Genomic DNA, 43,120 nt, shown 5'->3' with positions numbered 1-43,120 from the left:
GGATCAGGGCTCGCAGCTGTTTGAGCGAAGCGAGTTCTGCGAGACCCCGCAAAGCGCGAGCACCGCAGGGCAGCCGCGAAGCGGCCGGCGCAGCAGGGTCGGACAGCCCGTACCGCACACCGGGCGCTGCATCCACCGCGCGCAACCGGCAATCCCGCAAATCAGGCCGTCTTGTCCAACCCCAGCAGCCGCACTGCATTCCCCTTCAGGATCCCCGGCACCACCTCCGGCTTGAACCCCGCATCCTCGAAATCCTTCAGCCACCGATCCGGCGTGATCAGCGGGTAGTCACTCGCGAACAACACACGGTCTTTCAGCATCGTGTTGGCGTACTGCACCAGCTGCTTCGGAAAGTACTTCGGGCTCCAGCCCGAAAGGTCGATCCACACATTGGGCTTGTGCGTGGCCACCGACAGCGCCTCGTCCTGCCACGGAAAGCTCGGATGCGCCATCACGATCTGCATGTCGGGAAAGTCGATCGCCACGTCGTCCAGGTGCATCGGGTTGCTGTACTCCAGCCGGAGGCCACCGCCGCAGCGCATGCCCGATCCGATGCCGCTGTGGCCGGTGTGAAACACCGCCGGCAGCTTGTACTCGGCGATCACCTCGTAAATCGGCCAGGCCATCTTGTCGTATGGGTGGTAACCCTGCACCGTCGGATGGAACTTGAAGCCCTTCACGCCGTACTCCTCGACCAGGCGCCGCGCCTCGCGCGCGCCCATCTTGCCCTTGTGCGGATCGATGCTCGCGAAGGCGATCATGATGTCGCTGTTCTTCTGCGCGGCCTCGGCGATCTCCTCGTTCGGGATGCGGCGCCGGCCCATGTTCGACTCCGCGTCGACCATGAACATCACCAGGCCGATCTTGCGTTCGCGGTAGTACTCGATGCTCTCCTGGATGCTCGGGCGACGGCTCGACCTGAAGTACTTGTCCGCCGCGCGGTCGTACTCCTCGCCGTAGTTGTCGAACGGGTTCCAGCAGCTCACCTCGGCGTGCGTGTGGGTATCGATCGCGATCAGGTTTTCGTAGTCCATGGCTGTCTCCAGGTTCGGGTAAGTACTGAGATCGACCGCCCTGTGCGGCCTTGAATTGGTTATTTTTCATAACCATAATCGAAGCCACACCGGAATGCAATCATGAACCACCCCGACCTTCACATCGAGCTTCGCGACACCGTCGCCGTCATCCGCCTTGCCCGCGGCGCCAAACGCAATGCGCTGTCGGACGGGCTGATCCTCGCGCTGCGCGATGCCTTCGACAACCTGCCCGACACCGTGCGTGCCGCCGTCATCGATGGCGAAGGCCCCCACTTCTGCGCCGGGCTCGATCTGAGCGAACTGAAAGAGCGCGACGCCGGCCAGGGCATGCACCACTCGCGCATGTGGCATGCCGCGCTGGAGCGCGTGCAGTATGGCCCGGTGCCCGTGATCGCGGCGCTGCACGGCGCGGTGGTCGGTGGCGGGCTCGAACTGGCGAGCGCCTGTCACATCCGCGTGGCCGACACGTCGACCTTCTATGCGCTGCCCGAAGGCTCGCGCGGCATCTTCGTGGGCGGCGGCGGCTCGGTGCGCATCCCCAAGCTCATCGGCGCCGCACGCATGACCGACATGATGCTCACCGGCCGCGTCTACAACGCGGAAGACGGCGAACGCGCCGGCTTCGCGCAGTACCTCGTGCCCGAAGGCACCGCCTTCGACAAGGCACTGGAGCTGGCCCAGCGCGTGGCGCAGAACGCACCCCTCACCAACTACGCGCTGATGCATGCGCTGCCGCGCATCGCCGAGCAGCCAGCCGACCACGGCTTCTTCACCGAAGCGCTGATTGCCGGCATCGCGCAGAGCGCGCCGGACGCCAAGGAACGCGTGCGCGACTTCCTCGAGGGCCGCGGCGCCAAGGTCAGCAAGGGCTGACGCGGCGCCCGCAAAAGAGAACAACGAGATGAACGAGACAAACACCACCGGGGCGCCGCGCTACCGCACCCTGGCGTTCGGCATCACGCGCGCCGTGCTCACCGAGGCGCCGTCCGGCGCCCGCTACCTCAAGGCCGAAGCCGAACTCGGGCCTTACCCGGAGCGCATGTCCGACCGGCTGCATCACTGGGCCAGCGTGGCGCCGGATCGCACCTTCATCGCCCGGCGCGAGCGCCTGCCCGATGGCAGCACCGGCGACTGGCAGCGCGTGAGCTATGCCGAGGCGCTGCACAAGGCACGCAGCATCGCGCAAGGGCTGCTGGACCGGGGCCTGGACGCAGACCGGCCCGTCGCCATCCTCAGCGAGAACGGCATCGAGCATGCGCTGCTGGCGCTCGGCTGCCTCTACGCCGGCGTGCCCTACTGCCCGGTGTCGCCGCCCTACTCGATCGTGAGCCAGGATTTCGACAAGCTTCGCCATGTGCTGGACACGCTGACGCCCGGCCTGGTGTTCGCGGCCGACGCAAAGCGCTTCGCCCGTGCCATCACGGCCGTGGTGCCGGCCGACGTGGAAGTGGTGCTGGCCGAAGGCACCATCGACGGCCGCGCCGTCACCGCCTTCGACGATCTTGCCGCCACGCCCGCAACCCACGCAGTCGATGCCGCGCTGGCCGCCACCGGCCCCGACACCATCACCAAGTTCCTGTTCACCTCGGGCTCGACCAAGCTGCCCAAGGCCGTGATCAACACGCACCGCATGTGGTGCGCCAACCAGCAGCAGTTGCGGCAGTCCATTCCCGCCCTGGGCGACGAGCCGCCGGTGCTGGTCGACTGGCTGCCCTGGAACCACACCTTCGGCGGCAATCACAACGTCGGCATCGTGCTCGACAACGGCGGCACGCTCTACATCGACGACGGCAAGCCGACACCTGGCGGCATGGCCGAAACGCTGCGCAACCTGCGCGAGATCGCGCCGACCATCTATTTCAATGTGCCGACCGGCTTCGAGGCCATCGCCCATGCCATGGAAAGCGACGCGGTGTTGCGCAAGAACCTGCTGTCGCGCGTCAAGATGTTCTTCTACTCGGGCGCCGCGCTGTCGCAGCCGATCTGGGACAGCCTGCACCGCACGCAGGAGGCCGAGGTCGGCGAGCGCATCGTCATGGGCACCGGCCTGGGCATGACCGAGTCGGGCCCGTTCGCGCTCTACGTCACCGGGCCCGAAGTGAAGTCGGGCGACCTCGGCCTGCCGGCCGCCGGCATCGAGATCAAGCTGGTCGACATCGACGGCAAGACCGAGGTGCGCTACCGCGGCCCCAACATCACGCCCGGCTACTGGCGCGCGCCCGAAGCCACGGCCGAGGCTTTCGACGAGGAAGGCTTCTTCTCGACCGGCGACGCAGTGACCTGGATCGACCCCGCCAACATCCACCGCGGCCTGCGCTTCGATGGCCGCATCGCCGAAGACTTCAAGCTCGCCACCGGCACCTTCGTGAGCGTCGGGCCGATGCGCGCGAAGATCATCGCGGCCGGCGCGCCCTATGTGCAGGACGTGGTGCTCACCGGCATCAACCTGAAGGAGGTCGGCGCGCTGCTGTTCCCGACCCAGGCCGTGCGCAAGCTTGCAGGGCTGGCGCCGGACGCGCCGATGCGCGAGGTGCTCGACAGCGCCCCGGTGCGTGCGCACTTCCAGCAGATGCTCGACTCGCTGGCCGCGGCCAGCACCGGCAGCGCCAACCGCATCGCGCGCGCGCACCTGGTGGACGAGCCGCCATCGATCGACAAGGGCGAGGTCACCGACAAGGGCTCGCTCAACCAGCGCGCCGTGCTCAAGCACCGCGCCGCACTGGTCGACGCGCTGCATGCGGGTGCGCTCCCCTTCATCCTGCAACCCCAAGGAGACAAGCAATGAAAATCGAAGGACAGGCAGCCCTTGTGAGCGGCGGTGCATCGGGCCTCGGCGAGGCCACCGCGCGCGAGCTGGCGCGGCTGGGCGCAAAGGTCGCGGTGCTCGACCGCAATGCCGAGCTGGCCGCGAAGGTCGCGGCCGAGATCGGCGGCGTCGCGTGCACCTGCGACATCACCGATACCGACAGCGTGACCGCGGCATTGGAGAAGGCCGCCGCAGCCCACGGCCCGGCGCGCATCCTGATGAACGTGGCCGGCATCGGCAGCGCCAAGCGCATCGTCGGCAAGGACGGCAACGCCGCGCCGCTGGAAGACTTCGTGCGCGTGGTCAACGTCAACCTGATCGGCAGCTACAACATCAGCCGCCTGTTCGCCGCCCAGTGCGCCAAGCTCGAAGCGCTCGAGGGTGGCGAAAAGGGCGTGATGATGTTCACCGCCTCGGTCGCGGCCTTCGACGGCCAGGTCGGCCAGCAGGCCTACAGCGCATCGAAGGGTGGCCTGGTCGGCATGACGCTGCCGATGGCGCGCGACCTGGCGCAGCACGGCATCCGCGTGTGCACCGTGGCACCCGGCCTCTTTGCCACGCCGCTGCTGATGGAATTGCCCGAGCCGGTGCAGCAGTCGCTGGCCGCGTCGATCCCGTTTCCGCCGCGCCTGGGCAAACCCTCGGAATTTGCCGAACTGGCCTGCCATATCGTGACCAATGGGCATCTGAATGGCGAAGTCATCCGCATCGACGGCGCCCTGCGCATGGCGCCACGCTGAAAACCGGCGCATCCTCCCCGCAACCGCTCAACCCAAGGAAGACATCATGAAATTCACCAAGATCGCTCTGGCCGCCGCGTTCACGCTGGCAGCCCTCGGCAGCGCACACGCCGACCTCACCATCGGCGTGGTGCAACCGCTTACGGGCCCGGCGTCGGGCCTGGGCATTCCGGTCAAGAACGGGATCATGATCTGGCCCAAGACCATCGCGGGCGAAACCGTCAAGCTGGTCGTGCTCGACGACGCCACCGATCCGACCACCGGCGTCAAGGACGCGCAGCGCCTGGTCACCGAAGACAAGGTCGACGTGGTGGTTGGCTCGAGCGCCACGCCGGTGGCCATTCCGATGGCGGACGTCACCGCCGAATCGGGCACGCCGCAGCTCGCGACCTCCCCGGCCGGCCTGCCACCGGGCAAGGACAAGTGGTTCTTCCGCCTGCCGCAGTCCAATGACGTGATGGCCTTCGCCATGGTCAAGCACATGAAGGCGCAAGGGATCAAGACGGTCGGCTTCCTCGGCTACACCGACGCCTACGGCGAACTCTGGCTCAAGGCCCTGACCGCGGAAGGCGAGAAGAACGGCATCAAGATCGTCGGCACCGAACGCTTCGCGCGCGCCGACACCAGCGTGACCGGCCAGGTGCTCAAGCTGACGTCGGCCAACCCCGATGCGATCCTGATCGTGGCCTCGGGCAGCGGCGCCGGCATGCCGCAAAAAGCGGTGATGGAGCGCGGCTACAAGGGCAAGGTCTACCAGACGCATGCCGCCGCCACGCAAGACCTGATGCGCACCGCCGGCAAGGACGCCGAAGGCACCTTCGTGGTGTCGGGTCCGGCCACCGTCGCCGAGCAGTTGCCCGACAGCCACCCGTCGAAGAAGATGGCGGTCGCGTTCGTGACGAACTACGAAAAGGCCTATGGCGCCGGTTCGCGCAACCAGTTCGCCGGCCACAGCGCAGACGTGCTGACCGTGCTCGAAAAGGCCGTGCCGCTGGCGCTCAAGAAGGCCAAGCCAGGCACCCCGGAATTCCGCTCGGCCCTGCGCGATGCCTTCGAAACCATGGGCCGCACCGTGATCGCCCACGGCGTGCTCGAGTGGACGCCGCAGAACCACTGGGGCTACACCAACGAAACCGGCGTGATGCTGAAGGTCGTGAACGGCGCCTTCAAGGTCGAGCAGTAAGCCGGCCACATCATGGATTTGTCGATCACCAGCATCCTGACGCTGGACGGACTCACCAACGGCGCGATCTACGCCCTGCTCGGCGTCGGCATCGTGCTGGTGTTCACGGTGACCCGTGTCATCTTCATCCCGCAGGGCGAGTTCGTGGCCTACGGCGCGCTGACGCTGGCGATCTTCCAGACCGGCAAGGTGCCCGGCACGGTCTGGCTGCTGCTGATCCTGGCGGCGGTCGCCGCCCTCATGGAGCTGGTCACCACCTGGCGCCATCGCGGCAGCGCGGTGCCGGCCGTCGTGGCCGCGCTGCGCACCTTCGTGCCGGCCGCGGTGGTCTGCGCCGTTTCGGCCTGGGCCGGCCCGCGCAACCTGGCACTGCCGATCCAGGCACTGCTGACGGTCTGCATCGTCACCGCGTTCGGACCGCTGGTGTATCGCGTTGCCTACCAGTCGCTGGCGGGGGCAAGCTCGCTGGTGCTGCTGATCGTGTCGGTCGGTGTGCATTTCGCGATGACCGGGCTCGGCCTGCTGTTCTTCGGCGCGGAGGGCTTTCGCAATCCGCCGTTCTGGGACACCCGCTTCGCGCTCGGCCCGCTGGCCCTCAGCGGCCAGACGCTGATCATCTTTGCCGCCTCGGCCGCGCTGATCGTGCTGCTGTGGCTGTTCTTCGAACGCAGCCTGTACGGCAAGGCGCTGCGCGCCACCGCCGTCAACCGGCTCGGCGCAAGGCTGATGGGCATCTCGACCCATGCGGCCGGCCAGCTGACTTTTGCGATGGCCGCGCTGATCGGCGCGCTCTCGGGCCTGCTGATCGGCCCCACCACCACCGTGTTCTACGACTCCGGCTTCCTGATCGGGCTCAAGGGTTTCGTGGCCGGCGTGATCGCGGGGCTGTCGAGCTACCCGGGCGCACTCCTCGGCGCGCTCGCAGTCGGCGTGATCGAGTCGTTCGGTTCGTTCTGGGCCAGTGCGTTCAAGGAGGTGATCGTGTTCACCATCGTCCTGCCGGTGCTGCTGTGGCGCTCGCTGCGCAGCGGCCATTCGAACGAGGAGCATTGACATGGACGCCGTCCAACCCGTCGCGCAGTCGAACCCTGCTGCCGTGCAGGAGCGGCCGAGCGCACTGCGCCGCTGGGGCCCGCTCGCGCTGGTCGCGCTGGTGGTGGCACTGCCGCTGCTGCCGCTGCCGAATTTCTGGATCCTGCAGCTCAACTACATCGGCATCTACGCGCTGCCGGTGCTGGGCCTGGTGCTGCTCACCGGCGTGGGCGGGCTCACATCCTTCGGCCAGGCCGCCTTCGTCGGCATCGGTGCCTACACCACGGCCTATCTCACGGTGAACCTGGGGTTGTCGCCCTGGGTCACGCTGTTCATCGGGCTCACGCTCACGGGCGTCAGCGCGGCCATCATCGGCGCCATCACGCTGCGCATGTCGGGCCACTACCTGCCGCTGGCGACGATCGCCTGGGCGCTGTCGCTGTACTACCTCATGGGCAACCTCGATGCGCTCGGCAAATACGACGGCATCCTGGGCGTGAAAGGCCTCACGGTGTTCGGCTTCGAACTCGGGCAGCAGCGCGTGTTCTACGCGGTGGTCTGGGCCTTCGTGCTGCTGGGCGCCCTGGCACTTCTGCGCCTGCTCGACTCGCGCAGCGGGCGTGCCATCCGCGCGTTGGCGGGGGGCTCGCAGATGGCCGAAGCGATGGGCGTGAACACGTTGCGCCACAAGGTCGGCATCTTCGTGCTGGCCGCGTTGCTGGCGTCGGTGTCCGGCTGGCTGTTCGCGCATTTCCAGCGCACGGTGAACCCGTCTCCCTTCGGCATCCGCATGGGCATCGAGTACCTGTTCATGGCGGTGCTCGGCGGCGCGGCCCATGTGTGGGGCGCCGTCGCCGGCGCCGGCATCGTGAAGCTGCTCGAAGACCAGCTGCAGGTGCTGCTGCCCAAGCTGATCGGCACCAGCGGCAGCTACGAACTCATCGTGTTCGGCATCCTCATCGTGCTGGTGCTCAAGTACCTGCCCGATGGCGTGTGGTCGTTCATCGACCGCAGGTTGCCGCGCAGGCAGCGCGTGGTCGACTGGCACGATGCCGCGCACCTGCCGGCGCGCAGCAAGCCGGCGGCCGGCCAGGTGGTGCTCGAGGTGCAGGCGATCCGCAAGACCTTCGGCGGCCTGGTGGCGGTCAACGACATCAGCTTTCGCATCCGCGCCGGCCAGATCGTCGGGCTGATCGGCCCCAACGGTGCCGGCAAGTCGACCACCTTCAACCTCATCACCGGCGTGCTCGGCATGACCAGCGGCGCCGTGCAGTTTCGCGGCGAGGCCATCGGTGGCCTGTCGTCGCGCCGGATTGCGGAGCGCGGCGTCTCGCGCACCTTCCAGCACGTGAAGATGGTGCCCGACATGACGGTGCTCGAGAACGTGGCCCTCGGCGCCCACCTGCGCGGCCGCAAGGGCGCGATCGCCGCCATGCTGCGCATCGACCGCACGGAAGAACGCCAGTTGCTGCGCGAGGCCGAGCGCCAGTTGCAGCGCGTCGGCATGGGCGATCTGCTGCACGAGCTGGCGGGCAACCTGGCCATGGGGCAGCAACGCCTGCTCGAGATCGCGCGCGCCCTGTGCGCCGACCCGGCCCTGCTGCTGCTCGACGAGCCCGCCGCCGGCCTGCGCCACAAGGAAAAGCAGGCGCTGGCCGACGTGCTGCGCGGCCTGACCGCCGAGGGCATGAGCGTCCTGCTGGTGGAGCACGACATGGGCCTGGTGATGGACATCTGCGACCACATCGTGGTGATGGAGTTCGGCACCCATCTGATGGAAGGCACGCCGGCCGAGGTGCAGCAGAGCCCGAAGGTGCGCGCCGCCTACCTCGGCACGGAGCATTGACATGAGCACCCCTCTTTTGCAGATCCGCAACCTGCGCGCCGGCTACGGCCGTGCCGAGGTGTTGCACGGCATCAACCTGCAGGCCGACAAGGGCAGCGTGATCACCGTGATCGGGCCCAACGGCGCCGGCAAGTCCACGCTGCTGAACGCGCTGATGGGCGTGCTGCCCGCCAGCGGAGCGATCGAGTTTCAGGGTCGCGCCATCGGCAGCCTGTCGCTCGAAGAACGCGTGATGCTGGGCATCGCGCTGGTGCCCGAGAAGCGCGAGCTGTTCGGCACCATGCCGGTGGAAGACAACCTGGTGCTGGGCGCGTTCCGCCAGGTGCGGCTGCGCAACCGCCAGTGGCGCGATCAGATCGAACAGGTCTACACGCTGTTTCCGCGCCTGAAGGAGCGCCGCGCCCAACTGGCCGGCACGCTCTCCGGCGGCGAGCGGCAGATGCTGGCGGTCGGCCGCGCGCTGATGTCGCGCCCCACGCTGCTGATGCTCGACGAGCCCAGCCTCGGTCTCGCGCCGCTGGTGGTGCAGGAGATCTTTCGCACCGTGAGCGCGCTGCGCGCGACCGGCGTGACCATCCTGCTGGTCGAGCAGAACGCGCGTGCCGCACTCGAAGTGGCCGACCACGGCTACGTGCTCGAAATGGGCAGCGTGAGCCTCGAAGGCCCGGCGCGCGATCTGGCCGGCGACTCCCGTGTGATCGATACCTACCTGGGGACAAAGAAATGACCAAGACAAAACCCGCCCTGGCCGCCGCGGCGGCACTCGGTTCTGTCGCACTGCTGGCGGCCTGTGTCGGCACCGGCCGCAGCGACGGGCCGCTGCCGCAACTGGCGGCAGCGCGCCCCGGTACCTTGCAGGCCTGCACCGATCTGGCAGCCCGGGCTGCACGCGCCGGTGTCGTCTACACCAGCGTGACGTCTGTGGCCGCGGGCCCGGTGACCGTCGGCAATGCCAGCCAACCTGCGCCGGCGCACTGCCTGGTGCTGGGCAGGATGGCCGAGCGCAAGAGCCCGGTGGACGGCAACACCTATGCCATCGGCTTCGAGATGCGCCTGCCGGTTGCATGGAACGGGCGCTTCTTCTACCAGGCCAACGGCGGCCTCGATGGCGCGGTGGTGCCCGCGATGGGCGGCATCGGCGGCGGTGCTCCGACCACCAGCGCGCTGCAGATGGGCTTTGCGGTGATCAGCTCCGACGCCGGGCATGCCGGCTCGCTCGGCCCGCTCTTCGCCATCGACCCGCAGGCGCGGCTCGACTACGGCTACAACGCGGTCGCCCAGCTCACGCCGATGGCGAAGAACGTCATCGCTCAGGCTTATGGCCGCGGGCCCGATCGCTCCTACATCGGCGGTTGCTCCAACGGCGGCCGGCACGCGATGGTGGCGGCCGCACGCTCGGCCGGCGAGTACGACGGCATCCTGGCCGGCAACCCCGGCTACAACCTGCCGCGCGCTGCCGTGGCGCAGCTCTACGGCGCCCAGCAATATGCAAAGGTGGCGAGCGCGCAGACGCCGGCCGGCCTGCCTGATCTGCAAAGCGCCTTCACGCCCGCCGAACTCACGCTGGTGAGCAACAAGATCGTGGCGCAATGCGATGCGCTCGATGGTCTGGCCGACGGCATCGTGTCGGACGTCAAAGCCTGCCAGGCGCGCTTCAAGCTCGACGCGGCCGTGCCAACCTGCGCCGCCGGCGTGCGTGACGGCAGTTGCCTCAGCGCGCCGCAGAAGACGGCGTTGAACAACGTCTTCGCCGGTGCGCGCAACAGCGCAGGCCGCGGGATCTACAGCAGCTTTCCGTTCGACAGCGGCATCAGCGGCAGCAACTGGCGCGACTGGAAATTCAACAGCTCGCAGACCCGCGACCCCGGCGCGGTCGGCTTCATCTTCACCTCGCCGCCGCTGGCTGCTCGACCCGGTGGCCTGGCGTTTGCACTGGGCTTCGACATGGATCGCGACGCGCCCCTGATCGATGCGACCGATGGCGTCTACCGCGAATCGGCCATGACCTTCATGACGCCACCCGACGCAGCCAACCTCGCCACGCTGCGCAACCGTGGCGCGAAGATGATGGTCTATCACGGCACCAGCGACCCGGTGTTCTCGTCCGACGACACCGCCGCCTGGTACGAGCGGCTGCAGGCCGCCAACGGCGGCAACGCCACGGCCTTTGCGCGCTACTTTCCGGTTCCCGGCATGAACCACTGCTCAGGCGGCCCGGCCACCGACCAGTTCGACATGCTGAGCGCGCTGGTCGGCTGGGTCGAGCGTGGCGAGGCGCCCGCTTCGGTGACGGCCAGCGCACGCGGCGCTGGTTCCAACGCCGCCAATGCCGAGCTGCCGGCCGGCTGGTCTGCCACGCGCACCCGGCCACTCTGCCCCTACCCGCAAGTCGCGCGCTACAAGGGCGGCGACCCGGAACGCGCAACCAGCTTCTCCTGCAGCCCTTGAACTACCAACCCCGCCCCGAAGACCAGCACTTCGTGCTCGACGCGGTGCTCGGCACCACGCCGAAGCTGCGCGCCCTGGCACCTTTCGCCGAGTTCGACGAAGCGCTGCAGGCGCAGTTGCTCGACGAGGCCGGCCGCTTCGTCGGCGAGGTGATTGCACCGCTGAACCGCAGCGGCGACGAGGCCGGCTGCCGCTTCGAGTGCGGCGAAGTCACCTCGCCGCCCGGCTTTGCCGACGCGTATCGCGCGTTCTGGCAGGCCGGCTGGCCGGCGCTGGCCGCGGCACCCGAAGACGGTGGCCAGGGCCTGCCCGCGCTGATGACGGCGATCGTCTCGGAATGGCTCAGTGCCTCCAACCAGGGCTTCAACATGGCGCCCGGCCTGCTGCACGGCGCCTACGAATGCCTGAAGCACCACGGCAGCGACGCGCTTGCGCGCGCGTACCTGCCGAAGATCGCGAGCGGCGAGTGGCTGGCCACGATGTGTCTGACCGAAGCGCACGCGGGCAGCGACCTGGGCCAGGTGCGCACGCGCGCCACCGCGCAGCCCGACGGCAGCTGGCGCGTGAGCGGCAGCAAGATCTTCATTTCGGGCGGCGAGCACGACCTGAGCGACAACATCGTGCATCTGGTGCTGTGCCGCCTGCCCGATGCACCGACGGGCCCCAAGGGCCTCTCGCTGGTGCTCGTGCCCAAGGTGCTGCCCGACGGCACGCGCAACGGGGTGCACTGCGAGCGCATCGAAGAGAAGATGGGCCTGCACGGCAGCCCGACCTGCCAGATGCGGTTCGACGAAGCCGTCGGCTGGCTCATCGGCGAGCCGAACCGTGGCCTGCAGGCGATGTTCGTGATGATGAATTCGGCACGGCTGCACACTGCGCTGCAGGGCATCGGCCTGCTCGATTCGGCCTGGCAGAAGGCCGACGCGTACGCCCGCGAGCGGCGCCAGATGCGTGCGCCGCAAGCGCCCGCAAGCCGCGGCCCGAACGACGCGGCCGACCTGCTGATCGAGCACCCGGCCATGCGCCGCATCCTCGACAGCCAGCGCGCCTGGATCGACGGCGCGCGGGTGCTCGCCTACCGCACCGCCCTGATGCTCGACGTGGCGAAGCACGATGCCGACGGCGCCACGCGGGAACGCGCGCAGCGCTGGTGCGCGCTGATCACGCCAGTGCTCAAGGCGGCCTGCACGCAGCAGGGTTTTCAGGGCGCGAGCGAATGCCTGCAGGTGTTCGGTGGGCATGGCTACGTGCGTGAATGGGGCATCGAGCAGACGGTGCGCGATGCGCGCGTGTCGATGATCTACGAAGGCACCAACGAGATCCAGGCGATCGACCTGCTGGTGCGCAAGGTTCTGCCCGACGGCGGCACGGGCATGGGCAAGCTGCTGGTCGAGCTGCGCGACGAGCTCGAAGCGGCGCGCGACACCGATGCCGACGCGCAGCGCCGGCTGGCGCAGCTGCGCTACCTGACCACCACGGTCGCGATGGCGGCACATGCCAACCCCTCGCTGCCGTACGAGGTGGCCGACGACTACCTGCGCGTGGTGATGCTGACGCTGATGGCCTGGGCCTGGGCGCGCATCGACGTGGCGGCAGCGTCCGCGCCGGAGCCGGCGCGCTGGTCGGTGCCGTCGGCGGCCTTCCGGCGCCACCTGCTCCCGGAGTTCGAGATGCGGCTCGGCATGGTCAAGCGCGCGTGCGAGGCCGTCACGGCGCCCGTCGCGGTAGCCTGAAACGCGCGCTACGGGTTACGCTTGCAACATGGCCATCCAGCGCAGCAGCAGGATCGATCCCCCCACCACCCGCACCGAACGGCTGGACACGCGCGTGCTTGAAACACTGGTCGGCTACAACACCCGCCGCGCCTGGCTCACCATCAGCGCGGTGTTCGCCGAGCGCATGGCGGCCTACGGGCTCAAGCAGGTGGATTTTTCGGTGCTTTCGCTGCTGGCGCACAACCCGGGCGCCACGTCGCGCCAGCTCTGCGCCACGCTCGACATCCTGCCGCCCAACCTGGTGAGCCTGATCGCCGCGATGGACAGCCGCGGCCTGATCGAGCGCCGCCCGCACCCCCACGACGGCCGCGCCGTCGGCCTGCACCTCACGACCGCAGGCAAGAAGCTCGTTCGCGAGGCCGAAGCGGCGGTGGTGCAGCTCGAACTCGATGCGAGCGCCAAGCTGTCGGCGCGCGAGCGCGAGAGCCTGATCAAGCTGCTGCAGAAGCTGTACCTCTGACGTTGCCTCTGGCAGTCGCTATTTTTCTGCGGCTGCCCGCCGCTGCAGAAAGACGTGGGTCGCACGCTCGCCAGCGACATGCCTTGCACATTCGTAGCCCAGGGCATGGGTGTCGATGCCCTGAAAGAGATGCTCCCCCGAACCCAGCAAGACGGGGCGGATGGCGAGGTGCAACTCGTCGATCAGCCCGGCACGCAGGAACTGCCGAACCGTCGACACACCGCCACCCAGGCGAACATCGCGGCCACCCGCTGCGGCGGTCGCCTGCTCCAGCGCGGCGTGAATGCCCTCGGTGACGAAACGGAACTCCGTGCCGCCCGCCATCGTGAGCGGCGCCCGCGGATGGTTCGTCAGCACGAAGACGGGCGTGTGATACGGCGGCTCGTCGCCCCACCAGCCCTTCCAGCTGTCGTCCGGCCACGGACCTCGGACAGGGCCGAACATGTTGCGCCCCAGGATCCAGGCACCAATTCCGGCAAAGCCCTGCTCCGCAATGCCGTTGTCGACGCCCGTCTCTCCGTCGTCCCCGCCGTGCATCTTGCGCCACGCGCGCGTGTGGAAGAACCACTCCATCAGCTCCGGGCCCCTGACGCCGAGCGGGTTCTGGAGATCCTGGTTCGGCCCGGCACCGTAGCCGTCGATGGAAATCGCGAAGCTGCGGACACAAAGTTTCGACATCGGGTTTCTCCTTGCAAAAATCAGGCGTCCCGCACATCCGCCACCGGCTTGCTGCCGAAGTCGGCGCGGTCCAGGTAGGCGAGCACCTTCGCGGCCGCTGTTGCCGGCGAATCCAGCATGCCCTGCGCCTTCAGCTGCACGAAGCGCTCGCGATCCGGGAACGCCTCGGCCGACGTGCCGCGCAGCTGGATCTGCATGTCGGTGTCGATCACGCCCGGCGCGAGCGAAACGATCTTCGCGCCGTTGGGCAACGCGGCCTGCTCCAGCGCCACGGCGCGCGAGAAGTGATCCATGCCGGCCTTGGCTGCACAGTACGGCGCCTGGCTGCCCATCGCGTTGCGGCCCAGGCCCGACGAGATATTGAGCACTTCGCGCCGGCCCGCCCAGTCGCGTGTGGCACCGAGGAAGGCGCCGGCCAGAAGCATCGGCGCTTCAAGCCCCACACGCAGCGCCTGCGCGAGTTCGGCCGCGACGCCGTCGGCCAGCGGACGCGGCTGGCCGATGGTGCCGGCGTTGTTGACGAGCGTGGCGCGCGCGAAGCGCGCAGAGTCGATGGCCTGCAACCAGGCGGTGAGACGGGCTACCGCCGCGACCGGCTCCGACAAGTCCTGCTCCCACTGCTCGAGCGTGGCGCCGGCCGCCTTCGCTTGCTGCAGCAGCGCGGCATCGCTGTGACGCGAGATGCACAGCAGCGTGGCGCCGGGCTGCAGCAGTTGCTGCGCCATGGCGCGGCCCAGGCCGCGCGAGGCGCCGGTGAGAACGGTAAGGCGAGACATGGATGGAAACTCCTTCAGGCAATGAAGCCGTCCCACACCAGCTTGAGCCCGGTCAACAGCATGCCGAGGTACAGCATGCGATAGAACCAGACCGCGCTGATGCGGCGCGCGATGCGCACGCCCGCCCACACCCCCAGCGGTGCCAGCGGCAGCAGCACCAACGAGGTGGCGAGGTGGCGCCAGTCGAGCAGCCCGAGCCAGGCGTACGGTGCCCACTTGCTCAGGTTCAGGATGAAGAAAAAGTACGCCATGGTGGCGGTGAACACCACGGGCGTGAGCTTGATGGGAATGACGTACGCGTTGACCGGCGGCCCACCCGCATGGGCAATGAAGCTGGTGAAGCCCGAGATCGTGGTCAACACGCCGCCGACGATGCGCGACGGCGGTGCGGCGTCGGGCCGCGGCGGCAACAGCAGGCGCTGCGCCAGGAACAGCAGCGTGAAAACACCGACGATGCCGGCCACCGTGTGCGGCGAGAGCAGGCGGAACAGCAGGGTACCGATCAGCGTGCCGACCAGCCCGCAGGGAATCAGGAACATCAGCAGCTTGCGGTCGAAGTCGCGGCGAAAGGCCGCGATGCCGAGCAGGTCCATCAGCAGCAGCACCGGCATCAGGATGGCGGCCGCTTCGGGCACGGTGACGGCCATGGCCATCAGCGGCACGGCCAGCGAGCCGAAGCCGGCGCCGAAACCGCTCTTGCTGACGCCGAGCAGCAGCACGGCCGGCACTGCGGCGGCGTAGAAATGTGGGTCGAGGATCGGGCTGAACGGCGGCAAGCGCGGGATTCTCCCAGAGTTGCTCGCCGCTGGCGATCGGCCGCTTCGTCCTATGAAGGAAGGTACTCGAGCACCTCGTCGTTCGCCGCATTGACCGTGCCAGTGGGCGTCCAGCCCAGATGCCTGTAGAAACCATAGGACCGAACATCGGGGTCGCGCGAGCAGCCGAGAAAGAGCCGCTTGAAACCCAGCCCCCTGAACTCCTCGATCATCAGGTCAAGGAGCGCCTTGCCGATGCCGTGGCCCTCGTACTCCGGCAGCAGCGCGAGGACGGCGATCTCACCCGTGTTTCGCTCGCCGAAGCAATAGCCCGCCAGTTCCCCTTCGACCGTGCTGACGTAGCCGGGCAAGGAGCCGTCACCGATGCTGGTTCGCCAGCTTTCTAGGGTGACGCCGATGGCCTTCAATTGCTCAATCGAGAAGGCGTTCTCTCTCGTCTTGCCTCTCAAGGCGATGCAGCCTGGTGTGTCTTCAGGTGTTGCTCTTCGGTAGATGACATTCATCGCCTGCAAATCCCCAATACCACCTCCTGCTCCGTGCAGGCGCGCGGTGGCGGCAGCGCCGCCTGCGCTGCGGCCGAAGCAGCGACGGCGGATCGGCGGGCGATGCAGGCGCGCATGCGCTTTTCCATCGGTGCGTAGTAGCGCCACCCCTGGCCCAGGGCGGGGAGTTCCAGGCGCACCTGCTTCCATTTGGGATGTCCGTTGGCTTGCAGATTGTCAAAGTTGGTGCACAGGGATTCGGCAAAGCGGCCCAGGTTTCCGACTGTCGACTGCAGTCCGTAGTCGTAGGTGACCAGGTAGGCCTTGACCGTCAGGGTGGGCACGTCGGACTTGAGCCAGGTTGCATAGCTGGTGGCACGTATCGCCGCCGGAAAGTAGGTTTTTTTCGCCCGCGCCGTTTCTGGTGCCGCATCGTCGAGCCGCAGGATCTTGATGTAGTTGCGTGCCTCGGCTTTCATGTCGGAAAACAGCTTGGCAGGCTGGCCGGCGACGATGATGGCGACGTCGATGGACTTGTCGACCGTGAGCTTGGCCAGCGCCTCCTCGTTGGTCAGATACTGCGTGTTGGCAGACGACAGCGCCTCGCCGAACATCAGCTGGTAGAGCGTTCTCGAGGTCAGGGCCGTGCCGCTGCCCAGCGGCCCGACGGCGATCACCTTGTTCTTGATCTCGTGGATGCTGTTCAGTGGCGAATCGGCACGCGCGATGAAATAGATCTCCTCGTCATAGAGCGGCATGATGAGGCGCAGCGGACGGATGATGTTGTCGGCATCGGTGTTGCCGGCCTTCGCCTCGTCGAGGAACGCCTGGTAGACGTCCGACTGCACCAGTGCCAGCTTGACGCCGGGCTCGAAACGCATGCGCTGGACGTTCTCCGCCGAACCCTTCGACTCGAGCACTTCGAGACCGATCCCGGCCGGCTCGGCGACCAATGCGGCCAGGTCCCGCCCGATCTGGATGTAAGTGCCGGTCTTGGATGCCGTGACGATCTTGTACTCGGCCCGGGGGGCTTTGTATTCCGACCGGGGGGCCGCGGCGGCACAGGCGAGGAAGGCCATCCACAATGGCAAGGTCAGCAGGAATCTGGTTGGCATGTTCGCTCCTTGGTGAACCGCCAGGAGATGCCTGGCTCATTTTTTTGTGATGCTCTCTTTTGCGGGGGTCTCTGGTTCTCTATTTCGTCGGGCACAGGGCCAGCGCCGCGAGGGTTTCGCTGCAGCCATTCGCCGCGGCTTGCGCCGTCGGCGCTTCGGGAAGCGCGGGAGACTGGGGAGGCGCAACGGGGGCGGCGGCAGGCGTAGCGGGGGTAACGGGGGCAACCGGCATAGCGGGCGCGACTGGCGTGGCCGCCGTGACCGGCGCGGCGGCGCGGCCCGGCACCGTGGCCTCGGCGCCCAGGTCGGCACGATTCAGGGCGGTCTGCAGGCGCGCCAGGTCGGCCTTCACTGCAGGAAGACCGCCGGTGCTGGCCCTGCTGTCGAGATAGCCCCGCTCCAGCGTCAGATAGGTCAGCTGGCCCACGATCAGCGCCAGCGCAATGCCGATCGCCACGGCGGCCTTGCGTCTGGGCGTGAGCGACCGCGCCGCGCGGTTCGCTTCCTCGCCATCGCGAAGCCCGTCCGCGTTTTGGGGGGCGCCTGCTTGGACGACGCCCACCTCCGCTGGCGTGTCCACGTCGATCGGTTCGGGGAGCTCGATGATTTCCTCCGCATCGGGCTGCACCGTGTTCGCAAAATCGAGAACCATGGGGGCGAAGGTTTTGTCCGCAGCAGGAACCTCGGCCGTGTGCTGGATCGGGGAAGCTGCATCGTCGGCGTCGACCGCGGCGGCCTGATCCTCACCGCAGAACGGGCAAAACCGCTCCCACTCTTGCAAGGTTTCAGCGCAACGCCTGCAAGGTGCCGACAGATCCTTTTTGGCAAGGCTTGCCATGGCTCATGCGCGGGACGAGCCCGCCAACGCTGCGCCCCGATACGACCAGCCTGGCAACTGGCGTTGCACGTCGAAAGGCGAGAGACGGTCTAAACGCATCTTGGGCCTCGGAAGGTTCACAAGGAATATGGAATATTCCCACGCGCCTGCTTTTCTCGCATCAGGCGCCGCCCCAGTGTAAGACGAAAGCTATCAGCGGTGAAGTTGTCGAGTCTCTGGATCAGCGCTCATGCGGCCTTCGGCTCAGGAAGGACTGACGTCAATGCGAAGTCGACGAGATGGAGCCAGGTCGCTTCCAGGCCCATGATGTTGTAGTGGTCGGAGGCCGGGATCGTCTGCACGCTGACGGGCGTTGGCCAGGCAGCGATGAGCTTCTGCGAGCGCTCCGGCAGCACGACGACATCCCGCTCGGCCAGCAGAACCTGGGTTTTTGCTGCGACCTCCTTGCAGTGCGCCAGGGAGTTGAACTGGTGCCGCAGCAACAGGGAAAGTGGAACGAGCGGGAAGCGCTTCTTGGCCACCTCCAGCATCGAGTCGTAGGGCGTGACGAGCTGCAGGCTCGAGAAGTCCTGTCGCGCCACCAGCTGGATTGCCACGCCCGACCCCAGGCTTCGACCGACGACGTGCAGGCGCACGTGCGGAAAGGCCCGGCGCAGGTGATTGGCGAACTGGACTGCGTCCTCCACCGAGGCGATTTCGGAGGGGCGCCCCTGCGAGTCGGCCACGCCGCGATAGTTGACCGCCGCGAACCCGAAGCCTTCCGGGAGCCAGTGCAGCGCCTGGGCGGTGGCGCGCACGTCCTCGCCCCGTCCCGCGAAATAGATGAACAGATCCTGCAGCGCATCTTCCCCCTGGGGGTGATAGACATAGCCGCGCACCATCCCGCCCGGCACCGTGTGGGAGTACGTGGAAAAGTCGTCAGACAAATGAACGACGGGGAGCTTGCGAGCGTTGAACAGGATGTGTCCCTGGCGTGTCGCAAGGAGGGTCCAGTAACCCGCGATGCCGCCAACAGCGGCGGCCGAAGCGGATAGCGCAATGCGGAAGACTTTGGAAGACAAGGGTGGCTCCGGGGAAAGGCCAAGGTGTGTGGCAGCGGCTGGCGCAGAACAGGCTGGTTGGCCGCGTTCACTGCAGTGAGCAGATGCTGACGACGACTTTGCAGGGCTCCGCTGGCAGATGAGTGTCGCACTGGCCGGCAGCCGCCTTGTCCGCAGCGCCCTTTGTGGAGGCGGTGGCCGTGCCCCATTCCCCGTAGTTGCCTTCCGCGAGCGCGCCGCACGATCGATCGAAGTAGGTTCGCACGGCACAGGTGCCTGGGCGGCCTGCAACGCGATCGCACTGGGCCAGTGCCGCAACCTCGGCCGCGGCGCGCGATGGGTAGTGGGACGAGTAGCCATACCAGCGGTTCATGGAGGCAATCGCGCCCCAGCTCGGCCCTTGGCCGGGGGCCGCACGGGCCGGTTCGACAGCGATGCCTGCCAGGCCGCAACACAACAACAGTGCGAGCGTGCCTGGCATGCGGTGGGTTCGTGATGGAAAGCTCATATCGAAGAGGCAGCGATGCATCCGTGCGACCTTGACGGACGACTGCTCCTGCCCTCATTCTGCCCGTCGCGGGCCTGGCCGCAGGCTCAATGCCCGACGATGCGCAGACCCAGCAGGATGAGCACGACTACGGCCAGCAGCACTGTCGTGCACTGCCAGAAGCGCACCGGATGCCGCTCGATCAGCGGCGGCGGCCGCGCACGAAGGAACTCCTGTCCTGGCGCTTTGAGGTCGTGTGCGAATTCGGACACTGCTTCCTGCCGTTTCGCCGGGTTGGGGTGCAGCGCCTTTTGCAGCACCGCATCGACCCAGGCAGGCAGATCGGGGCGGAAATGGCGAGCCGGCACGTAGCGCAGTCGGTTCGCGTCGGCGGACGATCGAATCCGGGAAACCTGCAGGCCGTAAGGCAACTGGCCCGTGAGCATCTGGTACGCAATCACGGCCAGCGAGAACAGATCGGAACGGGCGCTGCCGCCGTGGCCAACGAAGTATTCCGGCGCGGTGTACTGCAACGTGCCGGCGATGGCGAGCGCACGGCTGTCGCGTGCGCTGTCGGCCAGGCCCGCCACATGTGCGGATGCGAGATCGATGATCTTGACGGTGCCGGTACGGTCGATCATCACGTTCTCGGGCCGAACGTCCTGGTGCAGCATCTCCCGGCCATGAAGCGCCTGCAGCCCCTTGGCCAACTGCTCGACGATGCCGCGCACGCTGGCCAGCGTCGGGCTGGGGTGGTCGACCAGCCACTGCGCCAGGGTCTGCCCATCGACGTACTCCATGGCGACATACAGGTGGCCGCGCACCCGGTCGATGGTGCTGGCCTTGAGGACATGGATGCTGTCGATGCGGCGCGCCACCCATTCCTCGAGAACGAAGCGGTCGAGATAGTCCGTGTCGTCGCGCAGGTCGACGGAAGGAAGCTTCAGCACCACCTGCTGCCCGGTAGCGTCGTCCACCGCCAGGTGCACGTGGCTGCGCGAACTCACATGAAGTTCGCGCACGAGGGTGAAGCCTTCGAAGCTTGCCCGCGGCGCCAGCGGCGGCGGTATCGCCAAGCCCTCCCGCTGAAGTTGCAGCTGCGCCGTGTCGACCGCCGGGAGTTCGTCGATGCGCAGCAGCTGGACAGTGGCGTCGTCGTCACCGCCTTTCGCCTGTGTTGCCGTCGCGAGCAGTCGCGCGGCTTCTTCGAAGTCGCCACCGCAGCGGTCGAGCGCGTCGTGCACCGCTTGCGCGTCCAGGTGCGCGTACGCACCGTCGGTGGCCAGCAGGTAGACCTCGCCGACTTCCGCTTCCCAGCAGCGGTAGTCGATCTCCACGTTGGGGCCTGCGCCCAGCGCGCGTCCCAGGTACGACTCGGCCGACGACAGGTGAACGCGATGGTCTTCCGTGAGCTGCTCCAGCGCGGTGGCGTGCAGCCGATAGATGCGCGCGTCGCCGACGTGCAGCAGGTGCACGTCGCGGCCCTTGAGGATCAGCGCGCTGAAGGTGCAGACGTAGCCGCTGTCCTTGTCGAAGCGCGCGTCGCTGCGCATCGTCTGCGCGTGCAGCCACGAATTGGTGGCACTCAGCACCCGCTGTGCCGAGCGGCGCACCGACCAGGCGTCGGACGTCGCGTAGTAGTCGTCGAGGAAGCCGCGCACTGCCGCTGCACTGGCCACCTGGCTGACGCGGCTGGAGCCGATGCCGTCGGCAATGGCCACCGCGACGCCCTTGGAGAGCCGCAGCGAGCCCTCGGGCAGCATCGCGCCGTGGAAGTCCTGGTTCACCGACTTGGGCCCGGCCAGCGAGTGCTGGCCGAGCGTCACGCGCAGTGCCTTCCGCATGAGGGCAGCGATGCGAGGCCGCTCAGCTCAGGGCGCGCTTGGGCGCCGTCTTGTAGTGGGTCGAGTACAGGGTCAGGCCGACGAAGGTCAGGCCGCCGACCAGGTTGCCCACCACCGTGGGGAGCTCGTTCCAGATGAAGTAGTCCATGAGCGTGAACTTGCCCCCCAGCATCAGGCCGGTGGGGAACAGGAACATGTTGACGATCGAGTGTTCGAAGCCCATGTAGAAGAAGATCATGACGGGCATCCACATGCCGATCGCCTTGCCGGACACGGTGGTCGACATCATCGCGGCGACCACGCCGGTGGACACCATCCAGTTGCACATCACACCGCGGATGAACAGCGTGAGCATGCCGGAAGCGCCGTGCGCGGCATAGCCCACCGTGCGGGATTCGCCGATGCCGCCGAGCTTCTGGCCGACCAGATTGGGCGCTTCGCTGAAACCGAAGGTGAAGATGATCGCCATGAACACCGCGACCGTCAGCGCGCCAGCGAAGTTGCCGACGAACACCAGGCTCCAGTTGCGCATGACGCCGGCCCAGGTCGCGCCGGGGCGCTTGTCCAGCACGGCCAGCGGCACCAGCGTGAAGACGCCGGTCAGCAGGTCGAAGCCGAGCAGGTACAGCATGATGAAGCCGACCGGAAAGAGCATCGCGCCGACCAGCGCGTTGCCGGTGTTGACGGTAACGGTGACGGCGAAAGCCGCCGCCAGTGCCAGGATGGCGCCCGCCATGTAGGAGCGGATCAAGGTGTCGCGGGTGGACATCAGCAGCTTGGATTCACCGGCGTCGACCATCTTGGTCACGAACTCGGAAGGGGCTAGATAGGCCATGGGATTCCTTGGAAACTGTAGGAAGAAATGAAACCGGGAAAAGGGCGCGCGCTTCAGGCCAGAGCGACTTGCACGCGGCCTTCCTGGACGCGCACGGCATGGGCCCGCACCGAGTGCTCCGGCGATTCGAGGCATTCGCCGTTGCGCAGGTCGAAGTGGTTCTTGTAGAGCGGCGAGGCGACGACGATCCGGTCGCCCAGGCTGCCGACCAGCCCGCGCGACAGCACGCTGGCCTGCGCCTTCGGGTCGATGTTGTCGATGGCGAAGAACTGCCGGGCCTGGGCCACATGGAAGATCGCGACATGCACGCCCTCGACCAGGGCGCACACGCCGGTGTCGGGCAGGATGTCGCTGGCGGCGCACACGGCCGTCCAGTGAAGGGTTTCGGTGGTCATGGTGGATGTCCTCGGGTGTTCAGGCGGTGGCGACGTCATCGGCGGCTTCGGCGCGTTCTTCGGCGCGGGCGGGGCGGATCTGGCCGCGCTCCTGCACGAACACGATGTGCTCGTCCGGCTTCTCGCTGTTGACGAAGGAGCGGAAGCGCTGGCGCGTCGCCGGGTCGTTCACGGCGGTCTTCCATTCGCACTGGTAGGTTTCGACCACGTGCTGCATCTGGGCTTCGAGTTCGGCAGCGAGTCCCAGGCTGTCCTGGACCAGCACGTCCTTCAGGTAGTCCAGGCCGCCCTCGAGGTTCTCGCGCCAGGTGCTGGTGCGCTGCAGGCGGTCGGCGGTGCGCACGTAGAACATCAGGAAGCGGTCGATCAGCTGGATCAGTGCGGCCTTGGTGAGGTCGGTGGCGATCAGCTCGGCGTGGCGCGGCTTCATGCCGCCGTTGCCGCACACATAGAGGTTCCAGCCGCGCTCGGTGGCGATGATGCCGACGTCCTTGCCTTGCGCTTCGGCGCATTCGCGGGTGCAGCCCGAGACGCCGAACTTGATCTTGTGGGGTGCGCGCAAGCCCTTGTAGCGGTTCTCCAGCTCGACGGCCAGGCCCACGCTGTCGTCGACGCCGTAGCGGCACCAGGTCGAGCCGACGCAGCTCTTCACCGTGCGCAGCGACTTGCCGTAGGCGTGGCCGGATTCGAAGCCGGCGGCGATCAGTTCTTCCCAGATCAGGGGCAACTGCTCGACGCGCGCGCCGAACATGTCCACGCGGGCGCCGCCGGTGATCTTGGTGTAGAGGCCGTACTTCTTCGCCACCTGGCCCACGGCGATCAGCCCCTCGGGCGTGACCTCGCCGCCGGGCATGCGCGGCACGACCGAGTAGGTGCCGTCCTTCTGGATGTTGCCCAGGAAGTAGTCGTTGCTGTCCTGCAGGCTCGCGAGGTTTTTCTGGAGGACGAACTCGTTCCAGCACGACGCGAAGATGCTGGCGGCCGTGGGCTTGCAGATGTCGCAACCCAGGCCCTTGCCATGCCGGGCCAGCAGGTCGTCGAAGCTGCGGATCTCGCCAACGCGCACCAGGTGGTACAGCTCCTGGCGCGAGTACGCGAAGTGCTCGCAGAGGTGGTTGTTGACCGCCATGCCACGCTTGGCCATCTCCATCTTCATGACCTGGGTGACCAGGGGAACGCAGCCGCCGCAGGTGGCGCCGGCCTTGGTGCAGGCCTTCAGTTCCGCGATGGTGCAGGCGCCCTCGCCGACCGCGGCGCAGATCTTCCCCTTGCTGACGTCGTTGCACGAGCAGATCTGGGCGCTGTCGGGCAGTGCCTCCACGCCGAGGCCCGGCTTGGCCTTGCCGTCGCTCGACGGCAGGATCAGGAACTCAGGATCGGCGGGCAGCGTGATGCCGTTGAGCGCCAGCTGCAGCAGGGTGCCGTACTCGGCCGCATCGCCGACGAGCACCGCGCCCAGCAGCTGCTTGCCGTCTTCGCTGACCACGATCTTCTTGTAGATCTGCTTGTGCTCGTTGACATATTGATAGGAGCGCGCCTTCGGCGTCTTGCCGTGCGCGTCGCCGATGCTGGCCACGTCCACGCCCATCAGCTTGAGCTTGGTGCTCATGTCGGCGCCGGTGAAGGCGGCGTCATCCTGCCCGGCGATGTGCCGGGCGGCCACGCGCGCCATGTCGTAGCCGGGCGCGACGAGACCGAAGGTCTGGTCGTTCCACGAGGCGCATTCGCCGATCGCATAGACGTTGCGATCGCTCGTGCGGCAGTGGCTGTCGACCGCCACGCCGCCGCGCGGGCCGAGCGCCAGCACGCTTTGGCGCGCCAGTTCGTCACGGGGACGGATGCCGGCGGAGAACACGATCATGTCGGTCTCCAGATGCGTGCCGTCGGCGAAGACCATGCGGTGCCGCGCAGTCGCACCATCGGTGATCTCCACCGTGTTGCGGCCGGTGTGCACATGCAGGCCCAGCGCCTCGATGCTGTTGCGCAGCGCCCGCCCTCCGCCTTCGTCGACCTGCACGGCCATCAGCCGCGGCGCGAACTCCACCACATGGGTTTCGAGGCCCATGTCGCGCAGGGCCTTGGCGCACTCCAGGCCCAGCAGGCCACCGCCGACGACCACACCGGTCTTGGAGCGGGCGCCGCACTCTTTCATGGCTTCGAGATCCTCGATCGTGCGATAGACGAAGCAGTTCGGCCGGTCGCGGCCCGGCACCGGCGGCACGAATGGCACGGAACCGGTGGCCAGCACCAGCTTGTCGTAAGGCACCACTTCGCCGTCGGCCGTCGTGATGGTGTTGTTGCGCCGCTCGACCGCAACCGCCCTGGCGGCCAGGCGCAACGTGAAGCCGGTGCGCTCGAAGAAGCCCGGCTCGACCAGCGACAGGTCTTCAGCGGTCTTGCCGGCGAAGAATTCGGACAGGTGCACCCGGTCGTAGGCCGGGCGAGGCTCCTCGCACAGCACCGTGACCTCTGCCTGCGCGACGCCGAGCTCGTGGAGTTGCTCGAGAAACTTGTGGCCCACCATGCCGTGGCCAATTACTGCGATTTTCATGTTGGATTTCCTGCACACAACCGGTCCCGTGAGGGTGCAGGCCACTGGAACCGCAGTCTGATCAGACAACGGCAGTGGGCCCCCGCATGGAAACGGATGTGAATCGGGTTGGAGCAGACGAACTGGCAGCGTCATCGCTTTCGGTTCGCTCGGATCTCGCCGTCATTAGCGGAGGCTCTGTGAAATCCGCGGCAACGATGCCGACGGATCACTCGATGAGATGCAGCAATATCCGTGCCACTCGCAATGCGGCCTGCGAGGCGGTATTGGGATGGTTTCGCACCGAAACCGATCGCGCGCAGTCGGGCGCGATCGCGTTTGGCGCGGTCGGGGCGCACGGTCGCCCGATTTGGTGCGTGCTACGGCCTGAATCTCCGGCGCCGCGCGGCGCCAGGCGGCAGCGCCTTCAGCTCCCTCTGGGCCTGGATCGATTCAGCACGAAGTCGTAGTCGAGCCGGTGCGTGCCGTCGGCCTGCGCCACCCAGTCCGCCACCAGCGACTGGCGCACGCCGAACACGGCATCGGAATCCAGCCACTGGTCGCCGTCGCGGAACACGTGGGTGATGAGCGGCTCGTAGCCGGCGGCCTCGATCTTGAAGTGCAGGTGCGCCGGCCGCCACGGATGGCGGGCGGTGGCTTCGAGCAGCGCGCCCACCGGCCCGTCGGTCGGGATCGGATACGCCTCGGCCACGATGGTCTTGAAGTGGAAGCCCCCGTCCGCGCCCGAGCGCAGCGTCCCGCGGCCCTGCGGGTGGTCGAGGCCCGCATGCTGCACGTCGTAGTGGCCGCCCGAGTCGGCCTGCCACACGTCGATCACCGCGCCCGCGATCGGCTCGCCGCCGATGCCGCGCACCGTGCAACGCACCTCGCACGGTTCACCGCTCGCGCCGTTGGCCACGTCGTCGCCGTGCTCGTAGTGCGGTGCGCCTTCCACGAAGAACGGGCCGAACACGGTGGCCTCGGTGCAGCCTGCGGGCTTGTCGTTGTTCATGGCCACGGTCAGCATCGAGAGGCCCAGCACGTCGCTCAGCAGGATGAACTCCTGCCGCTTGTCGTCGCACTTCTGGCCAGTGGCCGTGAGAAAGGCAATGCCCTGCGCCCACTCGGCCTCGGTGAGCTTCACCTCGCGCGCAAAGTCGTGCAGGTGCGTGACCAGGCTGGTCATGATCTGCTTCAGGCGTGGGTCGGGCGTGTTGGCGAAGCGTTCGATCGCCTCGGGCGTGATGGTGTGCTGGTTCAGGTTGCGCATGGGTTCGTGCTCTCGTGGGTCATTGCGGGCGCACGCCTTCGAAGGCGTCGCGCAGCAGGGCGTGCAGTGCCTCGCGCTCGAGCGGCCGCGGGTTGGGGTATGGCGTTTGCAGCGCGATGGCGAGCGCGGGCTCGATGTCCGCCGCCTGCAAGCCGATGTCGCGCAGCGCAGTGGGTGCGCCATGGTCGCGAGCCAGGTCGAAGGCGGCCTGCGCGGCGCTCGTGCCGGGCGATGCACCGAGCGCCTGCGCGATCGCGCGCATCGCCTCGGGTGCGGCCGACGCGTTGTAGGCCAGTGCATGGGGCAGCACGATGGTGTGGGTTTCGGCATGCGGCAAATTGAAGCTGCCGCCCAGCGTGTGGCACAGCTTGTGGTGCAGCGCCATGCCGACATTGCCGAGCACCGTGCCGCAGAGCCATGCGCCGTAGAGCGCGTCGCTGCGCGCATCGATGTCGTCCGCCTTCGATTGGAGGGCCGGCAGCGAGCGGGCGATGGCGCGAATGCCCTCCCGGGCCATGAGGCTCATGACCGGATTCGCGTCCATTGCATAGAGCCCCTCGGCAGCGTGCGCGATGGCATTGATGCCGCTGGTGACGCTCGTTCGCAGCGGCAGGCCGAGCGTGAGTTCCGGGTCGTACAGCACCGTCTTCGGCAGCACGCGCGCGTCGCGGCCGGTCTTCTTCAGGCCGCCTTCGGTGAGGCCGTAGATCGGCGTCATCTCGCTGCCGGCGTAGGTGGTCGGGATGGCCACGATCGGCAGGCCCGAATCGAGCGCGATCGCCTTGCCAAGGCCGGTGGTCGAGCCACCGCCCACCGCCACGGCGCAATCGGCACCGAGCTGGCGCGCCACCTCCCGCGCCTCGCGCGCGGTTTCGATCGGCACATGCATCACGGCCCGGTCGAACACGCCGGCCGCGCGCGCACCGAGCAGGCCGGCCACGCGCTCGGCCAGCGCGCGCTGCCCGGGCGTGCTGAGCACCAGCGCGCGCTTGGCGCCCAGCGCCTCGATCTCGGCGCCGAGCTGCGCGAGCGAACCCGCACCGAACACCACGCGGGCCGGCTGCGCGACGTAGACGAACCGCTTCATGCCGCGCCGGTCAATCCAGTGCCAGGCACTTTTCGGCCGTCCAGCCGTAGAGCCAGTCGAGCGCGTCGTAGAAGCGCTCCTGCTCGCGGCCCTTCCACATGTCGTTGCGCACCAGCCGCTCCACGCCCTTGGCGTGGTAGATGCGCCCCATCTCGCGCGCCGACAGCACCACGCGGGCGGTGCGGGCCACGCGCGACTTCTCGTAGAGCGCGAGGGCGCGTGGCCAGTCGCCGCCTTCATGGCGCAGGGCACGCGCCAGCGTGACGGCGTCTTCGCAGGCGGTGCAGGCGCCCTGCGCCAGGTACTGCACCATCGGGTGCGCGGCGTCGCCGAGCAGGGTCGCGCGGCCGAAGGTCCATTGCTCGATCGGGTCGCGGTCGGCCGTCGACCAGCGCTTCCAGGCCTTGGGGATGCGCAGGATCTGCTGCACCTGCTCGCAGGTCGCGCGGAAGTAGCGCTGCACCTCGGCCGGATCGCCGTCCATCGAGCCCCACTCTTCCGCGTGGTCGCTGTGGAAGGTCACGGCCAGGTTGAACTTGTCGCCGCCCTTCAGCGGGTAGTGCACCAGGTGGCAGTTGGGCCCGACCCAGATGCAGGGTGCGGTGAAGCGCAGCGCCTCGGGGAACTCCGTCGTGTCGATCACCGCGCGGAACACCACGTGGCCCGACACGCGGATGCTGTCGCCCACGTACTGCTGGCGCACCGCCGAGCGCACGCCGTCGCAGCCGATCACGGCCTGGCCCTCGTGCTGGCCGCCCTTCGCATCGGTGAGCGTCACGCCGTTGTCGTCCTGCTCGACGTGGACGATCTTGGTGGAGGTCAGGAACTCGATGCCCTCGGTGGTCGCCTGCACACCCTCGAACAGCGCGCCATGGATGTCGGCGCGATGGATCACCGCATAGGGGTTGCCGAAGCGCTCGCGAAAGCCGTCGCCGAGCGAGATGCTGGCCACGCGCTTCGCATCGATCGCGTCGAACATGACCATCTCTTCGGTGTAGACCGCCTTGGCGCGCAGGTTGGCACCGACACCCAGCGCATCGCAGGCCGCGAAGGCGTTGGGGCTGAGCTGGATGCCGGCGCCGATCTCGCCGATCTGCGCCGACTGCTCGATCACCTTGACGTTGTAGCCCTCGCGCACGAGGGCCAGCGCCGCGGCCAGGCCGCCGATGCCACCACCCGCGACAAGCACGGGACGCTTGTCCTGTACGGCGCTCATGGCAGACCAAACAGCTTGCGCGCGTTGCCGCGCCCGATCTTCTGGCGGTCGTTCTCGCTGATCTCGCAGCGGTCGAACCAGCGGGCGGCGTCCTCGTGCTTCTCGAACGGGTAGTCGACCGAGTACATGATCCGGTCGCTGCCCACCTCGAGCATGGTCGACAGCAGCGTCGGCGTGCGGAAGTTGCCGCTGGTGGTGATGTGCACGTTGCTGCGCAGGTAGTCGCCGATCTCCTTTTCGCAGGGCATGCCGCGGCGGCCCTTGCGCAGGATGTGGTCGACGCGCCAGATGTTGAACGGCAGGCCTTCGCCGAAGTGGCCGAGGATCATCTGCAGTTCGGGGTGCCGGTCGAACAGGCCGCTCGACAGGAGCCGCAGCGCGTGGATGCTGGTTTCCACCGCGAACGCCCAGGTCGGCCCGGTGAGCCAGTGGGCGCCGTCGTAGATCGGTTCGCGGCTCGCGAGCGGGTCGCGCGGGTGCATATAGAACGGCTTGCCGAGCGCTGCGGCAGTCTTCCAGAAGTCGGCGAAGCGAGGGTCGTCGTAGTAGACGACGGTGTTCTCGTCGCCGACCTGCGAGAAGCCGTTGACGAGGAAGCCGTGGAAGCCCAGCTGCTTCACGCAGCGCTCCAGTTCCTTCGCGGCGGCATCGGGATCCTGCATCGGCAGCGCCGCGAAGCCGCCGAAGCGCGCGGGGTGCCGCTTCACCTGCTCGGCCAGGATGTCGTTGGCGCGCTGCGCCACCTCGATGGCGCGCTTCGCATCGGGAATGGCCTGCACCGCCGGCGAGTTGAGCGAGAGGATCGAGAACTCGGTGCCCCAGGCGTCCATCTGCTCGAGCCGCTGCTGCTCGAAGTCGAGCAGGTTGCTCTTGAGGCCCGCCCATACCTCGGGCCGCGCGTACACCTGCGAGTCGCCGATGGTCAGGTCGATGGCGAAGTGCTCTTCGAGTGCGATCTTGTTTTTCATGAAGTCTTATTCCGGTTTGATGTTCAGCTTGTCGAGCACGCCCTGCCAGGTCTTGCGGTCGTCGTCGATGTATTTGGCGAGTTGTTCCGGCGTACCGGGCCGCGGGTAGGTGCCGAGCTCGCGCGACTTGGCGACCACGTCGGGCAGCAGCAGCGCCTCGCCGATGTCCTTGTTGAGCTTGGCGAGGATGGCCGGGTCGACACCCTTCTTCGCGATCACCGCGAACCAGCCGAACGCCACCGCACCCGGCACCGTGTTCTTTGCCAGCGGGAAGGATTCGAGCCCGGGCTCGACGCGGTCGCTCATCGAGGCCAGCACGCGCATCTTGCCGGCCTGCACGTTGCCCGCGACCACGTTGTAGGTCTCGACCATCATCTTGGTCTGGCCACCCAGCGTGGCCTGCATCGCCTGCGCGCCGCCCGGGTAATGCACCTCGAGGAACTGCGCGCCCGAATTGAGGCCAAGCAGCGCCGAAGCCAGGTGCGGCGCCGTGCCGCGGCCGTTGTCGGCCACCTCGATGCCTTGCGGCCTGGCCTTGGCGGCAGCGATGAATTCGGCCAGCGTCTTGTAGGGCGAATCGCCCGGCACCGCGAGCATGAACGGCGCCACGGCCGCCAGCGTGACCGGCACGAAGTCGCGGTTGAAGTCGTAGGTCACGCCCTTGATGGTGCTGGGCGCGACCGAGATCGCGGAGCCCTGCACGAAGCCGAAGGTGGTGCCGTCGTTCGGCGCGGTCAGGATCGTGTTCATGCCGATCACGCCGCTGCCGCCGGGCTTGTTGTCGACGATCACCGACTGGCCCCACTTCTCGGTGAGCTTGACGCCGACGAAGCGAATCAGCACGTCGGGGGCAGACCCGGCCGGGAATGGCACCACGAAGCGCACCGGCTGGCCCGGCCACTTGACGGCCGCGCCCTGCGCATGCGCACCCGGCACCGCCACGACCATCGATACCGCCAGTGCAAGCAGCGACCGGCGAAAGCTCATACGATCCATGAAGGTCTCCTTTTTATTTGACAAATCAAACAAGTCGGCGGACTATATACTTGAATTAGCAAGCATTTCTAGATGAAAACCCTAGTCCAAGATCACGACCTCGAGAAGGCGATTCCGTTCCTGGTGGCGCGCGCCGGCGCGCGCATGGGCAATGCGTTCTCGAAGGCGCTGAAGCCGTACGGTTTGAGCCTGTCGGAATGGCGCGTGTGTGCCTCGCTGCAGCACACGCCGAACCAGACGCTCTCGGAACTCTCGGTGCATGCGTCGGCCGATATTTCGGCGCTGTCGCGCATCGTGGATCGGCTGGCGGCAGCGGATCTGGTGCAGCGCGAAAAATGCGGCAGCGACGGCCGCGCGGTACGCATTGCGCTGACTCCGCTCGGCCTCGACCTCACGCAGGAGATCATTCCGCTGGCCCAGCACTACGAGGCCGTGGCGCTGTCGGATTTCAGCGTGGCCGAAGTGAAGACACTGCGTGCGTTGCTGCTGCGGCTCTATGCCAACGCCACGCCGCTGGCCTGACGCGGCTCCTGCGGTCTTGCGTCCAGTGTTGACCTGAGCGCTGAGGTTCCGGGGCGGGCTCAGGGCGGCGAGGCACGCTGAGTAGCACCACGAGCGTGCCCTGGCCGCTGGTGGTGGGTGGCCCCTGCAGCGAAATAAAGGAGGAGGCCGCAGGCCGGGGGACATTCGCGGAAGGGGCCACCCGCCGCCATCGGCCCACCCAAAAACGTCGAACACGAAGCGCCAGCGAGATACGACTGCCGCCAGCGCGCCCCCCCCAGATCAGGCTTCGAGCGGTTTCAGCTTGCCGAGCACGGTCGGCAGAAACTCCGCGACCGTCGGGTGCACCGGCAACGCATCCTTGAGCACCTGGTAGCTCGCACCGGTTGCCATGAAGTTGCTGATCACCTGGATGACCTCGTCGCCCTGGATGCCGAAGACGGCGGCACCCAGAAAGCGGCCATCGCCGCCATCGACCAGCAGCTTGATCAGGCCCGTGGTCTCGCTCTCCTCCTTCGCGCGACTCACATCCGCCATCGCATGCGTGGCCATCAGGACTTTGCGGCCCTTCGCCACCAGCGCGCGCGCCTCGGCCTCGCCGATACCGACACGGCCCAGCGGCGGGTCGGTGAACATCGCGTAGGCCATGGTGCGGTCGTCAGCACTGCGCAGTGCGGCGCCACTGCCCTGCTTCTCGCGGCGGTGGTTGGCCAGCACGATCTCGTGGTCGTGGTAGCTCGTGTGCGTGAACGCGCCGCGCTTGTTGATATCGCCCAGCGCCCAGATGCCCGGCACGTTGGTGCGCAACTGCCCGTCGGTCGGCACATAGTCGCGTCCATCGACCTTGACGCCGACCTTCTCAAGATCGAGACGCTCGGTGTTCGGCTGGCGCCCCGTGGCCACCAGCAGGTGCGAGCCTTCGATGTCCCGGCCGCCGACGCGCAGGCGCACGCCTTCGCCGCCGCTGCCGGTCGGCGCCACCGAATCGACCGGCTGCCCGCAATGGATCGCAATGCCCTCGTCCGCGAGCATCAGGCGGATGGCTTCGGATACGTCTGCATCCTCACGCCCCGTGATGCGCGGCCCGGTCTCGACGATGCTGACCTGGCTGCCGAGCCGGCGAAAGATCTGCCCCATCTCCAGTCCGATGTAGCTGCCGCCGAGAATCACCAGATGCCGCGGCAGGCTGCGCAGTTGCAGCAGCGACACGTTGTCCAGGAACGGAACTGTGTCCAGGCCGTGGATGGAAGGCACGACCGGCCGCGTGCCGGTGTTGAGATAAACGCGCCGCGCCACGATCTGCTGGTCACCGGCCTGCAGGCTGAACCCGCCCGCTTCGTGGACGCCGTTGAAACGCCCCCAGCCGCGGATCAGGTGCAGGCGCGCCTGGCCGGCCAACCACTCCTCGAGCCCGCTGCGCGCACTGTCGGCGCGCGCCTGCATGCGCGCCATGGCGGCTGCGAAGTCGATCTCCACCGAACCCAGCCGCACGCCGAACTCCGCCGCGCGCCGCGCCATGTGTGCCACGCGCGCGCTCTTGCGCAGGGTCTTGGTGGGTGTGCAGCCGGTATTGACGCAGGTGCCGCCGACCAGATGGCCCTCGATCAACGCCACGGTTTCGCCATCGGCCGCGAGCGCAACCGCGAGGCTCGGCGCGGCCTGGCCGGTGCCGACGATGGCGACATCGACCTGCAGGGGTTCGGAGGGGTTCATCCCCTCATTCTTGCGGGATTCGATGGATCTCGACGACAGACGATGCCGCACCCTGCGCGAGCCCGAAGCGCACCGGCAGAAAGCGCTCGATCACGGCGCAGTTGGTGCGCGTGTGCTCGGTCATCTCGCTGCAGCTGAACGACGCCGGTTGCCCCGATTGCCATACGGCCAATGCGAGCAGCAACGCAAGCTGATCGGCCAGGTGCGGCCCGACGGCCGCATCACTGGCCTGGTAGGCACGCACTTCCTTCACCAGCCGGCGCGCCACTTCCTCGGCACTCACGCCGCGCTCGCCGAGCGCGCAGAACACCTCGGTGACCTGCGCATAGGCCAGCGTGGCCAGCAGCGCATTGCCCGGCCCTTCGTTCTGGCGCTGCTCGCCGCTGCGAAGCTGCTCGCCCGACCAACCCATCGCCTGGCCGAGCGTTTCGAGCTCGCGCCGCGCGATGCCGCGCGCCAGGCCCGGCGCCAAGCATTCGGCAAACGCCGATTGCGCTGCGCCGCGCGCGAGCAGCGCGAAAGGCTGCAGCGCCCCATCGGCCGGGCTGATGACGGCCTCGACCTCGCCGCCACCCGCCGGGTAGAAGCCGCAGCGGCGCAGCGTGAGTTGCAGCCGTGCGCCCATGCGCTGCACCAGCGGCGCATAGGCGCGCTCCAGAAAGTGGAACGGCGGCGCCATCGGGTTGTGCGTGCCGCCGGCCAGTTGCACGCGGCTCGGCCCGTCAGCCAACAGCAGCGCCGGCAGCACCGTCTGCAGCACCAGCAGGCAGCTTCCGGCGCTCGCGATGGCAAAGCGGTAGTTGCCCGCGCGCACCGGGCCGGGCGCGAAGGTCAGCGTCTGCGCGCCGAGCTCGGCACCTTCGACCTGCGCACCGCTCACCTCGGCGGCCGCATTCACGCAAGCCAGGTGCTGGCGCATCAAGCCGGGCTTGGGGCGCTTCGCGCGGATGCACTCGATACGCAGCGGCTGGCCGGTGACCATCGACAGTGCGAGGCCCGTGCGCAGGATCTGGCCGCCGCCTTCGCCTTCGGCGCCGTCGAGTTCGATCACACCAACGCCCCGTCGTCGAATCGCAGCACCGGGTCGGCGCCACAGCTACCGGACTCGCAGGCAAGCCGCACGGTTACGCCGTAGCGCCGCTCAATGTGCGCGAGCGAAGCCATGATCTGTTCGCGCCCCGCAGGGTCGATCGGGTGGGCAGAACGGCGGAGTTCTCTCTTGTGTTCGGTCATGGATGAAATGGGGTCGCAGCGACCCGCTGCGTCAGGGTTCGGCGGCTCAGCACGCCAGCGGCGTCGAGCTCGAACACATCGAGGTCATTGGCCAGCCAGAGTGCTCCGGTGGTGTACTGCGCGCGCGCTTCGGCCTCCAGTTCGGCCAACCCCGCCGCAGCCTGATACCGCGCGCTGAAGTGGGTGAGCACGAGGTTCGGCAGACCGGCCGATTGAGCAAAGGTCGCGACCTGTCCGGCAGCGCTGTGCATCGGGCCCGGGCCGACCTTGTCGAGGATGGACTGCGTGTAGGTGGCTTCGTGCACCAGCAACTGCGCGCCCTCGCAGGCTTCCCGCAGCAGCGCAGGCTCGGCATTGTCGCCACCGATCACGGCGCACGCTCGCTGCGTGGTGCGTGTCGTAAACGCTGCACTGTGCAGCACGCGGCCATCACAGCTCACGTCTTCGCCGCTCTGCAGCGCCTTCCACATCGGGCCGGGCGGCAGCCCGGCGGCGTGCAGCGCGTTGACGTCGAGCTGGATGCGCTGCGCTACCGTCTCCACGCGGTAGGCGTAGCTCGGCACGCGGTGCCGCAGCGCGTGCGCGTCCACCCGAAGACCCGACGCCGTCCACACCGGCGACGGAGCGGCCGCTACGTCGACGTGCGCGACCTCATACGGCAGATGCAGGTCGGTGCAGGCGCGCGTGGCCGCAAGCCAGTCCCACACGGGCCGTGGCGCGATCAGCGTGAGGGGTCGCTTGCGGCCGGCCATGCCGGCGCTCGCCAGCAGCCCCGGCAAGCCGTAGCAGTGGTCGCCATGCACATGCGTTATGCAGATGGCTTCGAGGTCGTGCAACGAAAGCCGCGTCTGCAACAGCCGCTGCTGCGTCCCCTCACCCACATCAACCAGTAACCAGCCCGCCCCCGCCGCCGACTGCACGGCCAAGCCCGACACGTTGCGGTGCCGCGTGGGCACGCCGGAAGAGGTGCCGAGGAAAGTGAATGTGAGCATGTTCTTTGATGGATCTCTTCTGCCAGCAAGCCTTCACAACACGGCGAATGCTTTCAGATGCTGTTCGACGCGCTGAGCCAGCGCGGACTGCGGCAGTCGTCCGTGGTGTATCGACCAGAGCAGGGCCACGCGATCACGCTGGTCAGCGCGCGGTAGCACATACATCCGGGTCATGTGAACGGCCCATTCGTCAACCCGACGCACGACCTGAATGCCGCGCATCGACGGCTCGGCATCACGTCCCAGCAACTCCAGCAGGACAATGAGGCAGTCCCACGGCGACAGGCGTGCCAGGATGCCCAGCATGTCCGAGGTGAGCGCCGGCCTCGTCAGCGCCCAGTCCGACAGTATCCGAACGTCTGGCACGCCACCCCCACTCGACACATGTTCGACGGCGATTCGCCTGACCTTCGCGGTGGCATCTCCCAGGATTTCGAGCAGCAGCGCATCGCGCTCGCCCGGTGCGGCCATCGCCAGCAAACCCACGAACGCGCGGCGCCGCAGCGTCGAGGAAGGCGAAGCGCAGAGATGTCGACACCAGGCCGCGGTTTCCGGTGCGCGCAGGAGCTGAAGCACATGCAGCGCAGCGTCCGTTCGACGCGCGTCGTCCGATGGCGACGCCAGGACGGCGAGCGCCTGCGCCTTCAGCAGGGGTTGATCGTCTTTCGACGCCGCGACCGCTGCGGCACGCACAACGGCACTGCGATCCAGGCACAGGCAACGAACGAGACTCGCCGTCGATGCCAGCGGTGCCTCGAGGTCTGCGCGCATCGCGGCGAGCCTCACCCGGGGAAAGCGCGACGCGCATGCTGCACCCCGCACATGGTGTCGAAGTACCGCCGGCAACCGATCGGCATTCCTCAGCGCTTCCAGTGCCACCTCGGCATCTTCATCGAACACGCACTGCCGCAGCAACTGGAACAGCGCCTGTTCATCCAATGGTCGCTTGAACTGGAGCCTGGCGACCCAGCGTTTGACTTCGGGGCCGCTGCCCGACGCACCCTCCAGCAACACTTCCAGATTGCCTGGGCGCAGAAAGTACCGCTCGATCTCGGCGACGAGCGCATCCAGGCTCGTGCGCCGCACGCGATAGACGGCCATGACTTGCGTCAGAGCGTGCACCCAGGCATGCACCAACTCATCGCGCAGAAACATTGCAAGTGCCTGCTGCGCCGCGAGCCGCACTTGGGGAACCCAGTCGCCAATGCGCGCAAGCAATGGGCTGATGGCCCGCGGGTCGCCGCGCCGTGCCATCTCGCGCACGGCCGCCTCCCGCTGAAAGCCATCATGGAACGAAGCGATTCCTTCGAGCTCCTCAAAGGCGAGCGAGGGCAGGGCCTGCGGCTGTGGCCCGCCGAGCCCGAAGCGCTTCCAGGTGTCTGAGAAAGACCATGTATTCATACTGCTTCTCCCTTCGTTATTGCTTCTTTCTACGGCGCTGCCTGCGCGGCAGCCCGATTGTCAGGGGAGACTGATTGCGCTTCGGTTTGGGAAATTTCGATCGAAAGACGCTCCATTGCTTCATGCGCCTTTGGCTGATCTCCCGCCAGCACGGCCGCTTGCGCCAGCGCACATAGAGCAAGCGTGTCGACGAGAGCAAGCACGCTTTCGAGTTGCATGATTTCCTGCTCGGCACGTATCTCATCGCCACACCAATGCTGCGACAGCTGTGTGATGCCTGTGTGTGTGAGGTCGCAAAGCTCGTCAAAGTGCCTATCGTGGAAGTCCGTAAGCAGTGGAGTATTGAAATCGTCGACTTTCTCCAGACTTGCCAGCAATGCCTTGTGACCGGGCAGCTTTCCGCCAGAACGAAAGGTCGCCCGTTGCTCGATGGTGGCGGCGCGGCTCAGCCACATGCCACGAGTGAATGCCTCCCACGCGCAGCGAAGCAGGGCAGTGGCCGGCGCGATCAACCCCTCGCGGTACAAGCGAGGCACTGCTGCCTGGTGTTGCCATACGACGTAATAGCACGTTGCCGAAAGCTCGCTCTTTCCGTCCGCGACGATAGACATGCCGTCGAACTTCAAAGCTATCCAATCAGCGAGCTCCAGGCTCTTTTCGATTCTTGCGATCATCCTGTCACCCCTTCACACACACCACCTGCTTGAGCGTGTAGACCACCTCCACCAGGTCTTTCTGCGCTGCCATCACCGCGTCGATGTCCTTGTAGGCCATCGGGATCTCGTCGATCACGTCGGCGTCCTTGCGGCATTCGACGCCTTCGGTCGCGGCGATCTGGTCGGCTACGGTGTAGAGCTTCTTGGCCTTGGTGCGGCTCATCTTGCGGCCCGCACCGTGGCTGCAGCTCATGAAGCTCTCGGGGTTGCCCTTGCCGCGCACGATGTAGCTCTTGGCACCCATGCTGCCGGGGATGATCCCGAGTTCGCCGAGCTTGGCGCTCACCGCGCCCTTGCGGGTGATGAGCACGTCTTCGCCGAAGTGCAGTTCGCGGCTCACGTAGTTGTGGTGGCAGTTCACCGCTTCCACATGCGCCTCGAAAGGCTTGGTGATGACCTTGCGCGCGGCCGCGACCACGCGCTGCATCATCACTTCGCGATTCGCACGCGCGAACTTCTGCGCCCAGCCCACCGCGCGCACGTAGTCACCGAAATACTTGGCGCCTTCCTCGAAGTACGCCAGGTCCTGATCGGGCAGGTTGCGCTGGTGCAGCTCGGCATCCTTCTTCGCGAGTTCGATGAAGTGCGTGCCGATGGCGTTGCCCACGCCACGCGAGCCCGAATGCAGCATGAACCACACGGCATCCGCCTCGTCGAGGCACACCTCGATGAAGTGGTTGCCGGTACCCAGCGTTCCCAGGTGCTTGTGGTTGTTCGTGTTCTTGATGCGCGGGTAGTCCTCGCAGATTGCATCGAATTCATGAACCAGCAGGGCCCAGGCTGCATCGGTTTCGTCGGGCGGCGTTTCCCACGAGCCCTTGTCGCGGCCCATGCGCTTGGGGTTCGATCCGTGCGGCACAGCCTTCTCGATCGCCGAACGCAGCGGGCCCAGGTTGTCGGGCAGGTCGCGCGCGTTGAGCGTGGTCTTGCAGGCCATCATTCCGCAACCGATGTCCACGCCCACCGCGGCCGGGATGATGGCCTTGAAGGTCGGGATCACCGAGCCCACGGTCGCACCGATGCCGTAATGCACGTCGGGCATGGCCGCGATGTGCTTGAACACGATGGGCAGGCGCGCGGCGTTTTCAAGCTGCTGCTTCGCCTCGTCTTCCACCGGCACGCCGCGCGTCCACATCTTCACGGGAACGCCGTTGGCGACTTCGTGCAGGTCGTAGTTGTTGTTCTCGTCGTTCATTTTTCTGGGTCTCCGGGTCGTTCGGGGAAGGCACCGACTGTGCCCTCCCCCGACTCACGCCACACGGCGCTTGCCTTGGTATTGCGAGGAGTGTGCCAGCGCGCAGCGAGAAGGCAGAGGCGCTCCAAGCTGTTGATTTTGTGAGGCTTTTTCTGAATTCCGCAAACTTGGCTGTCGAATAGATTTGATTTTTCTAGAATGCTGGCTAGTTATTTATCCATCCAAGCATGAAACCCACTGTCGTCATCGGCTTCCTCGGCACACAGCTCGACTCGGGTCGCGGCGCGGGCCGATGGGCGAAGTGGCGGCCGACGGTGTCGCTGGTTCAGCACGAAGACCAGGTCGTCTCCCGCCTGGAGCTGATCCACACGCGCAACCACCTCGCGCTGGCCGAAGTGGTCAGGGCCGACATCGCAAGCGTGTCGCCCGAGACCGTGGTGAACCTGGTCGAGCTCTCCATCGCCGACCCCTGGGATTTCGGCGAGGTCTATGCGCGGCTCTACGACTGGGCGCGCGCCTACCCCTTCGACACCGAGCGCGAACAGTACTGGACGCACATCACCACCGGCACGCACGTCGCGCAGATCTGCATGTTCCTGCTGGCCGAGTCGCGCTTCATTCCCGGCGTGCTCGCGCAGACCGCACCGCCGAAGCGGCAGCGCCCGGGCGAGGCGGGTAGCGTGGCGCTGATCGACCTCGACCTGTCGCGCTACGACGTGATCGCGCGGCGCTTCGAGGCCGAGCAGCGCGATGCGGTGTCGTTCCTCAAGAGCGGCATTGCCACGCGCAATGCGCGCTTCAACACGCTCATCGACGAAATCGAGCGCGTGGCCGTGCGCTCGCGCGCGCCGATCCTGCTGGTGGGGCCGACCGGCGCCGGCAAGTCGTTCCTGGCGCGGCGCATGTTCGAACTCAAGAAGGCACGCCACCAGGTGACGACCGGCGCTTTTGTCGAAGTCAACTGCGCCACGCTGCGCGGCGACGGTGCGGCGTCCACGTTGTTCGGCCACAAGAAGGGCGCCTTCACCGGCGCCGCAGCCGAACGCGCCGGCCTGCTGCGCAGCGCGCACGAGGGCGTGCTGTTCCTCGACGAGATCGGCGAGTTGGGGTTGGACGAGCAGGCAATGCTCTTGAAGGCCATCGAAGAGAAGCGCTTCTTCCCGATGGGCGCCGACCGCGAGGTCACGAGCGACTTCCAGCTCATCGCGGGCAGCAACCGCGACCTGCGCCACGAGGTGGCGGCCGGGCGTTTTCGCGAAGACCTGTTTGCCCGCATCAACCTCTGGACCTACGACCTGCCCGGCCTCGCGCAGCGGCCTGAAGACATCGACCCCAACCTCGATCATTTGCTGACGCTCTACGCGAGCGAGAACAACCGCGTGGTGCGCTTCAACGCCGAGGCGCGCGTACGGTATCTGCACTTTGCGCAGAGCGCCGACGCACTCTGGAGCGGCAATTTCCGCGACCTGTCGGCCAGCGTGACGCGGCTCGCGACGCTGGCCGACGGCGGACGCATCACCGTGGAACTGGCCGAGGCCGAGATTGCGCGCCTGCGCTGGTTGTGGAAGCGCACGGCACCGCAGCCAGGGGGCAGCGACGATGTCGACCTCTCCGCCCTGCTCGGCCCCGAGCGCGCGGCGGCGCTCGACCTGTTCGATCGGCTGCAACTCGAGGCCGTCGTGCGCGTGTGCCGGCAGTCGCGCACGCTGTCGGATGCCGGCCGCCGGTTGTTCCACGCATCGCGCACCCAGCGCAGCGTGCTGAACGACGCCGACCGGCTGCGCAAGTACCTGGGCAAGCACGGGCTGCAGTGGACGCAGCTGGCCGGCGTGCCCGCCTGATCACCCCGCCGTGGTTTGCCGGTGCCTGCGCGCGTCAGCCGGCGCGGCCGCGCTGCAGCCGCAGCGATTCCGCCACCAGGCACAGCTCCAGGAACAGCACCTGCGCGCCGATCTGTGCCGTGTTGGTGGTGGCGTCGTACTGGGGCGCCACCTCGACCACGTCGGCCCCGACGATCGGGCAACCGCGCAGGCCGCGCAGGATGGCAAGCACCTCGCGCGGCGTGAGACCGCCCACCTCGGGCGTGCCGGTACCGGGTGCGAAGCCCGGGTCGACGCCGTCGACGTCGAAGCTCACGTAGATCGGCCCGTCGCCAATGACCTGGCGGGCCTGCGCGATCACGGCGTCGGTGCCCATGCGCATCACATCCTCGGCATGCAGCACCGTCATGCCCGCGTCTTCCGAGAACTCCCACAGGTATTCGGCGCCGCCCCGGATGCCGATCTGGATGGTGCGCTCGGCGTCGAGCACGCCGTCGAGCACCGCCTGGCGGAACGGCCCGCCATGGTGGAACTTGGAGCCCTCGTAGGCGCCGCCGGTGTCGCAATGCGCGTCGATGTGCACCAGGCCCACCGGCTGCTTGCGGCCCAGCGCGCGCAGGATCGACAGCGTGATCGAATGGTCGCCGCCCACGGCGAGCGGGATCACGCCGGCATCCACGATGCCATTGAAGTACTGCTCGATGTCCTCGTGACAACTCTCAAGACTGAAGCGGCTGCGAAACGGCACGTCGCCCACGTCGGCCACTTTCAGCATGGTCATCGGCGCGATCTTCAGCGCATGCTCGATCGGGCCGATGCGCTCCACGCCGCGCACCGCACGCGGGCCGAGGCGCGCACCGGCGCGGTTGGTCACGCCCAGATCCATCGGCACGCCGATCAGCGCGCAGTCGAGCCCGCCGAAGCCGGCCTGTGTGTGGGCGTCGGGCCGATAGTCGGCGCCAAGAAAGGTGGCGGCGCCGGAGAACGGCCACTTGCGGCGATCGCCTTCGGAAAACTGCTGGTCGGCGACAGCACGGAACACCGGGTCGTCGCTCTCGCCGCCGCCGGCGTTCTCGTATTTCCTGCGCAGGGCTTCCAGTCGCTCGGGTGTGGTCATTGCGTCATTGGCCCTTGTTCAGCCCGAACTCGGGCAGCGCGTTCTGCGGCAGGCTGTACTTGGCGAGCAGCGCGGCGTAGGTGCCGTTCTTGCGCAGCGCGTCGAGCGCGGCCTTGACCGCGTCGCGCGTGGCGGTGTCGCTCTTGGCGAAAGGGATGCCGGCCAGGTTTTCGGCGAAGGCCTCGCCGAGGATCACATAGGCGTTCGGCTCCACCTTCTGGAAGTACGGCAGCGTCTCGTTGCCCTGCACCGCGGCGTCGAGCCGGCCTGTCTTGAGCTGTGCACGCGCGTCGACCGACCCTTCGGTGCCGCTGACTGCAATGGCCGCCTTGCCCTTGCTTTCGCAGTTGGCCTTGCTCCACTCGGCGATCTGCGCCGGCCAGTTGGTCGAGCGGCTCGCGCCCACCTTCTTGCCGCACAGGTCGGCCGGCGCCTTGATGCCGGCGGCCGCGCCGGCCGGCGAGGTGTAGAACTGCGGGCCGGTGCGCAGGTAGTCGACGAAGTCGACCGTCTCGCGCCGTGCCGGCAGGTCGCTCATGCCGGCCATGACCATGTCGACGCGGCCGGTGGTGAGCGAAGGCAGCATCTGCGCGAAGCCGATCTCCTGCCATTCCGCCGGCACGCCGAGTTCCTTGGCGATGGCTTCGCCGAGTTCGATGTCGAAGCCCATGAGCTTGTTCGTCGCCGGATCCTTGTAGGCGATCGGCGGGTAGTTGGGCTGCGTGGCGATGACGAGCTTGCCGGCCTTCTTGATGCGCGCCGGTGTTTCGACGGCGAACGCCGATGTGGCGACAACACCGGCCAGCGCGAGCGCGACGGGCAGTGCGTGTGACAGCTTCTTCATGGTGGCAACTCCAGGTGGGTAGAAAGAGGGAGACGAGGCGGCGGTGCTCACTTGATCACCGCCGATATGAAATCGCGCGTGCGCGGATGCTGTGGCGCCGTGAGCACATCGGCAGCCAGGCCTTGTTCGACGACCGCGCCGGCGTCCATGAACACCACGCGATCGGCCACCTCGCGCGCGAAGCCGAGCTCGTGCGTCACGACCACCATGGTCATGCCGCTGGCGGCGAGGTCGCGCATCACGGCCAGCACCTCGCCAACCAGCTCGGGGTCGAGCGCCGAGGTGGGCTCGTCGAACAGCATGAGTTGCGGCGCCATGGCGAGTGCGCGCGCGATCGCCACGCGCTGCTGCTGCCCGCCCGACAGTTCGCTCGGGTAGTGGTTCTGCCGATCGGCCAGACCCACCCGGCCGAGCAACTCGCGCGCCTGACGGATCGCGTCTTCACGCGGACGGCGCTGCACCGTGACCGGGCCCTCGATCACGTTCTGCAGCACCGTCATGTGGGCGAACAGATTGAAACGCTGGAACACCATGCCGACCTTGCCGCGCTGCGCAGCGATCTGCGCGTCGTCCAGCGGGTGCAGGGTCTGGCCCACGATGCGATGGCCGGTGAGTTCGCCATCGACCCAGATCGCGCCGGCGTCGATGCTGTCGAGCTGGTTGATGCAGCGCAGCAGCGTGCTCTTGCCCGAGCCCGAGGGTCCGATGATGCAGAGCACCTCGCCGGCGCGCACTTCGAGGTCGATGTCGCGCAGCGCGTGGTAGTTGCCGAAATGCTTGTTGACGGCCGCGATGCGAACCATGGGAGATGCGGTGGTGCCGTTCATGCGCCGGCTCCTTCCACCTTGGGCGCCGCGGCGGCGCCGGGTGCCACCGCGATCTGCCGCCGCACCTGGCCCTTGGCAAAGTGGCGCTCCAGCACCATCTG

Annotated in this window: 41 protein-coding genes (1 of these 41 cut by a window edge); 12 read left to right on the top strand and 29 right to left on the bottom strand. The window is 67.4% G+C overall.

From position 1 onward, the window contains the following. Positions 1 to 161: 161 nt before the first annotated feature. A complete protein-coding gene (locus QTI05_RS26910; protein ID WP_286539302.1) occupies positions 162 to 1,034 on the bottom strand; it encodes an amidohydrolase family protein in 873 nt (290 codons plus the stop codon). Positions 1,035 to 1,136: 102 nt separating this feature from the next. On the opposite strand from QTI05_RS26910, the gene QTI05_RS26905 reads away from it, so the two are divergent. The 10 genes from QTI05_RS26905 to QTI05_RS26860 are packed head-to-tail and all read left to right on the top strand — an operon-like array spanning position 1,137 to position 13,327. After that, positions 1,137 to 1,910, top strand: a complete 774-nt coding sequence (locus tag QTI05_RS26905) for a crotonase/enoyl-CoA hydratase family protein (RefSeq protein WP_286539305.1) — start codon at positions 1,137 to 1,139, stop codon at positions 1,908 to 1,910. A 28-nt stretch (positions 1,911 to 1,938) separates the two neighbouring features. After that, positions 1,939 to 3,822 carry a feruloyl-CoA synthase gene (locus QTI05_RS26900; protein WP_286621551.1) on the top strand — a complete coding sequence of 628 codons (1,884 nt, stop codon included), beginning with the start codon at positions 1,939 to 1,941 and terminating at the stop codon, positions 3,820 to 3,822. Then, positions 3,819 to 4,583, top strand: a complete 765-nt coding sequence (locus QTI05_RS26895) for an SDR family NAD(P)-dependent oxidoreductase (RefSeq protein ID WP_286621549.1) — start codon at positions 3,819 to 3,821, stop codon at positions 4,581 to 4,583. Before QTI05_RS26900 ends, QTI05_RS26895 begins: the two co-directional genes overlap by 4 nt. Positions 4,584 to 4,629: 46 nt before the next feature. After that, a complete protein-coding gene (locus QTI05_RS26890; protein ID WP_286621547.1) occupies positions 4,630 to 5,766 on the top strand; it encodes an ABC transporter substrate-binding protein in 1,137 nt (378 codons plus the stop codon). 12 nt (positions 5,767 to 5,778) lie between these two features. Beyond that, the gene (locus QTI05_RS26885) at positions 5,779 to 6,819 is read left to right on the top strand and encodes a branched-chain amino acid ABC transporter permease (protein ID WP_286621545.1); all 1,041 of its coding nucleotides are present in this window, start codon (positions 5,779 to 5,781) and stop codon (positions 6,817 to 6,819) included. A 1-nt stretch (position 6,820) separates the two neighbouring features. Further along, positions 6,821 to 8,644 carry a branched-chain amino acid ABC transporter ATP-binding protein/permease gene (locus tag QTI05_RS26880; protein ID WP_286621543.1) on the top strand — a complete coding sequence of 608 codons (1,824 nt, stop codon included), beginning with the start codon at positions 6,821 to 6,823 and terminating at the stop codon, positions 8,642 to 8,644. Position 8,645: 1 nt separating this feature from the next. After that, entirely contained in the window at positions 8,646 to 9,371 is a 726-nt protein-coding gene (locus tag QTI05_RS26875; RefSeq protein WP_286539313.1) for an ABC transporter ATP-binding protein, read from the top strand. Further along, the gene (locus QTI05_RS26870) at positions 9,368 to 11,092 is read left to right on the top strand and encodes a tannase/feruloyl esterase family alpha/beta hydrolase (protein WP_286621541.1); all 1,725 of its coding nucleotides are present in this window, start codon (positions 9,368 to 9,370) and stop codon (positions 11,090 to 11,092) included. Before QTI05_RS26875 ends, QTI05_RS26870 begins: the two co-directional genes overlap by 4 nt. Then, positions 11,089 to 12,825: an acyl-CoA dehydrogenase family protein gene (locus tag QTI05_RS26865; RefSeq protein ID WP_286621538.1), complete on the top strand. Its 1,737-nt coding sequence runs from the start codon at positions 11,089 to 11,091 to the stop codon at positions 12,823 to 12,825. Before QTI05_RS26870 ends, QTI05_RS26865 begins: the two co-directional genes overlap by 4 nt. A gap of 28 nt (positions 12,826 to 12,853) precedes the next feature. After that, positions 12,854 to 13,327 (top strand): MarR family winged helix-turn-helix transcriptional regulator, encoded by a 474-nt coding sequence (locus QTI05_RS26860; RefSeq protein WP_286539318.1) that lies wholly within the window; start codon positions 12,854 to 12,856, stop codon positions 13,325 to 13,327. A gap of 18 nt (positions 13,328 to 13,345) precedes the next feature. On the opposite strand, the gene QTI05_RS26855 is transcribed toward QTI05_RS26860, so the two are convergent. From QTI05_RS26855 to QTI05_RS26775, 17 genes are all read right to left on the bottom strand, one after another. Next, positions 13,346 to 14,005, bottom strand: coding sequence for a dihydrofolate reductase family protein (locus QTI05_RS26855; protein WP_286621536.1), 660 nt, complete (start codon positions 14,003 to 14,005; stop codon positions 13,346 to 13,348). A gap of 20 nt (positions 14,006 to 14,025) precedes the next feature. Continuing rightward, entirely contained in the window at positions 14,026 to 14,781 is a 756-nt protein-coding gene (locus tag QTI05_RS26850) for an SDR family NAD(P)-dependent oxidoreductase (RefSeq protein ID WP_286621535.1), read from the bottom strand. A 14-nt stretch (positions 14,782 to 14,795) separates the two neighbouring features. Further along, positions 14,796 to 15,557, bottom strand: coding sequence for a sulfite exporter TauE/SafE family protein (locus QTI05_RS26845; protein WP_286539322.1), 762 nt, complete (start codon positions 15,555 to 15,557; stop codon positions 14,796 to 14,798). Positions 15,558 to 15,607: 50 nt separating this feature from the next. Beyond that, positions 15,608 to 16,060, bottom strand: coding sequence for a GNAT family N-acetyltransferase (locus QTI05_RS26840; RefSeq protein ID WP_286539325.1), 453 nt, complete (start codon positions 16,058 to 16,060; stop codon positions 15,608 to 15,610). Then, a complete protein-coding gene (locus tag QTI05_RS26835; protein ID WP_286621533.1) occupies positions 16,057 to 17,154 on the bottom strand; it encodes a TAXI family TRAP transporter solute-binding subunit in 1,098 nt (365 codons plus the stop codon). Before QTI05_RS26835 ends, QTI05_RS26840 begins: the two co-directional genes overlap by 4 nt. Before the next feature lie 79 nt (positions 17,155 to 17,233). Next, a complete protein-coding gene (locus QTI05_RS26830) occupies positions 17,234 to 17,992 on the bottom strand; it encodes a hypothetical protein (protein WP_286621532.1) in 759 nt (252 codons plus the stop codon). Between the two features lie 227 nt (positions 17,993 to 18,219). Then, entirely contained in the window at positions 18,220 to 19,053 is an 834-nt protein-coding gene (locus QTI05_RS26825) for an alpha/beta hydrolase (protein WP_286539329.1), read from the bottom strand. Between the two features lie 67 nt (positions 19,054 to 19,120). Further along, the gene (locus QTI05_RS26820) at positions 19,121 to 19,513 is read right to left on the bottom strand and encodes a DUF4189 domain-containing protein (protein WP_286621531.1); all 393 of its coding nucleotides are present in this window, start codon (positions 19,511 to 19,513) and stop codon (positions 19,121 to 19,123) included. A gap of 113 nt (positions 19,514 to 19,626) precedes the next feature. Next, positions 19,627 to 21,363, bottom strand: a complete 1,737-nt coding sequence (locus QTI05_RS26815) for a bifunctional protein-serine/threonine kinase/phosphatase (protein ID WP_286621529.1) — start codon at positions 21,361 to 21,363, stop codon at positions 19,627 to 19,629. A gap of 22 nt (positions 21,364 to 21,385) precedes the next feature. Further along, positions 21,386 to 22,198 carry a formate/nitrite transporter family protein gene (locus tag QTI05_RS26810; RefSeq protein ID WP_286621527.1) on the bottom strand — a complete coding sequence of 271 codons (813 nt, stop codon included), beginning with the start codon at positions 22,196 to 22,198 and terminating at the stop codon, positions 21,386 to 21,388. Positions 22,199 to 22,251: 53 nt separating this feature from the next. Next, positions 22,252 to 22,593, bottom strand: a complete 342-nt coding sequence (gene nirD / locus QTI05_RS26805) for a nitrite reductase small subunit NirD (RefSeq protein ID WP_286621525.1) — start codon at positions 22,591 to 22,593, stop codon at positions 22,252 to 22,254. Positions 22,594 to 22,612: 19 nt separating this feature from the next. Beyond that, a complete protein-coding gene (gene nirB, locus QTI05_RS26800) occupies positions 22,613 to 25,144 on the bottom strand; it encodes a nitrite reductase large subunit NirB (protein WP_286621523.1) in 2,532 nt (843 codons plus the stop codon). 406 nt (positions 25,145 to 25,550) lie between these two features. After that, positions 25,551 to 26,393 carry an intradiol ring-cleavage dioxygenase gene (locus tag QTI05_RS26795; RefSeq protein ID WP_286621522.1) on the bottom strand — a complete coding sequence of 281 codons (843 nt, stop codon included), beginning with the start codon at positions 26,391 to 26,393 and terminating at the stop codon, positions 25,551 to 25,553. A 19-nt stretch (positions 26,394 to 26,412) separates the two neighbouring features. After that, positions 26,413 to 27,480, bottom strand: coding sequence for a maleylacetate reductase (locus QTI05_RS26790; protein WP_286621521.1), 1,068 nt, complete (start codon positions 27,478 to 27,480; stop codon positions 26,413 to 26,415). Positions 27,481 to 27,490: 10 nt separating this feature from the next. Continuing rightward, a complete protein-coding gene (locus tag QTI05_RS26785) occupies positions 27,491 to 28,696 on the bottom strand; it encodes a 3-hydroxybenzoate 6-monooxygenase (protein ID WP_286621519.1) in 1,206 nt (401 codons plus the stop codon). Further along, positions 28,693 to 29,664 (bottom strand): amidohydrolase family protein, encoded by a 972-nt coding sequence (locus QTI05_RS26780; RefSeq protein ID WP_286539340.1) that lies wholly within the window; start codon positions 29,662 to 29,664, stop codon positions 28,693 to 28,695. The genes QTI05_RS26785 and QTI05_RS26780 overlap by 4 nt, the downstream gene beginning before the upstream one ends. Positions 29,665 to 29,670: 6 nt before the next feature. Further along, positions 29,671 to 30,660 (bottom strand): Bug family tripartite tricarboxylate transporter substrate binding protein, encoded by a 990-nt coding sequence (locus tag QTI05_RS26775; RefSeq protein WP_286621517.1) that lies wholly within the window; start codon positions 30,658 to 30,660, stop codon positions 29,671 to 29,673. A 72-nt stretch (positions 30,661 to 30,732) separates the two neighbouring features. Here QTI05_RS26775 and QTI05_RS26770 point away from each other — a divergent pair, with 72 nt between their 5' ends. Further along, complete coding sequence (locus tag QTI05_RS26770; protein WP_286539343.1) at positions 30,733 to 31,182, top strand: MarR family winged helix-turn-helix transcriptional regulator; 450 nt, start codon at positions 30,733 to 30,735, stop codon at positions 31,180 to 31,182. A 261-nt stretch (positions 31,183 to 31,443) separates the two neighbouring features. On the opposite strand, the gene QTI05_RS26765 is transcribed toward QTI05_RS26770, so the two are convergent. From QTI05_RS26765 to QTI05_RS26735, 7 genes are read right to left on the bottom strand one after another with little or no spacing between them, the layout of a single operon-like run. After that, the gene (locus tag QTI05_RS26765; RefSeq protein WP_286621514.1) at positions 31,444 to 32,874 is read right to left on the bottom strand and encodes a mercuric reductase; all 1,431 of its coding nucleotides are present in this window, start codon (positions 32,872 to 32,874) and stop codon (positions 31,444 to 31,446) included. Between the two features lie 4 nt (positions 32,875 to 32,878). Next, positions 32,879 to 33,925 (bottom strand): RNA 3'-terminal phosphate cyclase, encoded by a 1,047-nt coding sequence (gene rtcA / locus QTI05_RS26760; protein WP_286621512.1) that lies wholly within the window; start codon positions 33,923 to 33,925, stop codon positions 32,879 to 32,881. Further along, positions 33,922 to 34,107, bottom strand: a complete 186-nt coding sequence (locus tag QTI05_RS26755) for a hypothetical protein (RefSeq protein ID WP_444812969.1) — start codon at positions 34,105 to 34,107, stop codon at positions 33,922 to 33,924. The genes rtcA and QTI05_RS26755 overlap by 4 nt, the downstream gene beginning before the upstream one ends. Continuing rightward, positions 34,104 to 35,099, bottom strand: coding sequence for a ribonuclease Z (locus QTI05_RS26750; protein ID WP_286621511.1), 996 nt, complete (start codon positions 35,097 to 35,099; stop codon positions 34,104 to 34,106). The genes QTI05_RS26755 and QTI05_RS26750 overlap by 4 nt, the downstream gene beginning before the upstream one ends. A 33-nt stretch (positions 35,100 to 35,132) precedes the next feature. Then, positions 35,133 to 36,500, bottom strand: a complete 1,368-nt coding sequence (locus tag QTI05_RS26745) for a hypothetical protein (RefSeq protein WP_286621508.1) — start codon at positions 36,498 to 36,500, stop codon at positions 35,133 to 35,135. A gap of 29 nt (positions 36,501 to 36,529) precedes the next feature. Further along, positions 36,530 to 37,174 (bottom strand): DUF6988 family protein, encoded by a 645-nt coding sequence (locus QTI05_RS26740; RefSeq protein ID WP_286621506.1) that lies wholly within the window; start codon positions 37,172 to 37,174, stop codon positions 36,530 to 36,532. A gap of 4 nt (positions 37,175 to 37,178) precedes the next feature. After that, positions 37,179 to 38,411, bottom strand: coding sequence for an RtcB family protein (locus tag QTI05_RS26735; protein WP_286621505.1), 1,233 nt, complete (start codon positions 38,409 to 38,411; stop codon positions 37,179 to 37,181). A 227-nt stretch (positions 38,412 to 38,638) separates the two neighbouring features. Between QTI05_RS26735 and rtcR the strand changes: the two genes are divergently transcribed. Further along, on the top strand, positions 38,639 to 40,252 hold the full coding sequence (gene rtcR, locus QTI05_RS26730) for an RNA repair transcriptional activator RtcR (RefSeq protein ID WP_286621504.1): 1,614 nt from the start codon (positions 38,639 to 38,641) through the stop codon (positions 40,250 to 40,252). A gap of 34 nt (positions 40,253 to 40,286) precedes the next feature. Here rtcR and speB read toward each other — a convergent pair whose 3' ends face one another. The 4 genes in view from speB to QTI05_RS26710 are tightly spaced (at most 47 nt apart) and all read right to left on the bottom strand, a layout consistent with a single transcriptional unit that may run on beyond the window. Then, entirely contained in the window at positions 40,287 to 41,348 is a 1,062-nt protein-coding gene (speB, locus tag QTI05_RS26725) for an agmatinase (RefSeq protein WP_286539350.1), read from the bottom strand. Positions 41,349 to 41,352: 4 nt separating this feature from the next. Next, positions 41,353 to 42,192 carry an ABC transporter substrate-binding protein gene (locus QTI05_RS26720; protein WP_286621503.1) on the bottom strand — a complete coding sequence of 280 codons (840 nt, stop codon included), beginning with the start codon at positions 42,190 to 42,192 and terminating at the stop codon, positions 41,353 to 41,355. Between the two features lie 47 nt (positions 42,193 to 42,239). Beyond that, positions 42,240 to 43,019 (bottom strand): amino acid ABC transporter ATP-binding protein, encoded by a 780-nt coding sequence (locus tag QTI05_RS26715; RefSeq protein ID WP_286621502.1) that lies wholly within the window; start codon positions 43,017 to 43,019, stop codon positions 42,240 to 42,242. Beyond that, positions 43,016 to 43,120: the end of an amino acid ABC transporter permease gene (locus QTI05_RS26710; RefSeq protein WP_286621500.1), read on the bottom strand. The gene runs 786 nt beyond the window's last position; only the last 105 of its 891 coding nucleotides appear in the window; its start codon lies beyond the right edge, outside the window — the gene reads right to left on this strand; its stop codon occupies positions 43,016 to 43,018. The genes QTI05_RS26715 and QTI05_RS26710 overlap by 4 nt, the downstream gene beginning before the upstream one ends.

This window comes from Variovorax fucosicus, from assembly GCF_030316825.1.
Taxonomy (GTDB): domain Bacteria; phylum Pseudomonadota; class Gammaproteobacteria; order Burkholderiales; family Burkholderiaceae_C; genus Variovorax; species Variovorax fucosicus.
The sequence above is the reverse complement of the archived record's forward strand: the minus strand, read 5'-3'. Positions and strand labels throughout refer to the sequence as shown.

Excerpts from the sequence above, each read along its gene's own strand:
- QTI05_RS26905 (WP_286539305.1), top strand. The coding sequence starts at position 1,137 with ATGAACCACCCCGACCTTCACATCGAGCTTCGCGACACCGTCGCCGTC.
- QTI05_RS26900 (WP_286621551.1), top strand. The coding sequence starts at position 1,939 with ATGAACGAGACAAACACCACCGGGGCGCCGCGCTACCGCACCCTGGCG.
- QTI05_RS26860 (WP_286539318.1), top strand. The coding sequence starts at position 12,854 with ATGGCCATCCAGCGCAGCAGCAGGATCGATCCCCCCACCACCCGCACC.
- QTI05_RS26870 (WP_286621541.1), top strand. The coding sequence starts at position 9,368 with ATGACCAAGACAAAACCCGCCCTGGCCGCCGCGGCGGCACTCGGTTCT.
- QTI05_RS26855 (WP_286621536.1), bottom strand. The coding sequence starts at position 14,005 with ATGTCGAAACTTTGTGTCCGCAGCTTCGCGATTTCCATCGACGGCTAC.
- rtcR (WP_286621504.1), top strand. The coding sequence starts at position 38,639 with ATGAAACCCACTGTCGTCATCGGCTTCCTCGGCACACAGCTCGACTCG.
- QTI05_RS26810 (WP_286621527.1), bottom strand. The coding sequence starts at position 22,198 with ATGGCCTATCTAGCCCCTTCCGAGTTCGTGACCAAGATGGTCGACGCC.
- QTI05_RS26835 (WP_286621533.1), bottom strand. The coding sequence starts at position 17,154 with ATGCCAACCAGATTCCTGCTGACCTTGCCATTGTGGATGGCCTTCCTC.
- QTI05_RS26895 (WP_286621549.1), top strand. The coding sequence starts at position 3,819 with ATGAAAATCGAAGGACAGGCAGCCCTTGTGAGCGGCGGTGCATCGGGC.
- QTI05_RS26890 (WP_286621547.1), top strand. The coding sequence starts at position 4,630 with ATGAAATTCACCAAGATCGCTCTGGCCGCCGCGTTCACGCTGGCAGCC.
- QTI05_RS26795 (WP_286621522.1), bottom strand. The coding sequence starts at position 26,393 with ATGCGCAACCTGAACCAGCACACCATCACGCCCGAGGCGATCGAACGC.
- QTI05_RS26790 (WP_286621521.1), bottom strand. The coding sequence starts at position 27,480 with ATGAAGCGGTTCGTCTACGTCGCGCAGCCGGCCCGCGTGGTGTTCGGT.
- QTI05_RS26735 (WP_286621505.1), bottom strand. The coding sequence starts at position 38,411 with ATGAACGACGAGAACAACAACTACGACCTGCACGAAGTCGCCAACGGC.
- QTI05_RS26885 (WP_286621545.1), top strand. The coding sequence starts at position 5,779 with ATGGATTTGTCGATCACCAGCATCCTGACGCTGGACGGACTCACCAAC.
- QTI05_RS26765 (WP_286621514.1), bottom strand. The coding sequence starts at position 32,874 with ATGAACCCCTCCGAACCCCTGCAGGTCGATGTCGCCATCGTCGGCACC.
- QTI05_RS26875 (WP_286539313.1), top strand. The coding sequence starts at position 8,646 with ATGAGCACCCCTCTTTTGCAGATCCGCAACCTGCGCGCCGGCTACGGC.
- QTI05_RS26755 (WP_444812969.1), bottom strand. The coding sequence starts at position 34,107 with ATGACCGAACACAAGAGAGAACTCCGCCGTTCTGCCCACCCGATCGAC.
- QTI05_RS26850 (WP_286621535.1), bottom strand. The coding sequence starts at position 14,781 with ATGTCTCGCCTTACCGTTCTCACCGGCGCCTCGCGCGGCCTGGGCCGC.
- QTI05_RS26815 (WP_286621529.1), bottom strand. The coding sequence starts at position 21,363 with ATGCGGAAGGCACTGCGCGTGACGCTCGGCCAGCACTCGCTGGCCGGG.
- QTI05_RS26715 (WP_286621502.1), bottom strand. The coding sequence starts at position 43,019 with ATGAACGGCACCACCGCATCTCCCATGGTTCGCATCGCGGCCGTCAAC.
- nirD (WP_286621525.1), bottom strand. The coding sequence starts at position 22,593 with ATGACCACCGAAACCCTTCACTGGACGGCCGTGTGCGCCGCCAGCGAC.
- QTI05_RS26820 (WP_286621531.1), bottom strand. The coding sequence starts at position 19,513 with ATGCCAGGCACGCTCGCACTGTTGTTGTGTTGCGGCCTGGCAGGCATC.
- QTI05_RS26770 (WP_286539343.1), top strand. The coding sequence starts at position 30,733 with ATGAAAACCCTAGTCCAAGATCACGACCTCGAGAAGGCGATTCCGTTC.
- QTI05_RS26910 (WP_286539302.1), bottom strand. The coding sequence starts at position 1,034 with ATGGACTACGAAAACCTGATCGCGATCGATACCCACACGCACGCCGAG.
- QTI05_RS26775 (WP_286621517.1), bottom strand. The coding sequence starts at position 30,660 with ATGGATCGTATGAGCTTTCGCCGGTCGCTGCTTGCACTGGCGGTATCG.
- QTI05_RS26880 (WP_286621543.1), top strand. The coding sequence starts at position 6,821 with ATGGACGCCGTCCAACCCGTCGCGCAGTCGAACCCTGCTGCCGTGCAG.
- nirB (WP_286621523.1), bottom strand. The coding sequence starts at position 25,144 with ATGAAAATCGCAGTAATTGGCCACGGCATGGTGGGCCACAAGTTTCTC.
- QTI05_RS26785 (WP_286621519.1), bottom strand. The coding sequence starts at position 28,696 with ATGAGCGCCGTACAGGACAAGCGTCCCGTGCTTGTCGCGGGTGGTGGC.
- QTI05_RS26750 (WP_286621511.1), bottom strand. The coding sequence starts at position 35,099 with ATGCTCACATTCACTTTCCTCGGCACCTCTTCCGGCGTGCCCACGCGG.
- QTI05_RS26745 (WP_286621508.1), bottom strand. The coding sequence starts at position 36,500 with ATGAATACATGGTCTTTCTCAGACACCTGGAAGCGCTTCGGGCTCGGC.
- QTI05_RS26720 (WP_286621503.1), bottom strand. The coding sequence starts at position 42,192 with ATGAAGAAGCTGTCACACGCACTGCCCGTCGCGCTCGCGCTGGCCGGT.
- QTI05_RS26830 (WP_286621532.1), bottom strand. The coding sequence starts at position 17,992 with ATGGCAAGCCTTGCCAAAAAGGATCTGTCGGCACCTTGCAGGCGTTGC.
- QTI05_RS26740 (WP_286621506.1), bottom strand. The coding sequence starts at position 37,174 with ATGATCGCAAGAATCGAAAAGAGCCTGGAGCTCGCTGATTGGATAGCT.
- QTI05_RS26780 (WP_286539340.1), bottom strand. The coding sequence starts at position 29,664 with ATGAAAAACAAGATCGCACTCGAAGAGCACTTCGCCATCGACCTGACC.
- QTI05_RS26840 (WP_286539325.1), bottom strand. The coding sequence starts at position 16,060 with ATGAATGTCATCTACCGAAGAGCAACACCTGAAGACACACCAGGCTGC.
- speB (WP_286539350.1), bottom strand. The coding sequence starts at position 41,348 with ATGACCACACCCGAGCGACTGGAAGCCCTGCGCAGGAAATACGAGAAC.